At 43.0% G+C, this 57,671-nt stretch carries 51 protein-coding genes (2 of these 51 cut by a window edge); 33 read left to right on the forward strand and 18 right to left on the reverse strand.

Annotated elements, in window-relative coordinates; translation table 11 throughout:
* Window positions 1-593, forward strand: partial view of a DUF2306 domain-containing protein gene (locus FET73_RS02075; RefSeq protein WP_154222248.1) — the 3' portion only. 40 nt of this gene lie to the left of the window's left edge; 593 of the gene's 633 nt are visible here — the last part of the coding sequence; its start codon lies off the left edge, out of view; it ends in the stop codon at window positions 591-593.
* Here the strand turns inward: FET73_RS02075 and FET73_RS02080 are convergent.
* The 4 genes from FET73_RS02080 to FET73_RS02095 form a co-directional block, all read right to left on the reverse strand.
* Window positions 562-1,614, reverse strand: coding sequence for a helix-turn-helix domain-containing protein (locus FET73_RS02080; protein ID WP_154222249.1), 1,053 nt, complete (start codon window positions 1,612-1,614; stop codon window positions 562-564). The genes FET73_RS02075 and FET73_RS02080 overlap by 32 nt on opposite strands.
* Before the next feature lie 202 nt (window positions 1,615-1,816).
* Window positions 1,817-2,431 (reverse strand): CPBP family glutamic-type intramembrane protease, encoded by a 615-nt coding sequence (locus FET73_RS02085; protein WP_154222250.1) that lies wholly within the window; start codon window positions 2,429-2,431, stop codon window positions 1,817-1,819.
* 111 nt (window positions 2,432-2,542) lie between these two features.
* Window positions 2,543-3,169: a helix-turn-helix domain-containing protein gene (locus tag FET73_RS02090; RefSeq protein ID WP_154222251.1), complete on the reverse strand. Its 627-nt coding sequence runs from the start codon at window positions 3,167-3,169 to the stop codon at window positions 2,543-2,545.
* A gap of 192 nt (window positions 3,170-3,361) precedes the next feature.
* The gene (locus tag FET73_RS02095) at window positions 3,362-3,901 is read right to left on the reverse strand and encodes a redoxin domain-containing protein (RefSeq protein WP_154222252.1); all 540 of its coding nucleotides are present in this window, start codon (window positions 3,899-3,901) and stop codon (window positions 3,362-3,364) included.
* Between the two features lie 128 nt (window positions 3,902-4,029).
* Here FET73_RS02095 and FET73_RS02100 point away from each other — a divergent pair, with 128 nt between their 5' ends.
* Complete coding sequence (locus tag FET73_RS02100) at window positions 4,030-4,590, forward strand: TetR/AcrR family transcriptional regulator (RefSeq protein WP_154222253.1); 561 nt, start codon at window positions 4,030-4,032, stop codon at window positions 4,588-4,590.
* Between the two features lie 94 nt (window positions 4,591-4,684).
* Window positions 4,685-6,010 (forward strand): hypothetical protein, encoded by a 1,326-nt coding sequence (locus tag FET73_RS02105; protein ID WP_154222254.1) that lies wholly within the window; start codon window positions 4,685-4,687, stop codon window positions 6,008-6,010.
* Window positions 6,011-6,056: 46 nt separating this feature from the next.
* On the opposite strand, the gene FET73_RS02110 is transcribed toward FET73_RS02105, so the two are convergent.
* Both FET73_RS02110 and FET73_RS02115 read right to left on the reverse strand, forming a co-directional pair.
* Entirely contained in the window at window positions 6,057-6,305 is a 249-nt protein-coding gene (locus FET73_RS02110; RefSeq protein WP_218944245.1) for a hypothetical protein, read from the reverse strand.
* A gap of 31 nt (window positions 6,306-6,336) precedes the next feature.
* Window positions 6,337-7,005, reverse strand: a complete 669-nt coding sequence (locus FET73_RS02115) for a glutathione S-transferase (RefSeq protein ID WP_154222256.1) — start codon at window positions 7,003-7,005, stop codon at window positions 6,337-6,339.
* Between the two features lie 129 nt (window positions 7,006-7,134).
* Between FET73_RS02115 and FET73_RS02120 the strand changes: the two genes are divergently transcribed.
* From FET73_RS02120 to FET73_RS02150, 7 genes are all read left to right on the forward strand, one after another.
* A complete protein-coding gene (locus FET73_RS02120; protein ID WP_154222257.1) occupies window positions 7,135-8,163 on the forward strand; it encodes a diguanylate cyclase in 1,029 nt (342 codons plus the stop codon).
* A 143-nt stretch (window positions 8,164-8,306) separates the two neighbouring features.
* On the forward strand, window positions 8,307-9,779 hold the full coding sequence (gene trpE / locus FET73_RS02125) for an anthranilate synthase component I (RefSeq protein ID WP_154222258.1): 1,473 nt from the start codon (window positions 8,307-8,309) through the stop codon (window positions 9,777-9,779).
* A gap of 210 nt (window positions 9,780-9,989) precedes the next feature.
* On the forward strand, window positions 9,990-12,914 hold the full coding sequence (locus FET73_RS02130; protein WP_154222259.1) for a TonB-dependent receptor domain-containing protein: 2,925 nt from the start codon (window positions 9,990-9,992) through the stop codon (window positions 12,912-12,914).
* 122 nt (window positions 12,915-13,036) lie between these two features.
* Window positions 13,037-13,633: an anthranilate synthase component II gene (locus tag FET73_RS02135; RefSeq protein WP_154222260.1), complete on the forward strand. Its 597-nt coding sequence runs from the start codon at window positions 13,037-13,039 to the stop codon at window positions 13,631-13,633.
* 24 nt (window positions 13,634-13,657) lie between these two features.
* Complete coding sequence (gene trpD / locus FET73_RS02140; protein ID WP_154222261.1) at window positions 13,658-14,686, forward strand: anthranilate phosphoribosyltransferase; 1,029 nt, start codon at window positions 13,658-13,660, stop codon at window positions 14,684-14,686.
* A complete protein-coding gene (trpC, locus tag FET73_RS02145) occupies window positions 14,683-15,504 on the forward strand; it encodes an indole-3-glycerol phosphate synthase TrpC (protein ID WP_154222262.1) in 822 nt (273 codons plus the stop codon). Before trpD ends, trpC begins: the two co-directional genes overlap by 4 nt.
* A 28-nt stretch (window positions 15,505-15,532) precedes the next feature.
* Complete coding sequence (locus FET73_RS02150) at window positions 15,533-16,231, forward strand: 5'-methylthioadenosine/adenosylhomocysteine nucleosidase (RefSeq protein WP_154222263.1); 699 nt, start codon at window positions 15,533-15,535, stop codon at window positions 16,229-16,231.
* Window positions 16,232-16,244: 13 nt separating this feature from the next.
* Here FET73_RS02150 and FET73_RS02155 read toward each other — a convergent pair whose 3' ends face one another.
* Window positions 16,245-16,601 carry a hypothetical protein gene (locus FET73_RS02155; RefSeq protein WP_154222264.1) on the reverse strand — a complete coding sequence of 119 codons (357 nt, stop codon included), beginning with the start codon at window positions 16,599-16,601 and terminating at the stop codon, window positions 16,245-16,247.
* 255 nt (window positions 16,602-16,856) lie between these two features.
* Between FET73_RS02155 and FET73_RS02160 the strand changes: the two genes are divergently transcribed.
* Both FET73_RS02160 and FET73_RS02165 read left to right on the forward strand, forming a co-directional pair.
* Window positions 16,857-18,065, forward strand: coding sequence for a YihY family inner membrane protein (locus tag FET73_RS02160; RefSeq protein WP_154222265.1), 1,209 nt, complete (start codon window positions 16,857-16,859; stop codon window positions 18,063-18,065).
* Entirely contained in the window at window positions 18,062-18,598 is a 537-nt protein-coding gene (locus FET73_RS02165) for a TlpA family protein disulfide reductase (protein ID WP_154222266.1), read from the forward strand. Before FET73_RS02160 ends, FET73_RS02165 begins: the two co-directional genes overlap by 4 nt.
* Before the next feature lie 39 nt (window positions 18,599-18,637).
* Here FET73_RS02165 and FET73_RS15130 read toward each other — a convergent pair whose 3' ends face one another.
* A complete protein-coding gene (locus tag FET73_RS15130; protein WP_218944246.1) occupies window positions 18,638-19,069 on the reverse strand; it encodes a 7(1) septoil knot domain-containing protein in 432 nt (143 codons plus the stop codon).
* Window positions 19,070-19,156: 87 nt separating this feature from the next.
* Window positions 19,157-20,242, reverse strand: a complete 1,086-nt coding sequence (queG, locus tag FET73_RS02175; protein ID WP_154222267.1) for a tRNA epoxyqueuosine(34) reductase QueG — start codon at window positions 20,240-20,242, stop codon at window positions 19,157-19,159.
* Window positions 20,243-20,348: 106 nt separating this feature from the next.
* Here queG and FET73_RS02180 point away from each other — a divergent pair, with 106 nt between their 5' ends.
* The 5 genes from FET73_RS02180 to FET73_RS02200 all read left to right on the forward strand — a co-directional run bounded on the left by FET73_RS02180 (window position 20,349) and on the right by FET73_RS02200 (window position 26,830).
* Window positions 20,349-21,785: an NAD(P)H-hydrate dehydratase gene (locus FET73_RS02180; RefSeq protein ID WP_154222268.1), complete on the forward strand. Its 1,437-nt coding sequence runs from the start codon at window positions 20,349-20,351 to the stop codon at window positions 21,783-21,785.
* Complete coding sequence (tsaE, locus tag FET73_RS02185) at window positions 21,782-22,198, forward strand: tRNA (adenosine(37)-N6)-threonylcarbamoyltransferase complex ATPase subunit type 1 TsaE (protein ID WP_154222269.1); 417 nt, start codon at window positions 21,782-21,784, stop codon at window positions 22,196-22,198. The genes FET73_RS02180 and tsaE overlap by 4 nt, the downstream gene beginning before the upstream one ends.
* Before the next feature lie 84 nt (window positions 22,199-22,282).
* Entirely contained in the window at window positions 22,283-23,557 is a 1,275-nt protein-coding gene (locus tag FET73_RS02190; RefSeq protein ID WP_154222270.1) for an N-acetylmuramoyl-L-alanine amidase, read from the forward strand.
* Window positions 23,558-23,729: 172 nt separating this feature from the next.
* Entirely contained in the window at window positions 23,730-25,121 is a 1,392-nt protein-coding gene (locus tag FET73_RS02195) for an FG-GAP repeat protein (RefSeq protein ID WP_154222271.1), read from the forward strand.
* Between the two features lie 293 nt (window positions 25,122-25,414).
* Window positions 25,415-26,830 (forward strand): M20/M25/M40 family metallo-hydrolase, encoded by a 1,416-nt coding sequence (locus FET73_RS02200; protein ID WP_154222272.1) that lies wholly within the window; start codon window positions 25,415-25,417, stop codon window positions 26,828-26,830.
* Window positions 26,831-26,905: 75 nt separating this feature from the next.
* Here the strand turns inward: FET73_RS02200 and FET73_RS02205 are convergent, their stop codons facing one another.
* A complete protein-coding gene (locus FET73_RS02205) occupies window positions 26,906-32,149 on the reverse strand; it encodes a COG1361 S-layer family protein (protein ID WP_154222273.1) in 5,244 nt (1,747 codons plus the stop codon).
* A gap of 270 nt (window positions 32,150-32,419) precedes the next feature.
* Here FET73_RS02205 and thrB point away from each other — a divergent pair, with 270 nt between their 5' ends.
* The 7 genes from thrB (at window position 32,420) to FET73_RS02240 (ending at window position 40,032) form a co-directional block, all read left to right on the forward strand.
* Complete coding sequence (gene thrB, locus FET73_RS02210) at window positions 32,420-33,415, forward strand: homoserine kinase (RefSeq protein ID WP_179952057.1); 996 nt, start codon at window positions 32,420-32,422, stop codon at window positions 33,413-33,415.
* Window positions 33,416-33,510: 95 nt separating this feature from the next.
* The gene (locus FET73_RS02215) at window positions 33,511-34,401 is read left to right on the forward strand and encodes an SPFH domain-containing protein (protein WP_154222275.1); all 891 of its coding nucleotides are present in this window, start codon (window positions 33,511-33,513) and stop codon (window positions 34,399-34,401) included.
* A 60-nt stretch (window positions 34,402-34,461) separates the two neighbouring features.
* Window positions 34,462-34,938: a PH domain-containing protein gene (locus FET73_RS02220; RefSeq protein WP_154222276.1), complete on the forward strand. Its 477-nt coding sequence runs from the start codon at window positions 34,462-34,464 to the stop codon at window positions 34,936-34,938.
* Window positions 34,935-36,446, forward strand: a complete 1,512-nt coding sequence (locus FET73_RS02225; protein WP_154222277.1) for a PH domain-containing protein — start codon at window positions 34,935-34,937, stop codon at window positions 36,444-36,446. Before FET73_RS02220 ends, FET73_RS02225 begins: the two co-directional genes overlap by 4 nt.
* Before the next feature lie 59 nt (window positions 36,447-36,505).
* Complete coding sequence (locus FET73_RS02230; RefSeq protein ID WP_154222278.1) at window positions 36,506-37,444, forward strand: alpha/beta hydrolase; 939 nt, start codon at window positions 36,506-36,508, stop codon at window positions 37,442-37,444.
* A 63-nt stretch (window positions 37,445-37,507) separates the two neighbouring features.
* The gene (trmB, locus tag FET73_RS02235) at window positions 37,508-38,194 is read left to right on the forward strand and encodes a tRNA (guanosine(46)-N7)-methyltransferase TrmB (protein WP_154222279.1); all 687 of its coding nucleotides are present in this window, start codon (window positions 37,508-37,510) and stop codon (window positions 38,192-38,194) included.
* On the forward strand, window positions 38,194-40,032 hold the full coding sequence (locus tag FET73_RS02240) for an SLC13 family permease (protein ID WP_154222280.1): 1,839 nt from the start codon (window positions 38,194-38,196) through the stop codon (window positions 40,030-40,032). Before trmB ends, FET73_RS02240 begins: the two co-directional genes overlap by 1 nt.
* On the opposite strand, the gene FET73_RS02245 is transcribed toward FET73_RS02240, so the two are convergent.
* From FET73_RS02245 to FET73_RS02265, 5 genes are all read right to left on the reverse strand, one after another.
* Window positions 40,024-40,212, reverse strand: coding sequence for a hypothetical protein (locus FET73_RS02245; RefSeq protein WP_179952058.1), 189 nt, complete (start codon window positions 40,210-40,212; stop codon window positions 40,024-40,026). The two genes, FET73_RS02240 and FET73_RS02245, sit on opposite strands and share 9 nt — an antisense overlap.
* 119 nt (window positions 40,213-40,331) lie before the next feature.
* Window positions 40,332-41,393: a cell division protein ZapE gene (zapE, locus tag FET73_RS02250; RefSeq protein ID WP_154222282.1), complete on the reverse strand. Its 1,062-nt coding sequence runs from the start codon at window positions 41,391-41,393 to the stop codon at window positions 40,332-40,334.
* 9 nt (window positions 41,394-41,402) lie between these two features.
* Window positions 41,403-42,059 carry an alpha/beta hydrolase gene (locus FET73_RS02255; RefSeq protein WP_154222283.1) on the reverse strand — a complete coding sequence of 219 codons (657 nt, stop codon included), beginning with the start codon at window positions 42,057-42,059 and terminating at the stop codon, window positions 41,403-41,405.
* An 81-nt stretch (window positions 42,060-42,140) separates the two neighbouring features.
* Entirely contained in the window at window positions 42,141-43,055 is a 915-nt protein-coding gene (locus FET73_RS02260; protein ID WP_154222284.1) for a glutaminase, read from the reverse strand.
* Between the two features lie 7 nt (window positions 43,056-43,062).
* Entirely contained in the window at window positions 43,063-44,622 is a 1,560-nt protein-coding gene (locus tag FET73_RS02265) for an AmpG family muropeptide MFS transporter (protein ID WP_218944247.1), read from the reverse strand.
* Between the two features lie 121 nt (window positions 44,623-44,743).
* Between FET73_RS02265 and FET73_RS02270 the strand changes: the two genes are divergently transcribed.
* The 4 genes from FET73_RS02270 (at window position 44,744) to FET73_RS02285 (ending at window position 48,903) form a co-directional block, all read left to right on the forward strand.
* Window positions 44,744-45,793: a cyclic nucleotide-binding domain-containing protein gene (locus tag FET73_RS02270; RefSeq protein WP_154222285.1), complete on the forward strand. Its 1,050-nt coding sequence runs from the start codon at window positions 44,744-44,746 to the stop codon at window positions 45,791-45,793.
* 211 nt (window positions 45,794-46,004) lie between these two features.
* Entirely contained in the window at window positions 46,005-46,907 is a 903-nt protein-coding gene (gene prpB, locus FET73_RS02275) for a methylisocitrate lyase (protein ID WP_154222286.1), read from the forward strand.
* Window positions 46,908-47,016: 109 nt separating this feature from the next.
* Window positions 47,017-48,147 carry a bifunctional 2-methylcitrate synthase/citrate synthase gene (gene prpC / locus FET73_RS02280; RefSeq protein WP_154222287.1) on the forward strand — a complete coding sequence of 377 codons (1,131 nt, stop codon included), beginning with the start codon at window positions 47,017-47,019 and terminating at the stop codon, window positions 48,145-48,147.
* A 93-nt stretch (window positions 48,148-48,240) separates the two neighbouring features.
* The gene (locus tag FET73_RS02285; RefSeq protein WP_154222288.1) at window positions 48,241-48,903 is read left to right on the forward strand and encodes a peptidylprolyl isomerase; all 663 of its coding nucleotides are present in this window, start codon (window positions 48,241-48,243) and stop codon (window positions 48,901-48,903) included.
* Between the two features lie 53 nt (window positions 48,904-48,956).
* Here FET73_RS02285 and FET73_RS02290 read toward each other — a convergent pair whose 3' ends face one another.
* Window positions 48,957-50,258, reverse strand: a complete 1,302-nt coding sequence (locus tag FET73_RS02290) for a DEAD/DEAH box helicase (RefSeq protein WP_154222289.1) — start codon at window positions 50,256-50,258, stop codon at window positions 48,957-48,959.
* Between the two features lie 185 nt (window positions 50,259-50,443).
* The gene (locus FET73_RS02295; protein WP_154222290.1) at window positions 50,444-51,853 is read right to left on the reverse strand and encodes a polysaccharide deacetylase family protein; all 1,410 of its coding nucleotides are present in this window, start codon (window positions 51,851-51,853) and stop codon (window positions 50,444-50,446) included.
* A gap of 136 nt (window positions 51,854-51,989) precedes the next feature.
* Here FET73_RS02295 and FET73_RS02300 point away from each other — a divergent pair, with 136 nt between their 5' ends.
* The 5 genes from FET73_RS02300 to FET73_RS02320 all read left to right on the forward strand — a co-directional run bounded on the left by FET73_RS02300 (window position 51,990) and on the right by FET73_RS02320 (window position 56,000).
* On the forward strand, window positions 51,990-52,847 hold the full coding sequence (locus FET73_RS02300; protein WP_154222291.1) for an MBL fold metallo-hydrolase: 858 nt from the start codon (window positions 51,990-51,992) through the stop codon (window positions 52,845-52,847).
* 117 nt (window positions 52,848-52,964) lie between these two features.
* Window positions 52,965-53,405: a nuclear transport factor 2 family protein gene (locus tag FET73_RS02305; RefSeq protein WP_154222292.1), complete on the forward strand. Its 441-nt coding sequence runs from the start codon at window positions 52,965-52,967 to the stop codon at window positions 53,403-53,405.
* 123 nt (window positions 53,406-53,528) lie between these two features.
* On the forward strand, window positions 53,529-54,383 hold the full coding sequence (locus FET73_RS02310) for a CPBP family intramembrane glutamic endopeptidase (protein ID WP_154222293.1): 855 nt from the start codon (window positions 53,529-53,531) through the stop codon (window positions 54,381-54,383).
* Between the two features lie 142 nt (window positions 54,384-54,525).
* On the forward strand, window positions 54,526-55,044 hold the full coding sequence (locus tag FET73_RS02315; protein WP_154222294.1) for a hypothetical protein: 519 nt from the start codon (window positions 54,526-54,528) through the stop codon (window positions 55,042-55,044).
* A 5-nt stretch (window positions 55,045-55,049) separates the two neighbouring features.
* Complete coding sequence (locus FET73_RS02320) at window positions 55,050-56,000, forward strand: GGDEF domain-containing protein (RefSeq protein ID WP_218944248.1); 951 nt, start codon at window positions 55,050-55,052, stop codon at window positions 55,998-56,000.
* Window positions 56,001-56,238: 238 nt separating this feature from the next.
* On the opposite strand, the gene FET73_RS02325 is transcribed toward FET73_RS02320, so the two are convergent.
* A protein-coding gene (locus FET73_RS02325) for an OsmC domain/YcaO domain-containing protein (protein ID WP_154222296.1) crosses the window boundary here: on the reverse strand, window positions 56,239-57,671 show its 3' portion. Its footprint extends 748 nt past the window's final position; 1,433 of the gene's 2,181 nt are visible here — the last part of the coding sequence; the start codon falls outside the window, past its right edge; it ends in the stop codon at window positions 56,239-56,241.

Here is a 57,671-nt window from a genome sequence, read left to right on the forward strand (position 1 = left end):
CCATTGCTGCGGTCGGGGTGGCTTATTACGCCGTCACATATTTTCAGCAACCCATCAACATCAACATCAACAACCCATTCCAACTGAAATTACTGAACTCCGGCTGGCTGACTCCCATGCATTTTTATGCTTCAGGCTTGGCTTTGGCTTTGACACCCTGGCAACTCAGTAAAAAAATCAGAAACTTTTCAAAATCAATTCACAGAACCATTGGTTTGCTCTATGTCTTGTCAGTCTTGCTGGGCGGTGTTTCAGGTTTGCTGTTGGCTTTGAATGCAACCGGTGGCTGGGTTGCCAAGCTCGGTTTTGGCAGCTTAGCCGTGATTTGGTTAAGTACCACTGCCATGGCATTTTACCATGCACTACAGCATGACATCAGCAAACATAAAATTTGGATTTATAGAAGTATCGCTTTAACCACTGCCGGCATCACCTTACGCATCATGCTGGGAGTGGGTTTAGGGCTCTTCCAATGGCCTTTTTTAACCGTCTATGTACCCATTGCTTGGCTGTGCTGGGTGCCCAACTTAATCTTTTGTGAATGGTTTATTCAGCGTCGCTTTATTCGGCGGCCTCAAACTGTTTTGATTTGAACTCACTGGGAGTCATTTGGGTGTACTTTTTGAAAGATGTATTAAATGTTGACTTGGCCGTGAACCCGCAGTCAAAAGCAATTTCAATGATGGTTTTTTTATTGTCGGGTTGTTGTAGCTGCCATTTGGCGGCTTCAACCCGCAGTTGGTTGATGTATTCTCTGAATGACTGATTGTGCAGCTGATTGATCACCAAAGACACCAGGTATTCAGGGTAACCAGATTTCATTGATAACTTGCCAATGGTTAAAGTGGGGTCCAAATACAAAGCCTCTTGATTCATTAACTGGCCTAACTTTGCATCGACTTCGGGGAAGCGCTCGTCTTCAATGTGCTCAGGGGGACGCAGTTTTTCTACCGGCTGGATACTTTGTTGATTTAAAGCCAGGTAAGCCATCACAGTCATCCATAATGCCACAGCCACATAAATCATCCAAAAATTATAGCCTTCGATAGGTAACAGCCATTGGGTTAACGCGATCAACCAAATGGCTGCTTGAAAATAGGCCATCACATCAATCCACAGCAAACTGATTCCGTCGGTATTGGATAGTTTTTGATCCAAGCTAGATCGGTAGCGCCTGATAGTCACCAAGCCTGCCAACACATAACTGACACTGTAGCTATACAACATCCAATCAAATATGGCCTCCCACCATGGCACATAGGACACCGCCTCAAATTGAGATGGCAGCACCAGACCCAGCATGGTGAGAAAACCCAGAAAATGTACACAATCATGCCAACGTATGGGCTGCTTGGTAGTGATGGTTCTTACATACAAATAAAAGAAACTGCCGTACATAAATGGAAACAGCTTTATCAAGCCATACAAGAATAACAGCGGGGTGTTTTGATCGTTCAAATAAACCACTTTGACCGCCAGATCGGTCACCAATAAAAGCATCCAAACCCCCAGCAATCGATTGCTGGTTTGGTTAACTTGTTTTCTCAACAAGGCCATGGCAAGGATCAACCCTTGAGCCGCTCCAATGACATAAATATATGAAATAACTAACATGTTTCAGTGGTTTAAATTTGCCACATTTTAGTCAATTTGCCTCAGACCTTGTCCATGTTTTGCTTGGAAAATTAAAATTCACTTTGAAAATAAATAGTGATCCGAACAAATCTGCCAAAACCATCGCCTGGCTGGGCATCAGCCCTGTAAGCACCTATTAAAAAAGAAAATCGACGACCTGCCACCTCATGGCTTAGAAACCTCAACCTTTAGTCACCTTGTTTTGCGCTTCATTTAATGAAGGGTTTGCAGTTTCTGAAAATTGACTGGTTAAAGGAAATAAAGTCATGGCCAACAAGTCAATGGCCGTATGCATGACTGCGGCCAACCACAAATCACCTGTACTGAGGTAGATCCATGAAAAAACCAGACCCAAAGCCAATGCGCCTATGCTGTTTTTCCAACCAGTGGCATAGTGAGTTAAAGCAAAGATGACATTGGCCAATATGACCGATGGCCACATACCAAACCATGTGCTTAATTGCCAATAGACAAATCCTCGGTAGATGAGCTCTTCGCAAAAACCCGCCGTGTATGAAAGTACCACACCCCATTTGTACTGGCGCTGTGTTTGTGGCAAATAATGTGACACGTGGCGATACAACTTGGCAATGAAATTTAAAGTTTTGGTTTTGGGCTTGAACCTTGTATAAATCCATACCGAAGATAACAGCATCAGCAATAATATAACTACGTAAGGGCCTGCATGGTTTGAGATACCAATTTCAGCCAGCGAGTCATTTGAAAACCACATGGCCACAACTATAGCCACCGTTATAAACCATTGAACCACTATCCCTTGAATATAGATGCCCACTTTGAGGTGTGGTTGTTCTGCAATATTTGTTTCACCGTACCACTGTTTTTGATGGCCAAATAAGGCATGAGCAACCCCACTGTAATAAGTATTAAGTTGTATGTTAATTGGCTAATCATCATGCTGTTCTCGTGTTAACTGTGGCTGAATCAGGCTGTGCCATAACTTCGGGTGTTCAGACACCATGAATTTATTTTTTATGAAAGGCTTACTTGAAGTGTTTATTAATTCCTTATTTTCTACCCCGGCGGGCAAGTCTTTAATGTTTTCGACTATATACACCTGACCTTCACTCAACTGCTCATGGCTGGGCTTTAATTGATCTAACAGTAATGACAATTGATGTTGTAGCTTTTCTATGTGGATGGCATCAACTGTGGTCACATGAACTTGATCAGCTTGACTGTCGGTTTTAATTTGTTGAACAATTTGAGCCAAATCGTCAGGCGCCAAATCGTGTTTCTTTTTAAAGGCGCGAGAAAAGGTTTCATAGTCTTTGTAACCACATTGTTCAGACAGTGTTTGGATGTTTTGAGGGTGAGAAACAAGCTGTTGATAGGCAAAATTTAACCTCAACTGTTCAATGAATTTGAATGGCGTAAGCCCAGTGTGGCTTTTAAATAACTGGTGAAATCGTTCAACAGATAAACAAGCAACATGTGCCAAGTCTTTGAGTTTCAAATCGTCAGCCAAATGCGCTTCTATGTAATTAAGTGTGTTGCTTATTCTCGAATCCATGGCTCAATCATAAGTCATCGGCGCTGAAATGTTTATGACGATTCCTATGATTTAGTTACCATACATTAAAGGGTTGTCACCTATTAAACCCACAACCAAATGCAGTTCACGAACTGATGCTGGTTAAATATGCGGCACCAAAGAACGCACCAAAGGCCTGACCCTTGATCGTTACTTTTCCTGACCATGTCATCAGCTTTGTTTTGCAAATGCTTGTAAGACCTCAATCGAAAGGTGGTCACCCTCGTCTTTCCCTTTATGGATGCGCTTTATGATGCCGTTTTCATCAATAAGAATTTCAAGTGGCATAGTAAACAGGTTTCCTTTTATTGGGAATGGCCAATAACCCTTTAACAACATGGCGTGAAGTGCGGTTGGCAATCTCGTGATAAAGCCTTTTATAGTTTTAAGCACCGACCGTTCCACACTGAACGCTTGGTAATATGTATTATTTTCGTCAGCCAATATAGCAAATGGTGCCTTATGTTCTTTGGCATGTGTTTGCAGGTGTTCAAGAGGAGAATCAAAAATGGCAACAATCGCCAAATCACCTCCAAACGCCTTATAATTTTTTACCAATTGATGGATCCGTAAATTACAAAAAGGACAAGTGGCAAAACGATGAAATGCCACCAACGCTTTTTTCCCTTTAATTGAATCAATTGTAAACAACTCTCCACTGATCTCTGGAAGTTTGATGTTTTCTATACTGCTGCCTATTTTTAAGGTCATTTTAAATCCCAAATTTATTTATTGAAACGAGTGTTGCAATATAAAACAATTGCACTCTTATTGCAACATCTGTTGCAATATAGCTTATTCCAGCTATAATCACTTTCTATTTAAATAAAATAACCACAATGGGCAGGGTAATAACATTTGACAAAGAGCATGTTTTTGATATTTGTTTACGAGCATTTTGGAAGCATGGCTATGACAACACTTCAATCCGTGAATTACAACGACTTACCGGCTTAAGTGGTCGAAGCTTGATTCACAGTTTCGGTGATAAAAGACAAATATTCGACTCTTGTTTGGCACACTATTTACTTTTTGTTCGACAGTTGACCCAAAACCTGGCCGATGATCCCAAGGGACTTGAGGTGTTTTTTGAAGGCTTTACTGTATGTGATTCTGCTGATATTCGTCACAACGGTTGCTTTGTGTTAAACAGTATTTTTGGTGATTTGAAAGGCGATCAACAAATCATTGTAGCCTTTGAAGGATTTAAAGTGACAGTGACTGACTTTTTTAAGGTACAGCTGTCTATGAACGGCATCAAAGGCGCATCAGAAAAAGCAGAAATGTTGTTTGATTTATTTTTGTCTGGCCTAACTAAAATTTCAATTTACGCAGATGCGGCACAAATGACAAAGGCATATAAAGCCATTAAGCGACTGGTAGCTGACTGGTCTCTATGAATTCGTTAATGATTCTCATAACTACAGATTTAAACTTAAAACCACTGGAATGTGTTCTACACACGTGTCGCCAGTGCCAATAGGCCAGGAAAACATGATTGACAAAAAACAACTATTTACCATTTTCATTGGGTTGGTTTTCACCATAAATGCAAAAGCCGAAACCATTCTTGTGAATAAAACGTGCACCTTTACTGATGCCATCCATGCAGCCAATAATGATGAAATTGTTGGGGGTTGTTCAGCTGGCAATGGCAGTGACTTGATTGTTTTTGTTGAAGCTGATCAAGTTTTGTCGGTAAATCAAGGCTTACATAACTCTTTACTTCAACACAACGTTAAAGTAGCCTATCCATCCATTGATTCCGCTGTCACAATAGAAGGGAATGGCCTTCATATTCAGGCAGATACCCGCACGGAAAATTTTCGCGTAATGGATATGATTGGTTCATTAGGAGAACGATTAATCTTGAGAAACCTAACAATTTCTGGAGGTGATGATGGCTCAGGAATTGGTAGCGGCTTGTTTGTTTTTGGAGGTAGGTTGACCCTTGAAAATGTTCGCTTCACAGAAAACCGAGGTGCCCTTTTATTACTAGAAGTTTTGGATGTTGAAATTAATCATGTTCTCATTGACAACAATTGGACTGACAGCAGCTCTCCATTCAGCGCTGGATTAGAATCTAAAGGTAGTGACTTGGTCATAAAGAACAGCAGCATCGTCAATAATCATGTGCGCTTCGATGGCACTGATTTTAAAATGAGTCCGAGCCATGCAGCCGGTGGAATTGGACTGTCCATGTCTTTCCCTGCAACAATAGTAAACAGCACCATAAGTGGAAATACAGCCATAACTGGGGGCGGCTTAGTTATCAAAGAAAACAGCAACAACCTAACTGGAACCACAGGAAACTTGCCAGGGATAAAGCTTGAAATTATTCATACCACGATCAGTAATAACTCAGCTTTGTTTGGTGGTGGTGTGGTTGTTTTTGAAAGTGCCATACCCGTTTCATTCAGTCATACATTGATTGCTGGCAATATTTCAGACCAAAGCTTAGGAAGTGAGCTTTGGGTTGCTGATGGTGTTGTTTTGTTTATGGATGACTTTAATGTTATCAAAAACCACCATCTCAGTCCCAATGTCATTGCTGCTTTGGGAGACAGTGATTTGATTTCAAACCAAACATCCAGTCAGATAGTAATGCCTTTAACTCAGTTACAAGGTTTATCGGCACACCCTTTACCTATAGAAAGCGATGCGATTGACTCAGGCTCAACTTCATGTTTCACCGCCAATGACCAACTCCATCAACTCAGACCCGCAGATGGCAACAAAGATGGTACTGCTCAATGTGACTCGGGTTCTATTGAATTTGTTGACCTGATATACACCTCTGGCTTTGAAAATACGCCATAAGAAAAACTCAAAACATGTATCGAACATGGCTTGCGATTTTATCACATCAGGGGAAAGCGATCACTGGCGTCATGCGATCCATGGCTTTGAAAGCAGTTACTGCAGAAGTCGCTATATGGCATATGCGGCCATTGTCATTAATAGACATATACTCTTCACCTGCTTCTGTATAAACGTCCAACACGACAACTGCTTCGTGTGCGGCAGTTTTTCCATTGGTTTTTTTATAACTGAGGTTAATGCGTCGCCTTTGTACAGCGGCGGCTTCAAGCATGTCGTGGGTTTGACACTTCATCATATATATACATGAGTAAATCTTAAATTAGTCACAAAGCATAATCGTATTGGCCACCCTTTTCCAAAGCTTTGCGATAAGCGGTTCGTTTTTGTAGCTGAGCGACATAAGCGGTTGTTTTAGGGTGTTTTTTTAATAAGCCCCGAGCGGCACTGGCCTCCAATGGAAAACTCATTTGTATGTCCGCCCCTGTCATTTTTTCTCCCGCAAACCAGTCATTTTCAGACAGATGCGTTTCAATAAACTCAAAATGGCGTTTGATGTTAGGACTGACAAAGCTCTCCATCACTTTGTTGGCAATCCCTTTGGCGATGGGTCGTACAAAAAAAGGCATCGGCGCGGTTTTAACCTTTTCAAACACCAAATTCATTAACAAAGGCGGCATCAATGAACCTTCTGCAAAGTGTAACCAGTAAATATAGGATTGATAAGCTTTGCTGTTGACTCTGGGTGTCAACTTGTCTTTTCCATATGTACGACCCAGATATTCAATGATGGCTCCAGACTCTGCGATCACCTGTTCACCGTCTGTTATTACTGGTGATTTGCCCAGCGGATGAATGGCTTTCAACTCATCTGGAGCCAGCATGGTTTCTTTGTTACGCTGATAATGCACAACTTCATAAGTCACTCCCAACTCTTCTAACATCCATAAAATCCTTTGAGAACGTGAATTGTTTAGGTGATGCACAATGACCATAATGATATCCAAAAACAAATCAGCTTAGCATCAATTACTCATTACCACAAATCGTCATCTTGCTTATTTTTGAGAATATAAAACAAGCTTTTAAGCTATAATAAACCTGACCAAATAAATCCTACATCAATGAAACACAACAGACCCGCACAACAGGAAAAAGACAAAAAAGTTAACAAACCTGACATGGGTAATAAATTAAATTTATTACCCAACATTGTTTATGTTTTCAGAGTCATTGGTATGGGCCTTGGTGGTCTGGCAGTGTCATTTGTGTTGTCCGAAAATGCTGCACCATTCAGCAGTTGGTTTTGGCTGGTTTTTAGCTGTTATATTTGGCCTCATTTGGCATTTTTTTGGGCCAAAAATCAAGACTCACCTTTTCAAGCTGAACAAACTAATTTGCTGGTAGATTCATTCATTGCAGGAACATCTGTAGCGCTGATGCATTATAATCTTTTGCCTTCTGTTTTACTCATTTCCATTGCTACAGCTGACAAAGTCAACAGCGGCATTCCTAAATTGTGGCTGAAATCTATTCCACTGACTGTATTGGGTGCTCTGCTATTCAGCCTATTCACCGGGTTTGCATTTCAACCCAATACATCGATGACCGTTATCATTGCCTGTTTACCAGTGGCCGTCATCCATACCTTACTTGTCAGTACATACAGTTACAACCTCATCAACAAACTACAATATCAGAACAAAAAACTTAATCACTTAAGCCAAGTTGATTCACTGACAGGCGTGAGCAACAGACGCCACTGGCAAGAAAAAAGCCATCAAATTTTGAAACAGCACCAAGATGTGCAAATAGAAGCCAGTTTAATGTTGGTGGATATCGATCATTTCAAACAAGTCAATGACCAATATGGCCACGTGATTGGCGATGACGTCCTTATTGAACTGGCCGCTTTGCTCAAAAAAACAGCTGGTAATCAAGCCATCATTGGCAGACTGGGTGGTGATGAATTTGCAGCCACCATAAAATTACCTGTTCAAGAAGCCAAAATACTGGCTCAAAAGCTAACTGCGGCAGTAGAAAGTTTAAACTTCCCTCAAGCAGAAAAATTAAAACTCAGTACAAGCATCGGCATCGCTGACATTTCAACTGCTATAAGGAGAGCTCAGAAAATGGTTAGATGCCGCCGATAAAAAATTATACCAAGCCAAATCATCAGGTCGAAATCAGTTTGCACACTGAAAGCCATCATAAAATCGTTACAATCGGTTGTACTCAAGAACTAATACAGTAAACTACCCTTTTTGAAATTTTCATTGCATAAGGCAGTTTACAAATGGACAGAGCAAAATTTGATGGCATGGTGGCAAAAGGTCACAACCGCATTCCTATTTACCAATGTATTTCGGCAGACTTGGATACGCCATTAAGTGCTTGGCTAAAACTGGCCAATGGCAAACACACTTTTTTACTTGAATCTGTTGAAGGTGGTGCTCAATGGGGACGCTATTCTATTATTGGACTGTCCTCTAGTTTTAGGTTTCAGGTCTCTGGCACTGTTTTCAAAGAGTTTGAATACAACAGCTTGGTTTCCGAGTATGAAGCCGATGATATTTTGCAACAAGTAGAAAACATCAAATCCAGATTTTCGGTACCAGAAATCGACGAATTACCTGCATTCAATGGTGGACTGGTAGGTTACTTTGGTTATGAAATCATTGAAAACATTGAGCAAAAACTCAAAGGACTGACTCCTGAAGATCGTTTACATATCCCTGACATTCACATGATGCTGGCTGAAGAATTGGCCGTCTTTGATAATCTGGCGGGTAAAGTTTGGTTGATTACACATGCCGATCCAGCTGAAGAGCTCGCTTACGAAAAAGGACAAAAACGACTCGCTGAATTAACCCACAGGCTGCGCTCTGGTTCAACTGGCTATGCAGAAATGATCAACCAAAAAAGCATCAACACCACAGACTTCAAAACAGGTTTTACTCAAGCAGAATTCACCGAAGCCGTGGCTAAATGCAAAGATTACATTGAATCCGGTGACATCATGCAAGTGGTACTGTCCCAAAGAATTTCCACACAATTTAATGCCAGACCATTGGATGTTTACCGCGCATTGCGTGCTTCAAACCCCAGTCCATACATGTATTTTATGGATTTTGGCGATTACCAAGTGGTTGGCTCATCCCCAGAAGTACTGGTCAAAAGAACCGACAATGAAGTCACTTTGCGGCCCATTGCTGGCACACGACCCAGAGGTAAAAATGCGGCAGAAGATAAGGTTTTAGAGCAAGATTTATTGAATGACCCCAAAGAAATTGCGGAACACTTGATGCTGATCGACTTAGGTCGAAACGATGTTGGCCGCATTGCTGAAACCGGCACTGTGAAATTGAAAGACAAGATGGTCATAGAACATTATTCTCATGTCATGCATATCGTTTCTGAAATTCGAGCACAACTAAAAGACGGGCTATCTAATGCAGACATCATCAAAGCCGTTTTTCCAGCAGGCACATTATCCGGCGCGGCCAAAGTGCGTGCTATGGAAGTGATAGCAGAACTTGAAAAAGTAAAACGAAATGTTTATGCAGGCGCAGTCGGCTACTGGGGTTGGCATGGCGACATGGACATGGCCATAGCCATCCGAACAGCCGTCATCAAGGATCAACAGCTACATGTGCAAGCGGGAGCAGGCATTGTGGCGGACAGCACACCAGAAGGTGAGTGGCAAGAAATCATGAACAAAGCCAAAGCCGTGTTCAAGGCAGTAGAGCAAGCAGCTGAAGGCTTATAACCGTTGAATTTCATTGCATTAATAACTTGTACTGAAATTCAAAAACTGGCAGAATAACTCTTCTTGATTCAAAGCAGCTCAAATTGCTTATTACAAATAGCTTTGTTCTTGAGTTAAGAAACCCACTGGCAAACAATAAAAACAAATTGCCTGATTTGACCACGCAAGCGATACAAAAATCGTAATCCAAAAATCACAAGAGGGTTAACAATGAGAGTTATAACCATTAAGAAAAGCGCGCTTTGCGTGGCTTTAAGCTGTGCTTTGGCTGGCTTTTCAGCCACAACCATGGCGCAAGATGAATCTGTGGAAGAACTGAGCAAAGTTCAAGTCACAGGCTCACGCATCAGACAAGTTCAAATTGAGGGCATTGAACCCACACAAACCATCACACGTGAAGACATTGACCGCTCAGGTTTAACTTCAGTGGGTGACATCCTACAACAATTAACGCAATCAGGTTCAGCCTTGAACACCCGATTCAACAGTTCAGGCAACTTTGGTTTCCCATCCAATGGTGGCGGTATTGGTGCTGGTGCGACACAAATAGACATGCGTCATTTAGATCCTGGCAGGGTATTGGTATTGGTTGATGGATTGCGCTGGGTTGCTGGCAGCTCAGGTTCTGGCGTCAGCAATGCCGTGGACATGAATACCATACCTGTAGGCATCATCGAACGCATTGACATCTCGAAAGATGGTGCTTCCGCCATTTATGGCGCTGATGCCATTGCTGGCGTAGTTAACATCATCACCAAAACTGCCATGCAAGGGGGACAAGTCAGGGTATATGGCGGCGCATTTGATGAAGGTGATGGAGAAACTGGCAGTTTAGATCTCACATTTGGCACACAAACTGACAAAATCGACATGCTGTTCAACGTGGGTTATACAGAACAAAGAGAAGTGTCTGCCGAAGACAGGTTTCTATCTCAATTTCCTGTACCATTTACAGGCGTTACCCAAGGAAGTTCGGGGACACCACAGGGCAGATTCATTGTCAGAGACTCTCTTGGTAACGTCATCAACTGTACGATTAATGATGGCGTAACAGGCGTTCCTTTCTACGACCCAAACAGTCCATGTGATGGCGATGACTTTCACCAATGGACAAATGACGACCGCTTTAACTTTGCACCTTATAACTACTACGTAACACCTTCTAAGAGGTCAAATATTTTTGGTCAAGTTAAGGTAGAACTAACTGACAACATCACGTGGTTTGTCAAAGGTGCATACAACAACAGAAAATCAGCCAACCAAGCGGCACCCGAACCAATATTCATTGGACCTGAAGCCGGTTCAAGTGCGATTGCTGACAACATCATTATCGATGCCAGCAATCCATTCAACCCTTTTGGTGTAAACATATTTGACCCTGACAGTCCTTTTTATAGCGGCGTTGGTGTTGGGTTCATAGGTCGTAGACCGCTAGAAGCAGGCCCGAGGTTATTTCAACAAAATGTTGACACCACATATTTTTCTACAGGCTTAGAAGGCTCGTTTAATGCTGCTGACAGAAATTGGTATTGGGATGTTAAAGGTGCCTATGGAAAAAACCAAGCGTCACAACGCAAAACTGGTGCTTTAAACATTGCTCGAATTGAACGTGCCTTAGGACCTGTAGATGTGTGTAACAACACACCTGGATGTGTACCTTTGAACATCTTTGGTGGCCAAGGTAATGGCGAAGGCACAATCACTCAAGACATGTTGAATTATATTTCGTTTATTCAATCTGATAATTCAGAGCAAGAATTAACCAATTTTACAGCCAACATCAGCGGTGATTTATTTGAATTACCAGCAGGCCCATTGTCAGTTGCTGTTGGTTATGAATATCGAAAAAAATCTGGTTTCTTTCAGCCAGATCCTATCGTAACAGCGGGTGAAAGTAACGGTGTACCAGCTAGCCCGACTTCAGGCGAGTTCAATGTCAGTGAACTTTATGCTGAATTATTGATACCTGTATTATCTGACCAACCATTTGCTGAATTGCTCGACTTTTCATTGGCGATTCGCAGTTCAGATTACAGCACTTCAGGCTCATCTTCGACAGGCAAATTAGGCTTCAAATACATGCCGACATCTAACTTAATGTTCAGAGGTACTTTTGCTGAAGGCTTAAGGGCACCAGCTATTGGCGAGCTATTTGGTTCACAAGCACGATTCGACGCGCAATTGGTCGATCCATGTAATGGCGTTCCTGTTGACCCAAGCAACCCTAACAGTGCACTGGAGACGCCTAACATACCAGGCTGTGCTGGTGTACCTGACGGCTACACGCAGCTTAATGAACAAATTTCCACCACAACTGGCGGCAATCCAAACTTGACACCGGAAGATGCGGAAACTTTGACATTGGGTGTCGTTTACTCTCCAGAATGGGCCGATGGGACAAGCTGGTCTTCTAGTCTTGATTTCGAGGTTACTTATTATGACATCAGCATTGACAATGCTATTCAGGCCATTGACGCTCAGTTCATCCTGGATTCATGCTCTGTAAACCCTTCAAGCGCTTTATGTAATGCGTTCAGCAGAGATGGAAATGGTAATGTTCAAAACTTCAGTTCTCAATTGACCAACATCGGATCAATCGAGACCTCTGGGGTGGATTTTAATGTTAACTGGACATCACCTCAGTTTGACTGGGGTTTTGTACAAGCCAGCTGGAATAATTCTTTTGTCAATGAGTTTACTGAATACAACCCAACTGATGATTTAGCCAATTTCCCTTCAGGATTTATGCCAAGAGACTTAGATGGTATAGAAGCCAGTGATTCAGGTATTCCAAACTGGAACTCAAACCTTTTCACAACTGTCAACATTCGAGATTGGAAAATCATTTGGGGTACGCGTCATATTGGCGGCTTAACAGAATCTTGCAGCAATGTAGCAGGTTTAGGCTTGTGTTCTGATGAAGACGCTGGCACCAACAGCTTAGGCAGCACCACATATCATGATTTACAAGTGATGTTTCCTGAATGGAATAATGTACAGTTTGAATTAGGTGTGAATAACATCACTGACAAAATGCCTCCCACATGCTTCAGTTGTTCTTTGAACGGATATGATCCATCAAACTATGATGGTGAAGGTTCATTCGGCTACGTCAGAGCCACTTTGAAATTTTAATTATGAAATTTTTTAAATAATTCAAAGCCGTAAACAGAAAAAACGACCCAAATGGGTCGTTTTTTCTTTATAGCCCACCAAGATTAGGTACAATCCATTGTTTTTTACTCAAGGCATCCATCATGCTTTTGATGATAGATAATTACGATTCATTTACATACAACTTGGTTCAATACTTTGGTGAACTGGGCTGTGATGTTGTTGTTCATAGAAACGATGAAATCACAGTAGAAGAAGCGCTGGCTTTAGAACCAGATCATGTGGTCATTTCACCTGGACCCTGTAACCCTAATAAGGCTGGTATTTCACTTGAAATGATCAAAGCCTGTGCAGGTAAAATCCCTTTGCTGGGTGTGTGCTTGGGGCACCAATCCATCGGTCAAGTATTTGGCGGAGATGTGATCAAAGCCAAAACCATCATGCACGGTAAAATTTCTCCCGTCCATCATACCAATTGTGATTTATTTGCAGATTTAGATAACCCTTTTAATGCCACCAGATACCATTCTTTGGTTGTAGATAAAAACACGCTGCCTGATTGCCTTGAAATTACCGCCTGGACTGAAACTGACGATGGTGAATTTGATGAAATCATGGGATTCCGGCACAAAGAATTGGCCATTTCAGGTGTTCAGTTTCACCCTGAAAGCATTTTAACTGAACACGGACATCAAATGCTCCGCAATTTCTTAGAGCAAAACACCACAAAACAAGCTTAAAAATTAAACCCATATTAGACAGTTATGAAAACAGCGATTCAAATAGCCTTAGATTTACTGGGCGATAAACAACCCTTGCCCCAAGGCAGCATGACTGATGTCATGAACCAAATCATGGATGGCGACGCAACACCCGCACAGATTGGTGGCTTATTAATGGCATTGAAACTCAATGGTGAAACCGTTGAGCACATCACAGAGGCAGCTAAAGTTATGCGAGAGCGTGCCACCAAAGTTGCAGTTTCTACCGATCACTTGATCGATACATGTGGCACTGGCGGCGATGGTATGAGCTTGTTCAATGTTTCTACTGCTGCAGCATTTATTGCCGCCGCCGCAGGTTGTCGCGTGGCGAAACATGGAAACCGGTCAGTCTCTTCATCAACTGGCTCTGCTGACGTTTTAGAAGCTGCAGGCTTGAACTTGGCTTTGAATGCTGAACAAGTGGCTGACTGCATTGATCAATTCAACATTGGCTTCCTGTTTGCGCCCGCACACCATGGTGCGACCAAGTATGCCGTAGGCCCAAGAAAAGAATTAGCCGTTCGTACCATGTTCAACTTGCTCGGCCCTTTAACCAATCCCGCCAACACACCATACCAAGTGATGGGTATTTTTGATAAACGTTGGGTCAGAACAGCCGCAGAAGTATTAAAAGAACTCGGAGCCAAGCACGTGATGGTAGTTCATTCTGCTGATGGCATGGATGAGATTTCTTTGAATGCTGAAACTTTTGTCGCTGAATTAAAGGATGGTAAAATCAGAGAATACAGTATCACACCAGAGCAGTTTGGCTTTGACCGCCATGACATGAGTAATTTAACCGTTAAAGACGCCAAAGAAAGCCTTGCTTTGATTCAAGATGCTTTATCAGGCAAAACAGGTTCTGCCTATGATATTTTGGCTTTGAATGCCGGTGCGGCCATTTATGTAGCAGGTAAAGCAGCTGATTTGTCAGCAGGTATTACACAAGCCAAAGCGATGATGGATAACAAGTCTGCTTTGAATTTATTGAACCAATTAAGCCAGCACACTCAAAAGGTATCTGCATGAGTAAAGCCAACATTTTAGATCGCATCATGGCAACCAAAATGGCCGAAGTGGCTGAAGGAAAAAAAGCATTTCCACAAGCTGAACTGGCCGCACAAATCAAAGGCATGCCAAATTGCCGAGGGTTTATTGCATCAATTGAACACAAGCTCAATAATCAACAGCCTGCCGTGATTGCTGAAGTCAAAAAAGCATCACCATCAAAGGGTGTTATTCGTGAGCATTTTGTACCAAGTGAATTGGCTCAATCTTATGAAAAAGGCAGTGCCGCCTGCCTGTCAGTATTGACAGATCGCGAATATTTCCAAGGCCATGATGATTACTTATTACAAGCTCGAGCTGCCGTTTCATTACCTGTATTACGAAAAGATTTTATGGCAGACCCTTGGCACATTTATCACTCACGCGCCTTAGGTGCAGACTGTATTTTGTTGATTGTTGCAGCTTTGGCCGATCCCATGCTTTATGAATTGACCGAGCTGTCACATGAATTAGGCCTAGACGTTTTAATGGAAGTCCATGATGAAGCTGAAATGGAACGTGCATTGAAAACGCCCGCACGATTGATTGGTATCAACAACCGCAACCTCAAAACTTTTGAAACCAGCCTAACCACAAGCGAACGTTTGGCCAAAATGGTTGCCAGTGATGCTCAAAAAGGTAACCGCATCGTTGTCAGCGAAAGTGGCATACACAAAAGTGACGATATCCAATACCTACAAGACAATGACATCAACACATTTTTAATAGGTGAGTCATTTATGCGGCATGATGATCCCGGCGCACAATTACAAAAATTACTCAATGGCAAAGTAGCATGATGCCAAAGCACGTTCGTCAAGACATCAAATGAAATTTGCCATCATTGCCGCCATGCATGAGGAATGTGTTTGTTTCAGGACGCAATTGAACAGCCCCAATTCTGAGTCATACCTCAATATGCAAGTCAATGAAGCCAAGTGGTATGACCATGAAGTGGTGTTGATTGAGTCAGGAATTGGAAAGGTGAATGCCACACTGGCTGCACAACATGCCATTGATCATTATAAAGTAGACCATATCATTAACACAGGCTCTGCTGGTGGCATTGTTGAAGGGGCTGAGATTGGAGATTTTGTGATCGCTGACCGCGTATGTCACCATGACATTGACATTTCACCGATTGGGTTTGAGTTTGGGGAATTACCCAAACTGCCTGTTTATTATGAAACAGACAAGACAATATGCCAGTCATTGATAAACCTATGTCACTCAATGAAACATACAGTTCATTCCGGCACTATCGCCACTGGCGACACCTTTGTCTATCAACATCAACAATTAAATTCGATCAGTACACGATTCAATGGTGTGATTGCATGTGAAATGGAAGCTGCTGCCGTGGCCCAGGTCTGTCACCTGTTCCAAAAACCTTTTACCATGATCAGAAATTTATCAGACATTGCTGGTGAGCACGCCCCCATCAACTTCCAATCTTATATCAATCAAGCCGGACAAGAGTCCAGTCAACTGGTTCTGGATTTTATCAAACAGTTGCAAAAGGCCTAATTAACTATAAAAATTAATTGGTCGCCTTTTGATAAAATTCAACATACCGTTCCAATTTATAGATGGGGGAATCACCTTGGACATATAGTCGGCAAAAACCCGCTTTTGAACAGCGCCACCGTTCATCATTTCCATCTCTGGAAACCTCTACTAAATATTTAAAGTCCAATGCTTCGCCTTCGCCAGACACCTCTTTGCGATCAAAGAACATGGCAGAAAGTTCTGCCAGCTCGTCTGGATCACTGGTATCTATTGTGGTAGTGAAATTATCGTCTATAAATTTAAAATTAGTCAAGACTGGATAATCATCGCCACACCCTGCTAGCATCAGCATCACCGACACATAAATTATACATTTCATTTTGTTCATTTTTTAACCTACTGCTTCAAAGACACACGCGCTTTTCACTCTCTTTGCACACAACTCAGGCAGACTCCTTCCGTTTTTTAACTTAACAAGTCAATAACTATTACAGTTTTTTACTTGTTTTCCCCATAATTAGCATAGCATATATAACAAACATTAACAATTTAGGCACATATCCTTTATGAAGCTTTACAGAGTTTTAGTGAGCAAATGACATCTCAGGTTGTTTAATGACAATTTTTGGCAGAAAATAGCAACATGCCAAAATTAACCCATAAAATAAAACACACATCAAAACAAGCCAAAGCTTTTATAGCAGAAGTGGCCCGTCGCTATCGAGATGATGAGACTTCCTTAGCTGCCAGTTCATTGGCCTACACAGCACTCCTATCACTGGTTCCTTTCATGTCGGTTTTGGTGACTGTCTTTTCTGCCATGCCTTTGTTCGAAAATGCATCCCAAACCTTACAAGACTTTATTTTTCACAATTTCGTCCCAGCCACAGGTGAGGTCATTCAAGATTATATTGCTCAATTTGTTTCCAAGGCCAGAGGACTCACTGTCAGCATGTCATTGGCCGTATTTGTGACGTCAATACTTATGATGCACACCATGGAAAAAGCATTGAACCGCACTTTTGACTGCAAACCATCAGGCAGTTTGATAAAAAAAGTCACCTTGTACTGGACAGCTTTAACCTTAGGGCCACTATTGATTGGTGGCGGTATTGCCATGTCCTCTATCATTTTTAAATTTTCAGCTTTGGCCAGCACCAAAACCATGCTGCTCAAAGCGCTACCTATCCTGTCTTCAGCCGCCGGATTTTTTGTCATTTATTTGTTTGTGCCGAACAGAAAAATCAATTGGCGGTATGCTTTAATCGGCGCATTGTTTGCTGCCATTTGCTTTGAATTGGCAAAAAAAGGTTTTGCCCTTTATGTCACCACTGTTCCCAGCTATCAAAAAATTTATGGTGCTTTGGCATCCATCCCCTTATTTCTGATCTGGACGTTTTTATCATGGAACATCATCCTCATTGGTGGCACCATAACCGCCACTTTAGAAAGTTCCAGGTGGCGATCTCATGTTCAGCATTACCATAAAAACCAAAGGTTTCTACTGATTCTAGAGTTATTGAACTTACTCTGGAAAGCCAGCCAAGACGGCCGAACCATAGATCATGAAGCATTAACCCAAAAATTATACTTTGTTCCAGATGATGAATTGGCTGAACAACTCAGCTGGTTGTCAGACAACAACTTAATGGCGATCAACCAAGACGGCGCCTATTTACTACGTCAAGATTTAGATCAATTAAAACTCAAAGATTTGTACCGCAAAGGAGAGTTCAAACTGCCGTTAAAAGCTGAAATTTATTTCCAAAAACACCAAGCAGTACTTGATGAATGCTGGTCAACTGTGGACAATCTGTTCAACCAACCCATAGCACTTTTTTTTAAAAAATGAAAAACCTTCATAAAGCACTCGCAATATCTCTATTCACCCTTGTGATTTCTGCCTGTCAAAATACAGAGCAAAGCAACGAGCAAACAACCCGTTCCCGTTCTGAGGCCACTCAAGCTGTAAACAGTGATGCCATAAGCTTCACATTGACCAACCTCCAAGGTGAACCGGTTCAAGCATCAGACTACCGAGGCAAATGGCTGGTTCTTAACTATTGGGCCACTTGGTGCGGACCTTGTCGCGATGAAATGCCTGAGCTGATTAAGTTCCAATCTAACAATCCCGACGTACAAATTTTAGGCATCGCTTACGAGGATTCTGAAATTGAAAAGTTACAAAATTTCGTTAATGACTTCGACATCAACTACCCGATACTGACCATCGATGTTTATAACCCACCGGCTTTTGCGGAAGAAGGCGGCTTAGGTTTGCCCACGACCATTGTCTATGACAAAGAGGGCAACAAACATGAAAAACACATGGGCCCAATTGACTATGATGGACTCATGTCTATGGTAGGTAAATCAGCCGAATAAGGGCTGAGACTTGACTGGCCCTGAATCAATTTCAGGGCTTTAATTCATACCAGGAAATGAACTGACTTTCTTAACTTTGATGTCAGGGAATGATGTAACCACCTGCACTTTGAAATCTGGAAATGAAGAAACCTCTTGCCATTCACCACAATCATCTGGAAAAGAACTCACAAACTGAACATCTATGTCACTGAAAGAACTGACGTATTCGATTTTTAAATCCGGAAATGAATCAACAAACTGAACCTTTCCTTTTAATTCAATACCATTGTAGTTACATGATTTTTCAGACTTACTTGAAGACGCCACAGCGGCTTGACTTGAACGCTGATCAGACTGCCTTGAATAATTAACTGGCGAACTGGATCCTTGTGACACACCCGTAACTCCAGGCGCACCACTGCCGTCAAAAACAGCTAACAAAATCACCAACAGAAAGACGCCTGCCATAATCATTAATTCTTTGTTCATCAATACACTCCTTTTTTAGACATATATTAGTGGCAAAAGGCAACTGTTGTCGACCAATGACCCATTTTTCAATAATTAACTTTATGATTAAAACTGATATTGCATCAAAGCCCAGTCTATATGCTCAATCACCATTTCATTACTGACAATGCCTTTTTTCGCTTGCAAAGCATCAATCACTTCTTTCCCACCTTCAGCATTACCCAAAGCCACTGCTATGTTCCGTAACCAAGCCAAATAGCCTATTCTTCTTATTGGGGAACCTTCCGTCTTTTGTAAAAACTCCGCTTCAGTCCAGGCAAATAACACCAACAAATCAGGTGCATCCAAATCATGTCTGGGTGCGAAATCTTCAACCCGTGTGTTTTCAGTAAATTTATTCCAAGGGCAAACCATCTGACAATCATCACAGCCGTAAATACGGTTACCCATCGCTTTTCTGAATTCCAGCGGGATTTCACCGTGATTCTCAATCGTCAAATACGAAATACATCGACGGCCATCAACTTGAAAAGGCGCCACTATGGCATCTGTGGGACAGGCATCTAAACATTTTCTACAGGAACCACAGTGAAATGTCGCTTTTTCATCCGGCGGCAATGGCAAGTCTGTATATATCTCACCCAGAAAAAAATAGGACCCTGCCTTGCTGTTCAACAAATTGCTGTGTTTGCCTATCCAACCCAAACCAGCCTTTTCTGCAATCGCTTTTTCCATCACAGGCGCAGAATCAGTAAAAACTCGGTAACCAAACGCACCAATCGCCTGTTCAATCTTTTGAGCCAATTGCTTGAGTTTTTTGCGAATGACTTTGTGGTAATCACGCCCCAAGGCATAACGTGAAACGGCGCCTTTATCACTTTGCTCAAGGATTTCTCGATACGGCGTCAATCCCGTATTCATATAGTCTAAACGCAATGAAATGATACTCATCGTTCCAGGAATCATTTCTTCAGGCGTGTATCTTTTGCTTCCGTGCTTGTGCATATAATCCATATCACCGTGGTATTGCTTGGCCACCCATTGGTTCAAATAATCACCGGCTTCTGACAAATCCAAGTCACTGATACCCATGTCTTGAAAACCCAGTTCAATTGCCCAAGCTTTGATGTCAGCTTTCAGTTGCGACACCCCTGCTTTTGAATGAATTTCTGTTTGCGTTTTTTGAGTCATTTCCAAATTAATACAACACGTTGCGCCCATTATAAGGCATCCTTATTTACATAGGTTCATTATGGTATTGCTTGGCTCAATTGAGATGATTCGCTACAATTAAACCATGAACAGTCTACTGTACAACAACAGCCAAGCCAAAGCCATAGATCAACTGGCTGCAGACCATCTGGGCACCGACTCCTATGAATTGATGCAACATGCCGCTCAAGCGATTTTCCAACACGTCAAAAAATTCAACAATATTTTGGTCATTGCTGGGCCAGGTAACAATGGTGGCGACGGTTGGGTGGTGGCTGAATTGGCGCGCCACAACGGTCAAAATGTCACCCTTTGGCCATTAAAACCCGCCAAAGAACTCAAGGGAGATGCCAGTCTGGCGGCCGAAGCTTATATTGGCCCAGTGATTAACAGCGCGCCGGGCGATACTTTTGATTGTGTCATAGATGCTGTTTTTGGATCAGGCTTGAATCAAAATGTTACTGGCGCTTACGCTGCTGCGATCAACTGGATGAACAAGCAATCTGCTCCTGTATTTGCTATAGACATTCCCAGTGGTCTCAATGGTGATACTGGCCAAGTAATGGGCTGCGCTGTAAAAGCCAAAACCACCATTGCTATACTGACCAACCCACCTGGTTTATATACATTGAATGGCAAAGACCATTGCGGCATGATCATCACCGAACGCCTCAATGTCGATAGCAATTGCTATCAACACCTACCTATAGCCGCCCATTTATTACATGAATCACAACTGACACAACTGATTGCCCAAAGGCAACATAACAGCCACAAAGGTCGATTCGGACATGTTTGGACTGCTGGTGGGCAAGCGGGCATGATGGGCGCTGTTCAGCTGGCAGCCTACGCGGTGTTAAAAAGTGGCGCCGGCGCTGTCACTGCCGTCACAGATAAACAACACAGTGTCACGATACCCTTACAACATCCAGAAATCATGACGCATGCCTTTGATGCATTACGCGAACTGCATCCCGAGTTACCTCAAAAACCGGCAGATGTATTGGCCATTGGCATGGGCATGGGACAATCCACATGGTCAAAACAGCTGTTCAACCAGCTAATCAACATGCAATTACCCAAGGTGATAGATGCCGATGGACTGGCACTGTTGCAAAAAGGTCAATTAAATGCCAACGACGTCATCACACCACACCCCTTGGAAGCTGCCAGATTGCTTCATTGTCATGTGCAAGAAGTACAAGCAAACCGAATCAAAGCAGCACAACAATTGAACCAAACATATCAAGCCACCGTAATCCTCAAAGGCAGTGGCAGTATCATATGTAGTGGTTCCAATACTTACATTTGCCCTTATGGTTCTGATGCATTGGCCACAGCTGGCAGCGGCGATGTGTTAGCCGGCATGGTTGCAGGCTTAATCGCACAAGGTCACCCCACAGCACAAGCAGCACAGCTTGCTGTTTTATGGCATGCATTGACTGGTGAGAAAAGCAGACAAAGAATTTGTTTCACTGCATCTGGTATTTTAGAAGAACTCCATTTACACTTGCCGGCATGAAAAAGCATGACACCTCCACCCTGCCACAACTTGAACAAGTGGCACAAAAACTGTACCCACAGCTGAAAGCAGGCGATGTGATTTTTTTACGTGGTGATTTGGGTATGGGAAAAACAACTTTCACACAGTTTTTACTCAAAGTTGCAGGTGTCAAAGAACACATCAAAAGCCCAACTTATACATTATTTGAGCAATACCAAGTAGGCGCAGTAACCTATGTACACATGGACCTATACCGTTTAAGCGATCCTGAAGAATTGTATTTCTTAGGCATAGAAGACCTAATTAATCCACAACACATCTTAATCATTGAATGGCCCGAAAAAGGTACCGGCGTGCTACCAAAAGCCAATAAAGAGATCAGTTTCGGCGGAAACACCTCCAACAGAACTTTAACAATCACATCAAATTAACACCCTATCTTGCTGATTTAGGTCATTAAAACTTGAATTAAAAGAAAAATTTACATAAACTTATCTGACGATTTGAGAAAAAACATGAGAAAAACCTTAACTGCCATCATTCTGTTTATGTGTTCAACCTGGCTAAATGCTGCCGAGGTTGAAGGCATGCGTGTGTGGTCAGGACCTGAGCATACTCGTGTGGTTTTTGATTTAAGTGGCAAAACTGAGTACAAACTTTTTGAATTAGACAACCCGCCTCGCGTGGTGATTGATATGCCCAAAAGCAAACTCAATACCCGTTTAAAGGTTAAAAAGAACAAAGCCGTCAAGAATGTCCGTTACAGCAATAAAGACAACCAATTACGCATCGTTCTGGATTTGAATGAAAAATCGGATAACAAAAGTTTTTTACTCAAACCTACAGATAAATACGGCCACCGTTTGGTAGTGGATGTCAGTCAACAAAAAGCCAAGGTTGAGAAAACTGTCGCCAAGGTCACAAAGAAAAATCGCGACGTGATCATTGCCATTGATGCTGGCCATGGTGGTGAAGACCCAGGGGCCATAGGCGCTGCTGGTACAAAAGAAAAAGTAGTGACATTGAATATCGCTAATCAACTGGCCAAAACCATCAACCAACAAAAAGGCATGAAAGCCCTTATCATTCGAGAAGGTGATTATTACATCAAACACCGCAAACGATTTGAAAAAGCCCGCAAGAATAATGCCGACCTGTTTGTATCTATTCACGCTGACGCCTTCCACAGCCGCAAAGTGAATGGTGCATCCGTTTATATATTGTCACAGCGCGGTGCCTCTTCTGAAGCGGCTAAATGGTTGGCTGCATCGGAAAACAAATCTGATTCCATTGGTGGAGTGGTGATAGAAGATAAAAAAGACGTGCTGTCACAGGTTCTTTACGACCTATCACAAAATGCTGCCATGGAAGAAAGCCACAAAGCGGCACAAGCGGTACACGCATCACTGAAGAAAGTAGTTAAACTTCATGGCCATGGTTTTGGTCAAGCCAACTTTTTGGTACTGAAATCGCCGGATGTGCCATCCATGCTGGTTGAAACAGGCTATATCAGCAACCCAAATGATGAAAAGAACTTGAAAAGCGCGGCACACGTAAAGAAACTAACGCAACAAATTGCTGATGGCATCAGGAATTACTTTTATCAAAGTCCGCCACCTAATACATGGATAGCAGCACAAGCCAAAGGTAAAAAGCATGTGGTTCAATCGGGTGACACACTGAGTGGTATCGCCTCAAAATTCGGAACCAGCATTGCGGCCATTCAATCCATAAACAATAAGTCAGGAAACACTGTCCGAATAGGCGAAGTGATTTACTTGCCCAATTGAACTTCCCACCTTGCCCAATTTCTTTCCACCTCTGCGTCAATAAGCAATAATAACAGTGGGCCACACATTTTAATTTTTTAAATAAATATTAAACGCTCACGGTTTTCTAAATATTCCTTAACAACAGCGCTTTGGCCCATTATGATAATTACAAGCCTATTGGAGAGGACACATGAATAAAATCATCGCCTGTATTATTTTAGCTTCCGCTTATCAGGCAGCCATTGCTGATACTGAATGGGTTAATGACCTGCAACCCACACCACTCACATTCAGCGGATATGGTGACGGGATGGCCATCATGGATGAATGGATGGCGGTTGGTGACCCCTTAAATGACGATCAAGACACTGATGCGGGTGCAGTTTACATTTACAACAATTCCTCGGGGCAATGGCTACTTTACCAAACACTTTATGCTGACGATGCTGGCTTACGTGACGAGCTGGGTTCATCTGTAGACATTGAAAGAAAACATGACACAGGTGAACTTTGGGTGGTGGCATCTGCCTTGAAAGATGATGATGTGAACTTAGACAATGGAGCTGTATATGCGTGGCACTTAGATGACATGGGTGTTTTTGTTCAACAGGAAAAATTCACTGGTGTTAATTTAATCAGTCAAAATTTTGGTTCATCAATTGCACTCAATTACGATTATATTTCAGAAATCGATGCCGAGCTTTGGGTCCTGGTCGTAGGTGATGACTTCAAACGACATCAAGTTATGGGTCAAACCCGAGCCACAGGTGGTGTCACCGTTTTCAAAAAACTCGCAGGCCCAGGCCATCAGTGGGAAGAAGAGCCAGTACAAACTGGCATGGCCTACTTAGACACTTTAACCTCTGTCGACCAGATTGGGCATTCAGTTTCAATTGATGGCTCTACGATTATTGCCGGCGCGCCTGGTGATGATGATCACACCTTACCCAATAACGACGGCACAGACATGGGGGCGATTCATGTGCTTACACGAGACAACTTAACGCAAACTTGGTCTTGCTGCGGTATTGCTTACCCAGATTACAGAGAGCGCAGCGCCCAATTTGGCTATGATGTAGAAGTGATAAAACAACCCAACAACAACCGCATCATCATGGCGACAGCACCTTATGAGAAAGACCAAAACAACCGACCCAAAGGATCAGCATACGTGTGGTTTAACAGCCTACAGGTTCAACGAATAGAACCTCAGATTCAGACCGGAACCAGTGGTGAGTTTTTTGGCGGTTCAATTGCGGCCAATGGAGATGAATACTTTGGCAGTACAGAGTTATTGATCGGATCACATTTCAGTAACAACCAAAAAGGCAGAATATACCACTACAGCATCAACCCCAATTATGATGGCATCAGCGATGACCTTTACCTTCTGAAAGAACAAATCGTTGCCCATAACCGTGACCAAAGCCCATGGGACGTGGGCCAATTCGGTTTCCATGTCAGTACCGATGGCAAAAACCACGCCACCAGCAGCGTGGCCAACAGAGTCGGCAACCACAAAAGTGTTTACACTGCAGAACTGCCTATTTTTAAAAATGGGTTTCAAGCACCGACACCTTAAACACCAACCCTAAAAATAAATTGCAGCCATTGACTCCAAACATAAAGATCAATAAGCTGTGGTCAGTAGCTGTGACAAACAGATTAATAATTTTACAGCACCAACAATGAGTCATCCCTTTGGTCACTACCAATCAAATGACAAAGCAATTTCTATGTTGAAATACCAGCCACACCAACAGCCTAAATCGGTAATCATTTAAATTTACCTTAATAAAAAGTCGAAATTGAAATTTTTAAGGCTTTAATTTTTCGGTTACAATCTGTGCACTTTAATACCCACAGAGAAATATAATGAAAAAATTACTACTGCCCTTGGTGCTCATGACTGCGGCCAGTGGCGCTTCTGATGATTCAAAATCAGCCACAAATGACTTTTACACCACTGATTTTTTAGACCAAGTAGCCACATTACGTGACCATGCCTTAACCGACCCTTTGGCGTATGACATCACAGAATCTTTAACCACAGAAGTGGGGGCGCGTTTGGCAGGCAGCCCTGGCGATGCCAAGGCTGTGGCTTGGGGAGAGGCCAAATTTAAATCACTGGGGTTTGATCGCGTGACACTGGAAGCTGCTCCACTCAAGCGCTGGGTTCGTGGTGTTGAAACGGCTGAAATTATATCTCCTTTCAAACAAACTTTGACCATTACTGCTTTGGGTAAATCATCGCCCACACCAAACGAAGGCATCACAGGCGAAGTGGTGCATTTCAATACCATTGATGAATTAAAAAGTGCCGATCCTGCTCTGGTCAAAGGAAAAATCACCTTCATCAGCAACCGCATGGAACGTCACAAAGACGGCTCAGGCTATGGTAAAGCCGTGGGTGCGCGCAGCACTACGGCACAAGTCACAGCAGCAAAAGGTGGCATCGGTGCCATCATTCGCTCTATTGGCACAGACAACAACCGGACACCACACACGGGTGCCATGAAGTATGAAGCTGATGTGGCTGCAGTTCCAGCTGGTGCCATTTCTAACCCTGATGCAGATTTATTGGTTAATATGCTTAACCGTGGCAAACCCGTCACACTGAAATATACATTGGGTTCAAGGTTCGATGGCGATTACGTTTCTCACAATGTCATCGGTGACATCATTGGCTCAGAAAAGCCAGACGAATACATCGTGATTGGTTGTCACTTGGACTCATGGGATTTAGGCACTGGCGCGATTGATGATGCTTCAGGTTGTGGCATCACCATGGCAGCAGCTAAATTGATTAAAGACCACATTGGCCAACCCAAACGCACCATTCGCGTCGTCTTATGGGCCAATGAAGAAAACGGTTTGTCAGGTGCTAAAGCCTATCACGAAGCGCACAAAGAAGAAATGAAGCAACACATCTTCGGCGGCGAGTCTGATTTTGGCGCAGGCACCATTTATGCCTTTGGTACACGCATGGACGAAAAAGCCATGCCTTTGGTTCATGAAATGATGCAATTATTACAACCTTTAGGGATTGAATACGCTGGCAATGAAGCATCATCAGGTGCTGACTTGATTCCAATGCGTGCTGCGGGCATGGCCGTATTTGGGCTGAAACAAGACGGCACAAAGTACTTCGACTACCACCATACAGCCAATGACACATTGGATAAAATTGACCCCAAAGAATTGGCACAAAATGTGGCAGCATGGGTTGTGGTTACAGCACTCTCTGCCAACACTTCTGAAAACTTTGGTTTTGACTTAAGTGACAAATAATTAGATTAACAAACTCCCATTAAAAAAGGCCTGTTGACATCAATCAACAGGCCTTTTTTTATGGGGAGTGAATGATCAGTGTTGTCTTCTGACAACAACTAAACCCAACCCCATCATCATCAACACCATCAACAACTGACCCCATACCGTGCTACTTGGAACCATGGCTGGCTCTGGCGGGAAGCCAACTGTTATGGTTAAATCAGTGGTGTCAGACTGCTGTCCAGTTTCATCAGAACCTGCTGTGGCGATATTGGTCAATTGGCCATTATCGACATCAGACTGTTGAATCACATAGGTACCAACCAAAGTACAGGTACCACCCACAGGCACCAACAGACATGATGTTGAACCCGGTGTGATCATGTCATCATCAACAACCACATTGTTCAAGTCCACATTACCTGTATTGGTCGCCACAATGGTGAACGTCACGGTGTCACCTAATGTTACAACACCATTGCCATCTTCATCAGCGTTAGCAGTTAACGTTTTATCGATACTCAAATCAGGGTTAACACCAATAACTGTTACCACAACATCTGTTTCTGGAGAAGTTTCATCTGACTCACCTGTTCCAGTATTTTCCACTTGCCCATTGTTAACATCACTTTGTTGTACCACATATGTACCCACTAATTGACACTCAGCGCCAATAGCCAAAGTCAGACAACTGGTACTGCTTGGCGTAATCATTGGGTCAGATACAACCACATTATTTAACACAGTGTCACCGTTATTTGTTGCCGTAATGGTATATGTCAAAGTGTCATCCAATGTGACTGTCCCACTGCCATCTTCATCTGCATTGTTGGTCATCGACTTTTCAACTTCTAACGATGGGGCATTGACACCAGTAGTTTCATCGGTGTTGTTATCCGATGTATCTGGATCTGGTGTATCTGATGTTACAGAAACGTTATTGGTTAATGTGCCTGTGGCGTTGTTATTGACAGTTACTGCAACTGTGTATTGTGCAAAACCACCAGAAACAATGTCACCCAAACTACAGTTTGGCACACCATTTGGATCTTCAGTACAACCTGATGTTGAAACCAAAGTCACATCAGTTGGTAATGTTTCAGCAACCACCACATTGGTTGCAGTGGCAGGACCGGCATTATCAACACGTATGGTATAGGTCAAAGCACCACCGGGATTAACCGGATCGACACTGTCAGTTTTTGTAATAGACAAGTTAGCCGCGTCACCAATAATAGTGGTTTCATCGGTGTTGTTGTCTGAAGTGTCAGGATCTGGCGTATCTGATGTTACCGAAACATTATTGGTTAATATTCCTGAGGCGTTGTTATTGACTGTCACGGCAACGGTATAGGTTGCAAACCCACCTGATGCAATGTTACCCAAGCTACACGTTGGTACACCATTAGGATCTTCTGTACAACCTGATGTTGACACCAAAGTCACATCTGCTGGCAATGCTTCAGTAACAACCACATTATTGGCTGTACTTGGACCTGCATTATCAACTCGAATGGTGTACGTCAGCGCATCACCCGGTGTCACAGGGTCGGCACTGTCAGTTTTAGTGATGGATAAATTTGCCGCATCATTCAGACCAGTTGTTTCGTCGGTGTTGTTATTTGACGTATCTGGATCGGTGGTATCTGAAGTTACAGACACATTATTGGTTAAAGTACCGGATGCGTTGTTATTAACATTGACAGCAACCGTATAAGTCGCAAATCCACCTGATGCAATGTCACCCAAACTACAAGTGGGCACGCCATTGGGATCTTCAGTACAGCCCACTGTTGACACAAAAGTCACACCAGCTGGCAATACTTCTGTCACTACAACGTTGCTGGCCAATGAAGGACCCGCATTATCAACACGAATGGTGTAGGTCAAAGCATCACCCGGCGTCACAGGATCGGCACTGTCAGTTTTGGTGATAGACAAATCTGCTTCTTCATTGACACCCGTTGTTTCATCTGTGTTGTTATCCGAAGTATCTGGATCTGGCGTATCAGAAGTCACTGACACATTATTGGTCAATGTTCCAGTTGCATTGTTATTAACATTAACTGCAACGGTATAAGTCGCAAATCCACCTGATACAATGTTACCCAAGCTACATGTTGGTACACCACTTGGATCTTCTGTACAACCTGATGTTGAAACCAGAGTCACATCAGCAGGCAATGATTCAGTGACCACCACATTATTGGCTGTATTGGGGCCAGCATTGTCAACACGAATGGTGTAGGTCAAAGCATCACCCGCTGTCACAGGATCGGCACTGTCTGTTTTGGTGATAGACAAGTTCGCCGCATCACCAACCACTGTTGTTTCATCTGTATTGTTATCCGAAGTATCAGGATCCAGCGTATCAGAAGTCACTGACACATTATTGGTCAAAGTACCAGAGGCGTTGTTATTCACATTAACTGCAACGGTATAAGTTGCAAACCCACCTGATGCAATGTTACCCAAGCTACACGTTGGTACACCATTAGGATCTTCAGTACAACCTGATGTTGACACCAAAGTCACACCAGCTGGCAATGCTTCAGTAACAACCACATTACTGGCTGTGGCAGGACCTGCATTATCAACACGAATGGTGTACGTCAGCGCATCACCCGGTGTCACAGGATCAGCACTGTCAGTTTTGGTGATGGATAAATTTGCCGCATCATTAACACCTGTTGTTTCATCGGTGTTATTGTTTGACGTGTCAGGATCTGTGGTATCCGATGTCACCGATACATTATTTGTTAATGTACCCGATGCATTGTTATTGACATTGACAGCCACTGTATAAGTGGCAAACCCACCTGATGCAATGTTACCCAAACTACAAGTAGGCACACCTGCAGGATCTTCTGTACAACCTGATGTTGATACAAAAGTCACGCCGGCAGGTAATGATTCAGTAACAACCACATTACTGGCTGTGGCAGGACCCGCATTATCAACACGTATGGTGTAAGTCAATGCGCCACCTGGATTAACCGGATCAACACTGTCTGTTTTAGTGATGGATAAATCGGCTTCGTCATTAATACCCGTTGTTTCATCGGTGTTGTTATCTGATGTGTCAGGATCTGGTGTATCTGATGTCACCGAAACATTATTGGTTAACGTTCCCGTTGCATTGTTATTAACATTGACAGCAACTGTATAAGTCGCAAACCCACCTGATGCAATGTTACCCAAACTACAGGTAGGAACACCTGCAGGATCTTCTGTACAACCTGATGTTGATACAAAAGTCACGCCTGCTGGTAATGATTCAGTGACCACCACATTATTGGCAGTGGCAGGACCGGCATTATCAACACGTATAGTGTAAGTCAATGCGCCACCTGGATTAACTGGATCGACACTGTCAGATTTGGTGATAGAAATGTTAGCCTGAGGATTTACAGTAGTAGTTTCATCTGTGTTGTTATCCGATGTATCAGGATCTGGCGTGTCTGAAGTCACAGAAACATTATTGGTTAACGTGCCTGTGGCATTGTTATTCACAGTCACGGCCACTGTATAAGTCGCAAAGCCTGTTGCTGGAATATCACCCAAACTACAAGTCGGTACACCATTAGGATCTTCAGCACAGCCTGATGTTGATACCAAAGTCACGCCAGCTGGCAATGATTCAGTAACAACCACATTACTGGCAGCAGCAGGACCTGCATTATCAACTCGAATGGTATAAGTCAATGCACCACCCGGATTAACTGGATCTACACTGTCCATTTTAGTGATGGCCAAATCAGCAGTTGCCACACAAATAGGCAAATCAGCTTCTGGAGAAGTCAGTTCGTCTGGCTGACCTACAGCTCCCATAGTTGCACCATTGGGAATAAACTCAGTCATTGCTGTAGATGCTGTAGTACCGTTCACACCACCTAATGCTGAAGTGGCAATTACACCACCAGATACCGAAATGACGCCGCCACCGCCACCGCCACCAGGACCTTCATTTTCATCGCCAATAGTTAATTGATTACCACCAGCACCACCATTAGCACTGATACCAATACCTGAAAGTGTAGTTGACGCTATCACAACGGTACCACCCGCACCGGCGCCACCAGGTGCGTCATTATTACCACCACCTTGCGTGTCCTCTCCGTCTAACCCATTAGCAAGAATTGAACCTGCACCTGACACAGTTGCTGCCGTTATAAACACCAAACCTCCGCCAGCACCACCATTTGCGCCTTGATTGTTGTTACCGTCTCCAGCACCGCCGCCGCCGCCAAAGAACAGCCTACCAGCATCATCAAAAGGCAATGGCCTACCACCCATCCCCCCCCTTTCTCTTCGACTGTTTCCACCCCAATTAGTATCACCTGGCGGGACAGTTAATGCATTTTGATTACTTGAACCATAGGTATAACCACCTCGGCCACCACCAGAAGAAGTGGTTGCAGAGGTTAATGTACCGTCTATATCCCATGCAGCTGTCCATGAGTTATCTGACAAATTTGGGTTTCCTTGGCCATTCCAATCTGCTATGTCACCGCCATTGGCTCCACCGCCACCACCAGCGTTGTGACCATTTCCACCACCGCCACCATTGGCTGGTGCACCACGGCCATATCGCCCTCCATAAGCATCATATTCTGCTTGAAAACCCAGAATACCCTCTCCTTTTTCTGCACCATCTTCTTGGTTAATGTAATAGTATGATGGCCTATCAGCTCCTGAAGGGCTTGATGAATTTTCTAAAACACCACCTCTAAAACCTAAACCAGAAACATCTATTTGGCCAGCTAGATTTAATATACCTGCCACATCAATTGCCACAATACCACCAGTGCTGCCATTCCACGGAGCGGCAGAAACGACAGAACCACCGTTAATAGTCAGATCATTGAATTGAGGCATACGTATCAATTGAGTCTTTGTTAAGTCAAAAGAATAAATCAATTGATCTGCTGTACACAAATTACCAAATTCTGCTAACGTGATGTCATTTCCCGATACGGACAGCACTTCGTGAACTTCATACCGACCCGCTGCATTCAAATTAAAAGCGCCGTAAGTAGGACTGGAGTCATTTGCCGTACTGTACGTAGCACCTTGTGCTTGGTACAACATCACTTTATCACCAGCTGACAAGTTGGCATCTGTATACAAGCCCTGAATGTCTGTCAGGGTGTTGATATTGTTTACAGTTACAATTACATTGGCACCGTTTTGGATATTGGTTACCGAATCGTAATAATTGACCACTGTATTAGCAGCAATTGTGTCATTTCCGTCTTTACCTTTTGCAGCGAATACTGATCCACTCAGTAACACAGCAAAAAATACAAACAACTTAAAGGGGGAAGTTTGGTTCATAGCACTCTCAAAATATTAATTTAATGGTTCACGCTGCCTATTAAGGCAATGGACAGGATATCACAAAATATGTGACAGCCATCACACTTGTTGACCTTCAAAAAAGAAAAAAACCTCCTGTCTCATTGATATTTAAGTTATTAACCACGTCACTTGGGAGAATGAGAGTTTTAAAAAAGTTTACATTTCAGACCAACATTTAACTTCTATTTATTTCTCATGAAAAAAGTGACACAGTGTGTCACAATATTAATTTTTTTAAGCGTGCGCATGTCAAATCAAGACCAAAATATCATTCAATCATTCGCGCCCATAACCATAGGCAACTTCTCTGTTGGCTTTGATGTTCTTGGTCTGGCGGTACGACCCATTGACGGTGAGCCTTTAGGAGATGTTGTATCTATATATGAAACTGAAGACTTCAGTTTTGAAGTAACAGGAAAACATGCAGCAGATGTACCCAATGATGAAAACAATTTAGCCTGCCTGGCCTTCAAACGGGTCAAAGCAGCGCACGATAAATTACATGAAGCCAAAGCACCGATACATTTAGAATTAATCAAAAATTTGCCTGTTGGTAGTGGATTGGGCTCAAGTGGTGCCACCATCGTAGCAGCCTTATTGGCAGCCAACCATTATTTTGATGACATGCTGAGCTTAAAGGAATTATTGGTTTTGGCAGCAGAATTAGAAGCCGTTTATACTGGATCGCCTTGTATGGATAATGTGGCACCCTGTTTAACAGGCGGCTTCCAATTGATGACGCAATCAGAGGAATTACCAATTATTCCTGTGCCTTTTCCACAACACTGGAAAATGGTATTGTTCTACAACGGCTCAGAAGTTTTAACTGAGTCTGCACGTGCCATTCTGCCAAAACATGTACCCTTAGAAACCGCCATTAACCACGCCAAAAATTTAGCGGTATTCATTCAAGCATTAAACCTTGGTGCTGATGACTTAGCTGCAGAACACTTATATGACTTATTGGCAGCACCACACCGTGAAGCTTTACTCCCTCACTTCAGTTTATTTCGCGATTATGCCCGCTCACAAGGCGCTTTAGCCACTGGCATTTCTGGCTCTGGCCCCACTGTTTTTGCTGTTTGTAAAGACCAAGATGCTGCCGAACTCATTGCCCAATATGCAGAAAACCGCATCATCAATGAATCGGGGTTTGCCTTGATATGTGAAATAGATGAATTAGGTGCCCATTTACAAGGTATGGATGACGAAATGGAGCAAGAAAACAGCCACCTAGATTAGTTCTTCTTACTTCTCTTCACATGACCTATGGGACAAGCAATGAATCAAACATTTCTGCTATAATCCTTTTTCATTAAAGTTAGAGGAGAAACTCAATGAGTCAAAAAATACCATATACTGTCATTATTCCCGTAGCCATTGTATTCTTGGTTCTGGCTGTCGGTTCACGTTTCTGGGTTTCAGTACCCGCAGGTCATGTTGCTGTCGGCACTTTGTTCGGTGCGGTACAAAGTGATGCTTATGGTGAAGGTTTAAATATACCTGTCAATCCATTATTAAAATTCCATAAATTTGATATCCGGGAAAAGACCCACAAAGAGCAAGCACAAGTCCCGTCTCAAGATCAACTACAAACAAGGATAGATGTCTCTGTTCAATACCGTTTGAATGGCGCCATGGCATCTAACATTTTGAAGGAAACTGGTTCAATAGACAACATGCTAGAAGTACAACTTAAACCCAAACTGCGTTCTCTGTTGCGTGAGCAGGGTAAATCTATCAAACGAGCTGAAGACTTTTTCTTAGAAGAAACCCAAGAAAAACTACAAGCAGACTTAACCGGTGGCTTAGCAGAATACCTGGAGCCAAAAGGCATTTTAGTGTCTGCCGTTTTAATTCGAGATATTTCATTGCCACCCTTTATTACCAAAGCGATTGAAGCCAAAAAAGAACGTGAGCAGGAAGTGGAAAAACAAAAAGCCGAATTAGAGCGTTATAAAACGGAGCAACAACAGTTGATTGCCATGGCAGAAGCCCAGCGCAAAGCAGCCGAAGAGGAAGCACAACAACGTCGACTTTTGGCCGATGCCCAGGCTTACGAGATTGAAAAAATCAACACCGCCATTGGCAGTAACCCAAATTACGTCAAACTGCAGTCTCTTGAAGCTTTGAAAGCCATCTCAAAAGACCCTGCATCTAAAATTTATTTCATCGACAGCAATTCACCTCAACCGCTGCCCTTGATGCACTTATCTGACAAACAATAAACCAACTTTACCAGTGTGGCCTGCCTGTCACTTAAGCAGGTCACCCTCAAAGAGCACTAAATGAAAACTTTCTCTTTCAGACCTTTGGCTGATGCCTATTTGCCGATGATTTTAATCATCAATTGGATTTGGACAGCGATCACTTTAATACCCGCCTTTATTTTGACTTATTTTGCTGCAGATTTTGATTGGTATCATGCTGTCATCATTTCACTGTCAATTTGGGTACTGGTTGGCATACTGTTTCATGCTTATAGCCGTGCTTACATCAAACGTTATCAATATGGGCTAACTGAAGAAGGCTTGATGATTAATCGCGGTGTTTTTTGGCGTCAAATGATTTGCTTGCCGCGCAACCGCGTTCAACACATTGACATCACCACAGGCCCTTTTGAACGAAGGCGTGGGCTATCGAAGTTGATAGTTCACACAGCAGGCACCCGTGATGCCTCAGTAACACTACATGGGTTAACTGCTGAGGATGCGGCTGACTTACGTCATGAATTGATTGTTACCAATCAAGGCGACAGTGTATGAGCGACCATTTTGAACCAAAAACTGAGGCCATCAGCTTACACCCCTCCTCACCGCTTTTTATTTTTTTTGAAGCAGTTAAAAAACTGATTGTACCCTTGGTTGCCAGTTACTATTTAGGCGGCACCCATTACAGCGGAGAATGGGTGTTTTATGGGATTGCAGCATTGGCCTCAATTGGAACCATTGCCCAATATTGGTTTTACCACTATTGGTTAGAAGAGGACCGCATAGTCGTTAAAAGTGGTATTTTATTCAAGTCTCTCAGGCAAGTTCCCTACGATCGCATACAAAACGTCAACATTGAAAAAAATCCACTTCACAACATCTTTAAAGTAGCGACCTTACAAATCGAATCTGCTTCGGGCAGCAAACCGGAGGCCATCATTCGTGTCATCAACCGCCAACAAGTGGAAGATATCCAGCACGCCATCAAGCACGCTGGAAACAACTTACAAAAAGAACATACACATCAACAAGATGATGACGTTCCACCAGCTAAAGAAGCCACTCTTGAGACTGAACCACTCCTGCAAATGTCATCAGGTGACGTGACACGTTATGGCAGCATCCACTGGCAAGCTTTGATCCCATTGGCTGCTGTTTTTGGCTTTGCCATGCAAAGTGAACAATTACAACACCAATTCGCTAATTTTTTACTGGGACTGGTCATGCAGATCAAAACCATGACCATGATTGAAAGTAAGGTTATCAATTATGCTGTTTTTGGCGTTATTACACTGTTTGCAGTCTGGTTGGTATCCATCATCATGGCCCACCTCAAACTCCATGGGTTCACTTTACGAGAAGAAAACAAAAAACTACATGCAGAAATGGGCTTACTGACTCGCCTTACTGCGAACATTCCGATTAAACGCATTCAACTGATAAGAATCAAAAATTCTATATTGCATCAGTTGATTAAACGCCAAAGTATCAGCATGGAGACAGCAGGGGGCGTAACCGCACAAACGGGCATGGTCATGCGCTGGATTGCACCCATGATTAAACCCAATGAAGTTAATCCATTGATTCAAACCATAGAGCCACACATCAACATGGCAGACCTCGAGTGGCAAAGCCTTTCTGCACGAGCATGGATTCGCTTACTGAAAAAAATCAGTGCTTTTTTAACCGTTCTGATAGCCTTACTTTCTGTGGTTTGGACGACTCAAGCGGCCTTTGCATTATTGAGTTTTCCGCTTTGGCTTTGGTATGCCAAGGCATGGACGAAAAAAGCACGTTTCGCGCACAATGATCATTTGATAGCCTTTCGCAGTGGCATTTTATTTCATACCATCAGTGTAGTAAAGATCAATAAAATTCAAACCATACACCTGTCTGAATCTCCTTTTGATCGCCGCAACAACCACGGCAAGTTGTGGATAGATACAGCCGGTTCTAACATCGCTTTACACAGCATCCATATCCCCTATTTAGAAAAACCAGTTTTGATTGCCTTGCACAAAAAACTCAACCAACAAGTCAGTGATTCACGATTTGTTTGGTAATGCTTGCGATACCATTATTTAGATGATAGTCTAAATAGTAGTAATCAACGAGTAATCATATGCAAAAATTAAATTCTGCACTTTTATTGTGCGCCCTGTTATTCTCCACCCAATCTCAAGCATGGCAAGATACTGAAACCAGCATAACAGTTAAAGGCCACGTCATCCATGGCAGCCTGGCTAAACCCAAAGACAGCGACACAGTGATTTTGATCATTGCCGGTTCTGGACCAACAGACCGAGATGGAAACCAGGCACAGATGAAAAGCAACGCCTATTTGATGTTGGCTCAAGATCTGTACCAAGCAGGCTATGCAACCTTGCGTTATGACAAACGGGGCATTGGTGCCAGCACCGAATCCAAAGTGGACATGAGTCAACTTCGCTTCAAAGATTATGTGGATGATGCCAAAGTTTGGGTTGATGAATTATCCACACAATTCAAACATGTGATTTTGGCAGGGCACAGCATCGGTGGTTTGATGGCATTACAAGTGGCCCAAGACAAACCTGTGCAAGCTGTCATCAGTTTGGCAGGTATGGCCAATTCTGGCTATGACACACTGAAAAGGCAACTGGGTGGTAATCAACCTGAATTTGTCACAGCAGCTGCCTTGCCTTTATTAGAAAAATTAGCCCAAAACGAGAGCATTCCTGCTGAAGATGTGCCGCCTTTTTTATACAGTATATTTCACCCAAACCTTCAAGGTTATTTGAAGTCTTTTTTGAACATCGACCCGAAAAAAGAGCTATCAAAAGTCAAACAGCCAGTGTTACTTGTCATCGGTGAAACTGACATTCAAATTACTGTAGAAGAAACAAAAAACATGGCACAAGGCAAACCTACGGCTGAATTGGTCATCATCCCAGAAATGAACCATGTGCTCAAAGTCGCACCTATAGAACGCATGGCCAACTTGGCCACCTACCAAAATCCAGAACTGTCTTTACACAAAGATTTAATGCCAAAAATTGAAACATTTCTGGCTAATTTATAATTCCTTGTGGATTTTTTAAACGCATGACTTAAAATGGTGCTTATTCACTATAAGCACCTTGACATGCAATTCGACTCAAAAGAGCGCCAAATTCGCAGCTTTGTTCTCAGAAAAGGAAAAATGACCACCGGTCAGCGCAAGGCAGTTGAAGAACTCTTGCCTCAATACGCCATAGACCCAGTTCCCAAACAATTGAATTTTCACACCATTTTTGGCAATGACAATCCGGTTTGGTTAGACATTGGCTTTGGCAATGGTGAATCTATCATTCATGCAGCACAAATCTACCCAGATGTGAATTTCCTTGGCATTGAAGTGCATTTACCCGGTGTTGGTCATTTACTGATTGAATCTGAAAAGTTAGGGTTAAATAATGTCAAAATCATCCGCAATGATGCGGTTGATATGATGACAAAACACATGAGCAATGACTCTTTAGATGCTGTTCACGTTTATTTTCCAGACCCTTGGCACAAAAAGCGTCACCACAAACGCCGCATCATCAATCCTGAGTTTTTGGCCTTGACCACTGACAAGCTGAAAACTGGCGGGCGACTGCATTATGCATCTGACTGGGAACCTTATGCCATTGAAGTCAAAGAACTGCTTTCTGTCACCAACACCTTCAAAAACACCCAAGCAGATGGCGGATTTTCAGACCGGCCTGAATGGCGACCCGTAACAAAGTTTGAACGTCGCGGTCAAAAACTCAACCACGGCTCTTATGACTTGATCGTTCATAAAATTTAATGGAAACACTCGGCATCACCAATGACATGTTAATGGTATTGGCCATATTGGCTTATACCGTGATGATGTTTGTTACTGAAGTGATACGCATTGATGTCGCCGCTATTTTTATTTTGGTTTTACTCGGCTTAACTGGCTTGGTACCTGACAGTCAACTGTTCAACGGCTTTGCCTCAAATGCGGTGGTATCGATCATTGCGGTCATGATACTCGGGGCAGGACTTGACCGCACTGGTGTGATGAATGCCGTGGCCAAAGGCATCATGAGAATCGGCGGTAAAACTGAGAAAACGGTAATTCCTGTCGTCTCATTAACCGTAGGTGGTATATCAGGTTTTATGCAAAATGTAGGCGCCACAGCCCTGTTTCTGCCAGTCATGAGCAAAATATCATCCAGCGCCAATTTACCGATGTCACGGCTATTGATGCCCATGGGCTTTTGTGCCATCTTGGGTGGCACAGTAACAATGGTGGGGTCCTCCCCTTTGATTTTACTCAATGACCTACTTGAAACCTCTAACAAGTCATTGCCTCCCGGCGTTGACTCCATGGCAAAGTTTGACTTGTTCTCAACCACACCTATTGGCTTGGCTTTGTTGGTTTGTGGCGTCTTCTATTTTTTGGTTTTAGGTCGCTTTTTATTACCCGCGGCCAAACCAGCAGGACATGCACACAACTTTCGTTCTGATGATTACTTTCGAGACAATTACGGCATCGACAAAAACATCACCGAAATGATCGTCAACAAAGACAGTCCTTTGGTAGGTATGATGATTGAGGAACTTGAGTTTGACCATTTAATTCCTAACATCGTTGCCTTATTTACTGAAGGCGATTCAATGATTTCACCTCCCAGAAATAAATTTATTTGGAATGGCGCCACCATTGCAGTGATGTGTTCTAAAGAAGACGCAGAAGCCTTTGCCAAACAATTCAACTGTAGCATTCAACCAAAGCTCAAACAATTTAAGCTGGATTTCAACCCCACTATTTCTGGCACATCAGAAGCCGTGATTGTTCCTGGCTCTCATTACCTGGGCATGACCTTGGCAAGTTTTCATTTTCGTAAAGAATATGCCATCACCATTTTGGCCATTTCACGTGGCAGCAAAATATTTAAGGGTCAAGAAATGTATGAATTGGAGCTGCAATTAGGCGACACATTCATCATCCACGGTCGCTGGACTGATCAAGTTGGACTGGGTCGTTCAAGGAATGTAGCGGTGGTCAGCGATGTACCGAACGAGCCTCAGCGTCCTGACAAAATTCCATTTGCTCTTTTTTTCTTTGCATTGAGCTTGACCTTGGTTATCTTTACTGACTTGAAACTATCGCTGTCCCTGCTTACCGGTGCCATTGGTATGATTATTTTTGGTGTCATCAATATCGATGAAGCCTACCGTGCGGTGAGCTGGAAAACTGTATTCTTATTGGCCTGTTTGATCCCCTTGGGCTTTGCGATGGAAAATACAGGCACGGCTGGTTGGATTGCGCAAAACACCATTTCAGCCTTGGGTGAAGTACCACAATGGGCTTATCAATTAACCATAGCCTGCTTGGCGACCGTCTTTTCATTGGTGATGTCCAATGTCGGAGCAACTGTCTTATTGGTACCCTTGGCGATCAATATAGCAATAGAAACAGGTGGTAATCCGGCGCTCTATGCCCTGTTGGTTGCACTGTCAACTTCAAATGCCTTCATTTTACCTACACATCAAGTGTCTGCCTTAATCATGGGACCTGGTGGCTATGGCGTTAAAGATTTTCTGAAAGTTGGCAGCCTGATGACTGTGCTGTTTTTAGCCGTTGTGATGTTCATGCTCAACTGGTTATTTTAACGTCTTATTCAACCGCTGATCTATACCATAACGCAATGCCACTGCCGCTTTGACCTTTTCTTGAAACAATGCATGTAAACCATTATCTCGATCTGGATTGATATCGTCTGCCACTGTTTTTTCCGAAATCAAAGACAGTATGTGATTGATTTCTAACATTACCATTCCTAATTGTTCCATATCATTTGCCCCTGTTTTCATAACCGTACTTTAAACCAAAGACAAGGTTTCAACCACTCAACTTATGGACACGGCTTGTAGGAAAATATAGACAGCGTAAGGTGTTTACCCTCAACTCATTAGATCAATAATTCAGACAACCGAGAGGCGCAACGCTTGAACTCAAAAGTCAATTTATCACCTTGGTAAATCATCTGATAATGTGACTCGGCTTGGGCAATGATTTTGATGTTATTTTCATACATCACATCAATCAGTGTGATAAAACGTCGTGATTGGTCATTATCGTAAATGGTTAACTGTGGAATGCCTTCAAGATAAAGGGTATCAATGCGTTTGGCTATTTCTATGTAGTCATGGGCACTTCGTGCGGCTTTACACAACACATCAAAGTGACACCACAATTTTTTATCCGCAGATTTAATAACAGGCAATTCACGGTCATTGATGTGCCAAGGTTTATTGGAAATTTGTTGGGTAGCAACATGATGAATAAAGTGGTCTTGCAAATGGTACAAACTGCTTTCACAAACTGGAAAATACCAATGCTCATGTGCCCCGTCTTCTTGGATGCGGTAATCTTGAGCACCGTCTAAATGCAGCACATTCATATGTTCATTTATCCAAGCGATTGCGGGCAAAAACTTGGCACGTTGTAAGCCACCTCGATACAAATCATCAGGTTTAACATTTGAAGTGGTTACCAGGGCAATACCGTACTCACTGAATGCAGCCAACAAACCAGCCAACAGCATGGCATCAGCGATGTCATTAACTAAAAACTCATCCAAACACAAGACCTGTACTTGTGCCGCCATTTGTTGGCATATTTTATCCAATGGGTTTGCGTGGTTATCGTATTGACGCAATTGCTGGTGCAACCACAACATGAACTCATGGTAATGTTGGCGCTGTTTGCCCACTTGTTCAGGTAAGCAGTCATAAAACAAATCCATCAGGTGTGTTTTACCTCGACCAACCGAGCCATAAATATATATGCCTTTGGGCGTTTCAGGCTGTGATGAAAACCATTGTTTAAAGAAAGTTTGCTTGACCGGCTTTATCAATGATTGGTGCAACCTTTCAAAGGCATCAACCACACGTGCTTGTAAAGCATCTTCCCAAATGACACCTTTGTCAATTTCAGCTTGGTATGTAGCTAACGGACCCAATGATTTCATCAATTGTCTTTAGTTATCAGGGTACAACTGGCGCAAAATACCATTTTTAATTGCCCCTTTGAGGTCTAATAATCGGCGGTGAAAGAAGTGACCTGCTTTCATGGTGACTAATTGAGGCTTTGGGCTTTGTTGCTCAACGTAATCATAAACCGCACGCGGACTGACCACATCATCCTCATCTCCCATGATGACCAACCATGGGCATTCTGGGGGCTCTAATTCTGAGAAATCGTAACGCTCTACAGGCGGTGCCACGGTTAACATTTGCTCAGGCCTGATGTCATGCACCATGCGCAAAGCCACATAAGAACCAAAAGAAAAACCAGCCAACCAAACATCTGAATCAGGCAACTGCTCCTTAGCCCAGTCATAAACCGCCATCAAGTCATCAGACTCTCCGACACCATCATCAAAGACACCATCTGACGCACCGACACCTCGAAAATTGAATCGAACTGTATGCACACCCATGTCGCGGTAGGCTTTTTCAATCATATGGACCACTTTATTGTGCATGGTGCCACCGTATAAAGGGTGTGGGTGACAAATCAATCCAACGATGCCTTTATCGACTGCTTCCGCATCAGGTGGTGAAGCGATGATTTCAATCTGACCAGCTGGACCTTGGATCATCATTTTGGTCGATTCTTGTGGGAATGCTGACATGGTGAGTTAACTCGTTGTTAAAAGTCGCATTATAACACCCTCAGCTGAGATCATTTAAGGCCAGCCTGCTCAAAATTTATATCAAAAAATCGATTGACCTGTTTCGTTGGTAAAGCCTTCTAAAAACTCAATACCACGCTGAGAATTGCCTTTGATATTCAAACCAGGGCTCCATATCGCCAAACTGAATACATTGGGCATCACAGCCACAATCGCACCACTGACGCCACTCTTTCCAGGCAAACCAATTTTATAGGCAAACTGACCGGCTTCATCATAAAACCCACAGGTCAACATGATGGCATTGATTCTTTTAGTCTGACTTGGCGTTAACAAAGCTTTCCCAGTTTGAACACAGGTACCTTGATTGGCCAAAAACGAGAACAACAGCGCCAAATCTTTACAATTTAAAGTGATAGAACAACAGTCAAAATACAAGTCCAACAATTCATTCACATCATGCTTGATGTTACCTAATGACTTGATCAAGTTGGCCAAAGCCACATTCCTAAAACCTTCAGATTTTTCTGAATCAGCAATCGACTTATTAACATCTATGACTGGATTACCTGTGCTTTCTCTGATCATTTGTAACATCGCAGCCCGTGGATCATCAAACAGATCCAACAACACATCGCATACCACCAAAGCACCGGCATTTGAAAACGGATTTCTCGGTACCCCTTGTTCATGTTCTAAATGACCCAGCGAATTGAAAGGCGTACCGGAAGGTTCTACACCCACACGGTGCCAAATATCTGAGCCTAACTTTTGATACGCCATAGACAGCGTCAAAACCTTAACCACACTTTGAATTGAAAAGTTTTGATCCCATGCCCCCGCTGAAGCTGAACTCAGGTCATTGTGATGTAAATAAACGCCCATTTGATCTGCATCAACGCGTGCCAATTCTGGAATGTAATCAGCAGCTTCGCCTAAACGACTGCCCTGTAATACCGTTTGATATACTTTATTTATGGCTTGTTGGTAATTCATGTTTTTTTTAAGATTGTTCAGGAGTTTCCACATTATCTACAGCCTTTTTAGGCTTTTTAATGAGGTTGATGCCCTCAGCATATATCAACATCACCACCACTGGCAACCCCATCAAAAAAGTCATAAAAAAGAATTGAGCAAATCCAACCGCATCAACCATCGCCCCAGAATAACCACCCAGAATTTTGGGGAACAACGTCATAACTGAACTGAACATGGCATACTGCACCGCTGTAAACTGTTTATTCACCAACAAAGAAAGGAAAGCCACAAAAGCCGCCATCGCCAAGCCCGCTGACAAATTATCGGCAGCAATCATATAAATCAACAGCTCAAAATCTTTTTCCATACCGGCCATCATCATAAACAATAAATTAGTTAATGCGGATAAGCTGGCACCAATAATCATCACCCGAACAATACCCCATTGCATCGCCAAATAGCCACCCAAAACACCACCTAATAAGGTCATAATCAAGCCTATATTTTTAGAAGCGGTTGCAATCTCAGACAGGTCATAACCCAAACCTTGGTAAAATAAATTTGCAGAAACACCCATCACCAAGTCTGAAATTCTGTAAGTACAAATAATCCCGATTAACAGCCACATGTGTTTGCGGTGCTGTTTAAATAAATCGACAACAGGTGCGACATAAACGAATCGCGCCATGTCACGATTGACCCAAGGTGTTCTGGCGACAAACCCACCAACCAAATAGGCCATTACGAAGGAAAAAAGCAACTGAATAAACGCAGCAAGAACACTGGATAATGCGGTGTTATGAAACCAGTTATCAAACCCCGTTTTTATGTCAGCCTTGACCTCAGAAAAACCAGCGTAACTCAATATAAATGCTGTGACTGCAAAAACAAAAACCCAAAGTACGCCTAAATAATCCTTCACTTCAAATTGCCAATCTTTGCGGTGTTTTGGCTCTTTAATAACCCAAGTAGTCACAACACCAACCAACATGGTCAATGCCATGATCAAATAACTGTTACGCCACGCTTCATACAGGTATTGTTCTGAGCTGGTGCCAAAAAAATCGGCCAAATACAATGCCCCAGCACCCGAAGTGATCATACCGATTCGATAACCCACAATATACAATGAAGACAGCATGGCAATGTCCTTTTCATCACTGGCCTCAATCCGCCAAGCATCGATCAATATATCTTGTGTCGCGGCTGAAAAACCCAACAAAACAGCAGCCAAGGCCATGCGAGTTAAGGCGCCACTCCCTGCTGCCGGATCAGTCAATGCCATCAATATCAAAGCAACGATGACCAATGACTGAGCCACCAACAACCATGACCGGCGCTGTCCTAAATATGCTGACAACCAAGGTAAAGGCAGCCTATCGACCAAAGGCGACCACAAGAACTTGAAAGAATAGCCGAGGAATGCCCAACTGAATAAGGTGATGGCAGCCCGCTCTATACCCACCTGATCTAACCACAGTGACAATGAGGAAAAAATCAAGTAATAAGGAATACCCGCAGAAAAGCCCAAAAATGTCATGTGTGCAAATTTGGCTTTAAATAAGTGTTGTAAGGTTGATTTCATGTGGCTCAGTTTACTTTGAAAACCCATAATTCGGCTACTAAATCGCAGGAATGAAATGTTTTTTGTTTTTTTAGCCAAATTTGGGTAAGATAAAGTCAAACAGCGTGTTTAGGGAACCTGAATGATATCAGTAGAAGAGTTACAAGAATATTATCCTTTCAATAAAATCCAATTTAAGTTTTTCCCTTTGCTACTCAAAGAGTTAGAATTTTTTGGCGTGCAAAAAGGTGAAAAACTGTATGCAATCAACCGCCGCGCAGAAAACACCAAATACCTCACTAAAGGTGTGATTCAAGTCACCACCGACAAAGGCCGTGAAAAAACAATCAAATCCACCTCGTTGCAATCTAAATACCCCATTGGTGATGCCAATAAAAGTAACACCATGGACGCGGTAGTGGCCTCAACTCAAGCCACTGGGTTTCAAATCAATTCCACCTTGCTTGATCATTTCTTGGTTTGGAATGACTGCTATGCCAAAGCGGCCATAGACAGCCCCATCAGAGGTCACAGAAAATATGAATGGGTTATGGGCTTGCTCAAAAGCCAGTCTGTTCAAATGCTACCACAAGGCAATGTCGGTGAATTGTTTGATGTATTAGAAAGCAAGCCAGTATCATCCGGTGATGAAATCATCTCTGAAGGTGATCCAGGGGATTATTGCTATATATTGGCCAGAGGTCAGGCAGAAGTTTATAAATGCGGCTCTAATGGTGAATTCAAAGTAGCAGATCTTGGTCCCGGCGACTTATTCGGAGAAAGTGCTTTGGTCAGCGAAGAACCCAGAAATGCTTCGGTTCGCATGAGTTCAGATGGCTTGGTGATGTGGCTTTCAGGTAAAACCTTTGGCAAATTACTTAAAGCCCATGTGGTGCGTTGGATTACAGCAGAAGAAACCTTAGAGAAAATCACCCAAGGTGCCACCCTACTTGATGTTCGAGAACGCGATGAATTTCAACAAATGGGTATCCAAGGTTGTCTTAACATTCCTGTCAACGAAATATACAGCAAACTCAGTACCATCGACAAAAGCCGAACCATCATCACCTGTTCTGACATGGGTTCACGCTGTGCATCAGCTGCCTTTACATTGGCCACCAAAGGTTATGACGTTTATGCATTACAAGGTGGGATCAATGGCTTAATCCGCACCTTAGACAGGCTGGCTTAGAAACACCAAATCACACCGCATTCTGATTCAGCTTGGCTGGCTATTTAGCGCATAATTTGCTATAATCCAGCCGCTTTCAATCAGGGGCATTCAAGGACTGAATAAACCACCCTAACTCAAAGCAAAACAATTAAATACCCCATAACGCACATGGGGCTTGAACTTGGACAGATTCAAGCAGCGTATCACACCAACAACATTCAGGAATGATATGACAGACTCAATCAACAGCTCGGCAATCACCAGCCCGGGACTTAAATTCCGCCAAGCGGTAGAACAAAACAACCCACTTAAAGTCGTCGGCACCATCAACGCGTATACCGCTCGCATGGCCAAAAATGTCGGCCACGATGCCATTTACTTATCAGGTGGTGGCGTAGCAGCCAACTCACTAGGCATGCCAGACTTAGGGATTTCTTCATTAGAAGACGTTTTAACTGACGTGCGACGCATCACAGACGTGTGCGATTTGCCTTTATTGATTGACGTTGATACCGGTTGGGGTGGCGCGTTCAACATCGCTCGCACCACGCGATCAGTGATTAAAGCTGGCGCCGCAGCGATGCACATCGAAGACCAAGTGGCGCAAAAACGTTGCGGCCACAGACCCAACAAAGAAGTGGTCACTCAACAAGAAATGGTTGACCGCATCAAAGCAGCTGTTGATGCCCGAACAGATGAAAATTTCGTCATCATGGCCAGAACCGATGCTTTGGCCATTGAAGGTGAAGAAGCGGCGATTGAACGGGCGATTGCTTGTGTTGAAGCTGGTGCAGATATGATTTTCCCAGAAGCGATGAAAACATTGGACCAGTACAAACGTTTCAAAGATGCTGTCAACGTACCCATTTTGGCCAACATCACTGAATTTGGTCACACACCACTGTTCACTTCAGAAGAGTTGGGCGCCCACGGCGTAGACATCGTTCTGTACTGCTGTAGTGCTTACCGTGCGATGAACCGCGCGGCTGAACTGGTTTACCAATCTATTTTGGGTCAAGGACACCAAAAAGACGTGCTAGATATTATGCAAACACGTGAAGAATTGTATAGCCATTTGGGATACCACGATTACGAACAAAAGTTAGACGAATTATTCAAAACAGAAAAATAAACAATACTTTCTTTAAAGGGGTCAGCACCCTTTAAGGTTCAAAGTTATTAAATAACAAATAAAATTTAAAGGATGCTGACCCCTTTAAAAGACAGAGAGGACAAACAACATGGGAAATGTTAAAAAAGCTGGAGGCGCAGGCTTACGAGGCCAAAGCGCAGGCGAAACTTCATTATGTACGGTTGGTAAAATTGGCGCTGGCCTCACTTACCGTGGCTATGACGTGGACGATTTGGCCACCAATGCTTCATTTTACGAAACCGCCTTTTTGATTTTACACGGCAAATTACCTAACCAAGCTGAGTTAGATGCCTACAAGAAAAAAATCAATGGTTTGCGTGAATTACCAGAAGCAGTTAAGAAAACTTTGGAATTGATTCCAGCCACAGCACACCCAATGGACGTGATGCGTACGGGCTGTTCAATCTTAGGCAACATCGAAACCGAAACAGATTTTGCACAACAATCGGACCAAGCCGATCGTTTGGTGGCCATATTCCCTTCAATCATTTGTTACTGGTACAAATTCGCTCACGAAGGTGTGCGCATTGAAACAGCTTCAGACATCGATGGTGTCGGTGCCCATTTCTTAGAAATGTTACACGGCAAGGCACCGAGTGAATTACACGCCCGCGTCATGGACGTGTCTTTGATTTTGTACGCCGAGCATGAATTCAACGCATCTACCTTTACTGGTCGTGTTGTCGCCTCCACCTTGTCTGACATCCACTCTTGCGTTACCGCATCAGTCGGTGCCTTGCGCGGACCTTTACATGGCGGCGCGAATGAAGCGGCAATGGCTTTGATCGAACAATGGTCAACACCAGAAGAAGCAACAACTGCTATCGGTCACATGTTAGAAACCAAACAATTGATCATGGGTTTTGGACACGCGGTTTATACAGAACGTGACCCAAGAAACGCCATCATCAAACGTTGGTCTGAAAAATTGGCCGAAGAAGCAGGCGATACGGTGCTTTACCCAGTCAGTTGTGCAGTTGAGAAGAAGATGTGGGATGAGAAAAAACTGTTCCCAAATGCAGATTTCTTCCACGCCTCTGCCTACCATTTTATGGGCATCCCAACTGAACTGTTCACACCCATCTTCGTGATGTCACGTGTCACAGGCTGGACTGCTCACGTCATGGAGCAACGCGCCAACAACCGCATCATCCGTCCAAACGCCGACTACACTGGCCCGGACACACGCAAAGTCAACCCGATTGCTGAGCGTGATTGATAGCAAGAATTGATTCAATTCAATTTTGAAAAAGCGGCCATGATTTTTTCATTGGCCGTTTTTTTATTCCCCAAATACCAAATAACAAAAGCCATGAACAAAATATACGCCTTACTGATAATAATCTTAGCTGCCTTACTGTTATCCTCATGCTCAAAAGAAACCGACAATAACTCCCTCACTGAGGCAAAACAAGTCACTGAATTCACTGAAAGTTTGAATGTTGACAAAACAGATTCAAACTGGAAAACCAAGTTATCTCAACCGCCACAATTGATTTTCGATGAGGGCAAAACATACATTTGGTACCTCGCCACTACCGAAGGCAATATAGAAATCACATTCGCACCAGATGAAGCCCCGACCCATGTTTCAAACACCATATTTTTAACCCAAATTGGCTTTTATGATGATTTGATTTTCCACCGAGTGATACCTGGCTTTATGGCACAAGGTGGAGACCCATTGGGCACGGGCAGAGGTGATCCTGGTTACAAATACGATGGTGAGTTCAGCGGTAAGTACACCCATGACAAAGCCGGCACATTAAGCATGGCAAATGCTGGCCCCGGAACCGATGGCAGCCAATTTTTCATCACATTCAAGCCAACACCATTCTTAGATGGCAAACACACTGTATTTGGTTATGTGACAAAGGGTTTGGATGTACTGAAAAAAATGGAGAAACTGGGGTCTCGTCGTGGACAAACCAGCAAAGAAATAAAAATCATCAAAGCCACGGTGATCATCAAATAATCACGGCTTATTGTTAAGACCCGACTGGCTCGGGTCTTAAACACAAATCATTATCAGCGGTTCTTTTTCTTGGCTTTGAAGTTTTTCTTACCACCGGCTCGGGCGCTGATGGATTTTCTTGCGGGTTTGGCCTTGGCCGTGCCGCGGGCTTTTTGCTTCTTGGCTTCTGATTGTTTTACTGGACGTTTTTCAGCAATCGATTTTCTCAAACGTTCACGCTCTGCCACTTCGTAGCCGCGTTTGTAGATGCGTTTGATTTCGCTACCAATCACACGTTCAATGCGCTCAATGGTGTGCTCTTCTTCACGACAAACAAAAGAAATCGCCGTTCCAGATTTTCCCGCACGACCGGTTCGACCGATGCGGTGGACGTAATCTTCAGGCAAGTAGGGCAAGTTGTAATTAACCACATAATCCAAACCTTCAATGTCCAGACCACGGGCCGCCACTTCGGTAGAAATCAAAACCTGAATTTTGGCCGATTTAAAATCAGCCAATGCTCGGCGTCGAGTTCCTTGGCTTTTGTCACCGTGGCAGATAGCCGCTGGTATGTCCGTTTTCTTCAATCGTTCTAATAACTGATCAGCTTGTCGCTTGGTACTGGTAAAGACCAAAACCTGATACCAGTTGTATTCTTCCAGCAAGTCCAAAAACAAATCCATCTTGCGAGCTTCAGTCACAGGATAGGCAAAATGCTCAACCGTTTCGGCCGTCGCATTGGCCTTGGTGACACGAATCTCTTGGTGACTTTTGAGGATTTTGTGACCCAACTCATTCATCGCTGGTGTGGTGGTCGCAGAGAACAGCAAGGTCTGATGATCCGGTCTGGTTTGGGCAATCAAAGCCTTGGCGTCGGTGATAAAACCCATGTCCAACATGCGATCTGCTTCATCCAAAACAACCACTTCAACATCAGACAAACTGACGTTTTGTTGTTCAATGTGCTCAAGTAATCGACCCGGAGTTGAAATCAAAATATCGACACCTTGTTGTAATTGATTGGCTTGGCCACCGTGCTTCACACCGCCGTACATGGCGGTGATTTTAAAATCTAAAAATTGCGCATAGCCACCGATGGTTTCTGCCAATTGTTCTGCCAACTCACGTGTTGGTGTTAAAATCAAAACTCGGGCATGGCCTTGATCAACTTTTTTCGGCTTGTCCACCAACTGCTGTAAAACAGGCAAAGCAAAAGCCGCTGTTTTACCGGTACCCGTTTGGGCATTGACCAACAAGTCTGTACCACGACGCGCGAGCACCATAGATTTTTCTTGTACCGGCGTCATGTCGGTGTAACCACAGGCTTCAATGGCTTGGAGAATTTCTGGGGCAAAGCCCAATGAGGCAAATTTCATGATGTTCTTTCTTTGTCTTAAGACAGTAATTATTACGAGCTATTATAAACGATGCCAACGGATTTTTTATCCTCAACAACACATCATTCATCAGGTCGCGCAATATACAGCAGAATGACTATAATTGCGCGCTTGATTGGTTTTTTATTCAAATAACTGCTTAATTTATAAAGTAAAGCGCCAATTCACTCTTCCGACTCCAACACTGTCGCTTTTTTCCACAAATAACTGCGTTGCTCTTCCCACTCACCCTTGACGTCTTTTCTGTATGAAGTGGTGACCAAGCCTTCATCAGTCATAACATTCATATGTCGTTCTAAAGCAGCCGCCACTGTTGGAGAAGCAAAGGTTTGAATGGTTTCTAATTGGAAAGTACCATTCATCATTTTTAACGGTTGAATAAAGCCATCTCCGACCATGCCGCCGTGGCCCATTTGCAGCAAACGGGCTTGTTTTTTATTGGCATCCCAATATTGTTTGAAGTGCCAAAAGTCTCCTGTGGCTTTGCCATCATGCATAGCAAACAAACGCCCAGTGACATTGTCTTTGCCAATACCCCACGACCATTCCAACATATAATGTGTAAAAGGCTCTTTCTCGCTTTTGTATTTGGCATTACTGGTTTTCCAAGTACCTATTTGGCTGTTCATTTCTTCTATAAACCATGCTGGCATGGCCGTTGGTTTTTCTGATGTCACTTGGTATTGATCGAACAACTGTTTCAGTTTCACTTCATCTTCAGCCACATGTACCAAATCTTTTCTTTTCGCGCCTGCATCCCTGGCCAAAGCCGCCACACGCCCCTGCCCTTTGAACAATGTTTTGGGTTCTTGTTGGGCAATCGGGTCTTTAAAAGCGTCCAATGGAGAAATGATTTCCCAACCATTGGCCTCTAAATGCAACACCAAATCATCAATAAAGTACGCGGCCAAATCATTATCATGTAACAACAAAACATGCTTTGGAGAGCGACCTAAATATTGCATGGCAATTCCATCAGAAAAGCTAATGGCTTCAAATAACACATCGACATATAATGCTTTTAGCTTCTCCATGTCGATTGCAAGATTGGCTTTGACCGCTTGTTGATACAAGCTGTCCAAATACCAATCATAATTGTCCACCGTCACATAACCGTTTTGATAACCCTGTTTTTTCAAGAAATCTATCATGCCTTGAGATTTTTCTTCGTCACGGCCTTCATCCAAGTAAGGAAAACGAAAGTACGGCTTAAAATTGTCATAAGGCCTCAATATTTTGTCTGCTTTCATTAAGTCTTCTTGATAGGCTTTCAGGTCAGTTTTGTTTAACCAAGTATGCTGGTCACTGTGGTTTCCAATCACATGCCCTGCTTTTTGGTACTCGTCTAAACGCCTTTTGGTTTTTTCGTTCACATGTTTTGTGGAAACAAAATACATCACCTGATCCACGCCCACACCTTTTAATGCTGCCAGCATTTTATCTGTGCGTTCTTTTCCAGACAACGAAGTATCTGGGCGTGGCGCGTCATCAAAAGTCAACGCGATTTGTTTCTTCGCCAAAGGTGATTGAAACCACAACAAACCCAACAGCAACAGCATTAAAAAACGATTCATACACTTGATCCTAACAATTATCTACGAAATAAATTCTACAGCAATATACTTCCCCACTCCTGTGCCATAAATCACATAATCGCGTCAGCTCAGTTTTTTGCTATAATCTATTCAATTCAACACAATTTATCAAACCATGCGCGTTTTTTATGCCCTATGCCTGATTGCTTACAGCTTGACCCTGTCAGCCCACCAGAACCACAATGGCCTTGAACAGAATGGCCAAGCCACAGCCACCTATTTGGGTAATGAAGCCGTAATGGTTAAAAACGGTTCAACTAAAATCGTCTTCGACCCTTTTTTTCACAACAATTTCAACATTTACCAATTGGTGCCCAAAGACATTTTGGCTGCGATGTTCGATAATAATGCGCCCTATGACAACATCGATGCCATATTCATCAGCCACGCACATGGCGACCACTTTGCTGCTGACCAAGTATTGAAATACCTTAAACAGTTTCCAAAAACAAAACTCATCGCCCCCAAACAAGCCATTGACCAAATTAAATTGCTAGAAGGCCATGAATCAATTTTGCCTCAAACTACCGCCATTGACATGGCCTATGGAGACCCAGTTCAAAACTTTGAAATAGACAAACTTGAAGTTGGAGTGGTTCGCATCCCACATTCTGGCTGGCCCACGCGGCGCTTAGACGTATCTAATTTGGTTTTCAGGGTGACCTTGGATAAGAACACCACAGTCATGCACATGGGCGATGCCGATCCCAATGACGTCCACTTCAAACCGCATGACGCCCATTGGCAAGCACAAGTCACTGACACTGCATTTCCACCCTATTGGTTTTTCTACAGTACTTTTGGCCCTGACATATTAGATAAACGCATCAATGCCATAGAAGCTATTGGTGTACATGTACCTATGAAAGCCCCTGAACAGTTAAAGCAAACAGGAAAACCTTATTTTTCTCAACCAGGTGAAATTAAAATCATTCAATCCTCAAAACAAAAAACTACTGTAAAAACACCCTGACAGCACTAATGGTTGGATTTACCTACGATAAATGCACTGTAGATTCACAATTGTCAGCAATTGTGCTATACCAGTTTATCCGCCAAAAATTGTTTTGGCTGATAAAAGGGGAAATTCATGAAAAAATTAATATTAATCATGCTGGTGTTCTGTGGCATAAGCAGCGCCCAAGAATGGAACGCAGCCCAAACTGAAGTTTGGAATGTGGTCTTGGCCTCCTATGCTGACATCGAAAAGCAGGATGCCAATTGGTCAACCAAGTGGGTCACTGAAGACGCTATGGTTTGGGGTGGTAGTTATCCCATGCCCAGAAGTCGAGACGCAGTCCAACGCTGGGACAGTTACCAAATGCCGCAAAGCAAAACCATGATGTCAAATTATTCACCAACAGCCATCGTGGTTCATGGCTCAACCGCAGTTGCCCATTACTACTATTCTAGTGGTGATAAAAACAAAGAAGGCAAGCACAAAACCACACACGGCAGGTGTTCTGACGTGTTGGCCAAAACCAAAGCAGGTTGGAAATTTGTCGCATGGCACTGTTCTGACGAATCTTAATCACTTTTTCAAATTACCAGCAGATAAGTTAGCAAAGGGGCCTTGTGCCCCTTTCTGGCTATTGCTCTTGTAACATTATGAACCTTTAATGGTTTCATAAACATTCCATTGAGTTATATACACATGAAACCCACAAAAGAATCTGTAATTACTTTGTCACTGTTTGCGGCACTTACCATCACGTTTTATTTTATTGGTTATTGGTTAATTTTCAGGATGTCCAAGGCAACACCGTTGATGCTTTCTGTAGGTGTAGCTGCCATTGTCACCTGTATAATCAGAAAACAAAGCCTATCAACACTGGGCTGGTGCTGGGGAAGTTGGAAATATGCTTGGTTAAGTTATTTGATACCTTTGAGCTTGGCGGCTTTGGCCTACTTTTTCATTTGGTTTACCGGTTTCGGCGAATGGTATAACGAATCATTTGTCTCCGAACAAAAAACCGCCTACAACATCCAAGACTGGAGCGATTTATCTACCATACTGTTCCACTTACTACTCACCGCCAGCATCACTTTTTTTATCAGTTTGCCTTCCGTCTTAGGCGAAGAAATCGCATGGCGCGGTTTTTTGGTTCCTCAACTGTCTAAATTCCTTGGTTTTGTAGCTGTCGCATTGACCAGTGGTTTGATGTGGGCACTCTGGCATTGGCCACTCATCATACAAGGGCTTTACGGTAATGGAACCACACCATTGTGGTATCAACTCACTACTTTTACCGTGTTTATCATGTCATCTGCCATGATTATGACTTACCTGCGTTACAAGAGTGGCAGCCTTTGGACGGCAGTCATTTATCACATGAGCAGCAATGTCTTTATCCAAAAGTTTTTTACTCCCTTGACATCAGAAACGCATCAATCTGTTTGGGTCATTGATGAATTTGGATTTGCCCTACCTGTATTAGCCACCCTAGTTGCATGCTATTTTTGTCACAAAGGTAAACAATCTTTCAAAAACACATACAACATCTCATAAAATTCGAACCAAGGATGTCTGCCAACCGATACCGCTGGTATTCTTTTAAGTACCAAGCTATAATTTTTATCACACCCACTTAAACCATTAAGTGTTCCTCTTGTTTAAGCTCACCCACAATATAAACAAGGCATAAAAAACGATGGAAAATCAGCAACCTGAGTCTGACGGCGAAAAACACATTTTAGGCACGTTATTACCTGCCTATCTGGGTGAATCTATGCTGTTCAGATCAGCTTTTATTTTTGTCGCTTGGATAGTTGTTTGGCAACTCGGAAGGCTGGTTGAATACACCCCACACGCCAGTGTCTGGTTCCCCGCCGCCGGCTTTTCATTTGCTTGTTTGTTGGTTCATTGTCGAAAAGCAGTGATTCCCATCATGCTGGCAGCCATAACCATCACCATTTGGAATATAAACCACTACCAACTGCCCTTAAATTTAGAGCAAAAAATTTGGGCTGGCTTTTTATTTGGTCTGGCTCACATATTACCGTATTGGCTGGGTGCGGCATGTATTTCAACTTTGTCTAAATCAAAAAACAAAAACACACCGCAATTAATTATTACATTCCTTTTGGTTGCCGGACTGGCCACTTTAATTGCTACTGTTTTGGTCATTATGTCACTGGTGTATACCAAGCAAGTGGACATTTCAAAGTGAATCAAATGGTATTACCATTCTGGATAGGTGATTTAGCAGGCGTAATAGTTTTGGCTCCTTTATTCACTGGCGTACTGAATAAATTATTCCCAACAAGTTACGTTAAATTAGGCGTGTTTTATACAGAAAACTTGGGCTCATTACACATCTTAGCCAGTAAAATCAGCATCAATTTGGTGTTAATAACGTTGTCCATGCTGACCGCCTATGTCTTAGATTCACACGAAAGTGCTTTTGCCATTTTCTTTTTGGCCGTGACTCACATGTGGATTGCTTGTACAGAAAGTCCCGCATTTAACATCATCAGCTTGGCCGTGAGCAGCCTTTTGATTGTATTATTGGTTCACATTTTAGGACTCATGGATCATGTCATGGTGTATCAGTTTGCCATCAATGTGATTGCAGCCAATGCCTTGTTTGGCATGGCCGTGCCACAACTCATGGCGGACAACAAAGCCTTAAAAAACCAAGTTTATACTGACACACTCACACAAGTTTCTTCACGTCATTATATGATGAAACAAGCGGAACGAGAAATTACCAAAAGCCATCAATCAAACACTGTATTGACTTTGGTGGTCTTCGATTTAGACAACTTCAAACAAATCAATGACCTTTATGGCCACATGGCTGGCGATGATGCATTACAACAAGTGTGCCAAGTCAGCAAAAACACATTACGCAGCAATGATTTGATTGCACGGTTTGGCGGTGATGAATTTGTTTTACTGCTACCGGGATTGGACGAACCCGCCGCACTTCAAATAGTCAATCGCATTAAAAACGCCATCTCAACCATTAAAATCGGAGACACTCATATGAGTTCTAGCTTTGGATTGGCGGAATTAAAGCATGATGAAGTTTTCAACGACTTATTCAAACGTGCCGACAAAGCCTTGTATCACTCTAAGGACCAAGGTGGAAACAAAATCATTGCAGCAGCAGAGCCAGCATGATTTATTGAAATAACAACACCTGTCTTGTACATCTAAGTGATGATTTTCAAACATTTTAAAGTCACTTTTAACATGCCAATCAAACCTATTCCAAGCACATTAAAACCAACATTTACACTTACAAATTGATTGTTCTCACTATTAATCAAAGTCACGATACCAAAAACCATCAAGGTAAATCAGTAGCCATCATACGTTCAATTTGAATTAATTGCTGAAAATTAACAACCACAAATTATCAAGTCAAAATGCCGCGCGCTTTGTGCAGCTTTTTGTAACTCTCAATCAAACGCAAATGCTTGTCTAAGCCATCTAACTGCATGTTGGTTGGCGTCATGCCATAAAAGGTGGTTGTGCTGTTGACTGAGCCAATGACATTATTCATCACTTCGACACCAAACATGCGCCTGAAGCTGTGGATGTAATCCTCAATCTCCAAGTCTTCATTCAAAGCGACTTCCAAAGTCGCATTCATCGCCTGGTAAAACAAGCGGCGTTCGACGGTGTTGTCGTTGTATTGCAAAAAGGCCTCGACACGCTCTTTGGCTTCTTCTAACTCACCAATGGCCAAGAAGATCAGCAGTTTTAATTCAAGTATGGTCAATTGGCCCCAAACCGTATTCTCATCAAATTCGATACCAATCAATGTGCTGATTTCTAAGTAATTGTCCAACTGGCTTTCTTCTAAGCGATCAACCAAGTCTTCCAATGCATCGTCATCCAAACTGTGAATATTCAGAATGTCTTCGCGGTAATCCAAGGCCTTGTTGGTGTTGTCCCAGATCAAATCTTCGACCAAGTACACCTCAGAATAATCCGGCACCAAAATACGACAGGCCGATGTACCCAAAACATTGAACTCGGCTTGATACACTTCCTTGCCCATGTCTTTCAAAATGCCGAACAAGCACCCAGACTCTTCTTCATTAGAACCTGAAAAATCCCACTCAACAAACTCGTAATCATGTTTGGCACTGAAAAAACGCCACGAAACCACACCTGAAGAATCAATAAAGTGTTCCACAAAATTCTCAGGCTCTTGCACCGCCAAACTGTTGAAAGTTGGCTGTGGTAAATCATTCAAACCTTCAAAACTGCGGCCTTGTAACAACTCCGTCAAAGAACGTTCCAAAGCCACCTCAAAACTCGGGTGGGCACCAAATGAAGCAAACACACCACCAGTACGCGGGTTCATCAAAGTCACACACATCACAGGAAATTGACCGCCCAAAGATGCATCTTTAATCACAACAGGAAAACCTTGTGCTTCCAAAGCTTCGATGCCTGCAACAATGCTTGGGTATTTGTTCAAAACATCTTCGGGCACATCAGGCAAGACAAGCTCTTCGGCGATGATTTGTTTCTTCACCGCACGCTCAAATATTTCAGACAAACACTGCACTTGCGCTTCGGCCAAATTATTCCCCGCACTCATGCCATTGCTCAGGAACAGGTTTTCAATCAGGTTTGAAGGAAAATACACCGTCTCTCCATCTGACTGGCGCACATAAGGAATCGAACAAATACCGCGATCAAAACGCCCTGAATTGGTGTCGACCAAGTGTGAACCGCACAGTTCACCATCTGGATTGTAAATCGCCAAACAATGGTCATCCAAAATCCCTATGGGCAAAGCATCTTGGTCTTCCAGAGGAAACCACTTTTCATTCG

This window comes from Marinicella rhabdoformis (genome assembly GCF_009671245.1).
In the GTDB taxonomy this organism is placed as follows: Bacteria; Pseudomonadota; Gammaproteobacteria; order Xanthomonadales; family Marinicellaceae; genus Marinicella; species Marinicella rhabdoformis.

Bases quoted from the DNA above. Each gene is read 5' to 3' on its own strand.
- FET73_RS02165 (WP_154222266.1), top strand. From the start codon at position 18,062: ATGAAAAACCTTCATAAAGCACTCGCAATATCTCTATTCACCCTTGTG.
- FET73_RS02195 (WP_154222271.1), top strand. From the start codon at position 23,730: ATGAATAAAATCATCGCCTGTATTATTTTAGCTTCCGCTTATCAGGCA.
- FET73_RS02245 (WP_179952058.1), bottom strand. From the start codon at position 40,212: ATGGAACAATTAGGAATGGTAATGTTAGAAATCAATCACATACTGTCT.
- FET73_RS02220 (WP_154222276.1), top strand. From the start codon at position 34,462: ATGAAAACTTTCTCTTTCAGACCTTTGGCTGATGCCTATTTGCCGATG.
- FET73_RS02295 (WP_154222290.1), bottom strand. From the start codon at position 51,853: ATGAATCGTTTTTTAATGCTGTTGCTGTTGGGTTTGTTGTGGTTTCAA.
- FET73_RS02240 (WP_154222280.1), top strand. From the start codon at position 38,194: ATGGAAACACTCGGCATCACCAATGACATGTTAATGGTATTGGCCATA.
- FET73_RS02205 (WP_154222273.1), bottom strand. From the start codon at position 32,149: ATGAACCAAACTTCCCCCTTTAAGTTGTTTGTATTTTTTGCTGTGTTA.
- queG (WP_154222267.1), bottom strand. From the start codon at position 20,242: ATGACTCAAAAAACGCAAACAGAAATTCATTCAAAAGCAGGGGTGTCG.
- prpB (WP_154222286.1), top strand. From the start codon at position 46,005: ATGACAGACTCAATCAACAGCTCGGCAATCACCAGCCCGGGACTTAAA.
- FET73_RS02315 (WP_154222294.1), top strand. From the start codon at position 54,526: ATGGAAAATCAGCAACCTGAGTCTGACGGCGAAAAACACATTTTAGGC.
- FET73_RS02105 (WP_154222254.1), top strand. From the start codon at position 4,685: ATGATTGACAAAAAACAACTATTTACCATTTTCATTGGGTTGGTTTTC.
- FET73_RS02130 (WP_154222259.1), top strand. From the start codon at position 9,990: ATGAGAGTTATAACCATTAAGAAAAGCGCGCTTTGCGTGGCTTTAAGC.
- FET73_RS02155 (WP_154222264.1), bottom strand. From the start codon at position 16,601: ATGAACAAAATGAAATGTATAATTTATGTGTCGGTGATGCTGATGCTA.
- FET73_RS02285 (WP_154222288.1), top strand. From the start codon at position 48,241: ATGAACAAAATATACGCCTTACTGATAATAATCTTAGCTGCCTTACTG.
- tsaE (WP_154222269.1), top strand. From the start codon at position 21,782: ATGAAAAAGCATGACACCTCCACCCTGCCACAACTTGAACAAGTGGCA.
- FET73_RS02215 (WP_154222275.1), top strand. From the start codon at position 33,511: ATGAGTCAAAAAATACCATATACTGTCATTATTCCCGTAGCCATTGTA.
- FET73_RS02115 (WP_154222256.1), bottom strand. From the start codon at position 7,005: ATGGTCATTGTGCATCACCTAAACAATTCACGTTCTCAAAGGATTTTA.
- FET73_RS02080 (WP_154222249.1), bottom strand. From the start codon at position 1,614: ATGTTAGTTATTTCATATATTTATGTCATTGGAGCGGCTCAAGGGTTG.
- FET73_RS02320 (WP_218944248.1), top strand. From the start codon at position 55,050: ATGGTATTACCATTCTGGATAGGTGATTTAGCAGGCGTAATAGTTTTG.
- FET73_RS02180 (WP_154222268.1), top strand. From the start codon at position 20,349: ATGAACAGTCTACTGTACAACAACAGCCAAGCCAAAGCCATAGATCAA.
- FET73_RS02230 (WP_154222278.1), top strand. From the start codon at position 36,506: ATGCAAAAATTAAATTCTGCACTTTTATTGTGCGCCCTGTTATTCTCC.
- trmB (WP_154222279.1), top strand. From the start codon at position 37,508: ATGCAATTCGACTCAAAAGAGCGCCAAATTCGCAGCTTTGTTCTCAGA.
- thrB (WP_179952057.1), top strand. From the start codon at position 32,420: ATGTCAAATCAAGACCAAAATATCATTCAATCATTCGCGCCCATAACC.
- FET73_RS02200 (WP_154222272.1), top strand. From the start codon at position 25,415: ATGAAAAAATTACTACTGCCCTTGGTGCTCATGACTGCGGCCAGTGGC.
- zapE (WP_154222282.1), bottom strand. From the start codon at position 41,393: ATGAAATCATTGGGTCCGTTAGCTACATACCAAGCTGAAATTGACAAA.
- trpE (WP_154222258.1), top strand. From the start codon at position 8,307: ATGGACAGAGCAAAATTTGATGGCATGGTGGCAAAAGGTCACAACCGC.
- FET73_RS02290 (WP_154222289.1), bottom strand. From the start codon at position 50,258: ATGAAATTTGCCTCATTGGGCTTTGCCCCAGAAATTCTCCAAGCCATT.
- FET73_RS02225 (WP_154222277.1), top strand. From the start codon at position 34,935: ATGAGCGACCATTTTGAACCAAAAACTGAGGCCATCAGCTTACACCCC.
- FET73_RS02260 (WP_154222284.1), bottom strand. From the start codon at position 43,055: ATGAATTACCAACAAGCCATAAATAAAGTATATCAAACGGTATTACAG.
- FET73_RS02090 (WP_154222251.1), bottom strand. From the start codon at position 3,169: ATGGATTCGAGAATAAGCAACACACTTAATTACATAGAAGCGCATTTG.
- FET73_RS02095 (WP_154222252.1), bottom strand. From the start codon at position 3,901: ATGACCTTAAAAATAGGCAGCAGTATAGAAAACATCAAACTTCCAGAG.
- FET73_RS02110 (WP_218944245.1), bottom strand. From the start codon at position 6,305: ATGAAGTGTCAAACCCACGACATGCTTGAAGCCGCCGCTGTACAAAGG.
- FET73_RS02255 (WP_154222283.1), bottom strand. From the start codon at position 42,059: ATGTCAGCATTCCCACAAGAATCGACCAAAATGATGATCCAAGGTCCA.
- FET73_RS02150 (WP_154222263.1), top strand. From the start codon at position 15,533: ATGAAATTTGCCATCATTGCCGCCATGCATGAGGAATGTGTTTGTTTC.
- FET73_RS02120 (WP_154222257.1), top strand. From the start codon at position 7,135: ATGAAACACAACAGACCCGCACAACAGGAAAAAGACAAAAAAGTTAAC.
- trpC (WP_154222262.1), top strand. From the start codon at position 14,683: ATGAGTAAAGCCAACATTTTAGATCGCATCATGGCAACCAAAATGGCC.
- trpD (WP_154222261.1), top strand. From the start codon at position 13,658: ATGAAAACAGCGATTCAAATAGCCTTAGATTTACTGGGCGATAAACAA.
- FET73_RS02190 (WP_154222270.1), top strand. From the start codon at position 22,283: ATGAGAAAAACCTTAACTGCCATCATTCTGTTTATGTGTTCAACCTGG.
- FET73_RS02160 (WP_154222265.1), top strand. From the start codon at position 16,857: ATGCCAAAATTAACCCATAAAATAAAACACACATCAAAACAAGCCAAA.
- FET73_RS02300 (WP_154222291.1), top strand. From the start codon at position 51,990: ATGCGCGTTTTTTATGCCCTATGCCTGATTGCTTACAGCTTGACCCTG.
- FET73_RS02310 (WP_154222293.1), top strand. From the start codon at position 53,529: ATGAAACCCACAAAAGAATCTGTAATTACTTTGTCACTGTTTGCGGCA.
- FET73_RS02265 (WP_218944247.1), bottom strand. From the start codon at position 44,622: ATGAAATCAACCTTACAACACTTATTTAAAGCCAAATTTGCACACATG.
- FET73_RS15130 (WP_218944246.1), bottom strand. From the start codon at position 19,069: ATGAACAAAGAATTAATGATTATGGCAGGCGTCTTTCTGTTGGTGATT.
- FET73_RS02270 (WP_154222285.1), top strand. From the start codon at position 44,744: ATGATATCAGTAGAAGAGTTACAAGAATATTATCCTTTCAATAAAATC.
- FET73_RS02135 (WP_154222260.1), top strand. From the start codon at position 13,037: ATGCTTTTGATGATAGATAATTACGATTCATTTACATACAACTTGGTT.
- FET73_RS02100 (WP_154222253.1), top strand. From the start codon at position 4,030: ATGGGCAGGGTAATAACATTTGACAAAGAGCATGTTTTTGATATTTGT.
- FET73_RS02305 (WP_154222292.1), top strand. From the start codon at position 52,965: ATGAAAAAATTAATATTAATCATGCTGGTGTTCTGTGGCATAAGCAGC.
- prpC (WP_154222287.1), top strand. From the start codon at position 47,017: ATGGGAAATGTTAAAAAAGCTGGAGGCGCAGGCTTACGAGGCCAAAGC.